Source organism: Streptomyces sp. NPDC017676, assembly GCF_044329325.1.
Taxonomy (GTDB): domain Bacteria; phylum Actinomycetota; class Actinomycetes; order Streptomycetales; family Streptomycetaceae; genus Streptomyces.
In genome coordinates, this window is the sequence record NZ_JBIRJA010000009.1 from 283,346 (window position 1) to 338,752 (window position 55,407).

Annotated in this window: 51 protein-coding genes, 4 tRNA genes and 1 pseudogene (1 of these 56 running past the window's edge); 24 read left to right on the forward strand and 32 right to left on the reverse strand. The window is 72.3% G+C overall.

Features of this window, described 5'->3' with window-relative positions; translation table 11 throughout:
• The 5 genes from ACH4LD_RS21675 to ACH4LD_RS21695 all read right to left on the reverse strand — a co-directional run.
• Positions 1-110, reverse strand: the 5' end (the start) of a protein-coding gene (locus ACH4LD_RS21675; protein WP_398054888.1) for a copper resistance CopC/CopD family protein. The gene continues 1,867 nt to the left of window position 1, outside the view; the window shows 110 of its 1,977 coding nt (coding positions 1-110); it begins with the start codon at positions 108-110; its stop codon lies off the left edge, out of view.
• A 13-nt stretch (positions 111-123) separates the two neighbouring features.
• A complete protein-coding gene (locus ACH4LD_RS21680) occupies positions 124-588 on the reverse strand; it encodes a copper chaperone PCu(A)C (RefSeq protein ID WP_398054889.1) in 465 nt (154 codons plus the stop codon).
• On the reverse strand, positions 585-1,238 hold the full coding sequence (locus ACH4LD_RS21685) for an SCO family protein (protein ID WP_103813637.1): 654 nt from the start codon (positions 1,236-1,238) through the stop codon (positions 585-587). Before ACH4LD_RS21685 ends, ACH4LD_RS21680 begins: the two co-directional genes overlap by 4 nt.
• A gap of 103 nt (positions 1,239-1,341) precedes the next feature.
• Positions 1,342-2,064, reverse strand: a complete 723-nt coding sequence (locus tag ACH4LD_RS21690) for a YcnI family protein (RefSeq protein WP_398054890.1) — start codon at positions 2,062-2,064, stop codon at positions 1,342-1,344.
• A 174-nt stretch (positions 2,065-2,238) separates the two neighbouring features.
• Entirely contained in the window at positions 2,239-3,102 is an 864-nt protein-coding gene (locus ACH4LD_RS21695) for a hypothetical protein (RefSeq protein WP_398054891.1), read from the reverse strand.
• Between the two features lie 186 nt (positions 3,103-3,288).
• Between ACH4LD_RS21695 and ACH4LD_RS21700 the strand changes: the two genes are divergently transcribed.
• Positions 3,289-3,732, forward strand: coding sequence for an ATP-binding protein (locus ACH4LD_RS21700; RefSeq protein WP_398054892.1), 444 nt, complete (start codon positions 3,289-3,291; stop codon positions 3,730-3,732).
• On the opposite strand, the gene ACH4LD_RS21705 is transcribed toward ACH4LD_RS21700, so the two are convergent.
• The 3 genes from ACH4LD_RS21705 to ACH4LD_RS21715 all read right to left on the reverse strand — a co-directional run bounded on the left by ACH4LD_RS21705 (position 3,722) and on the right by ACH4LD_RS21715 (position 8,279).
• Positions 3,722-5,119 (reverse strand): PLP-dependent aminotransferase family protein, encoded by a 1,398-nt coding sequence (locus ACH4LD_RS21705; RefSeq protein WP_398054893.1) that lies wholly within the window; start codon positions 5,117-5,119, stop codon positions 3,722-3,724. The two genes, ACH4LD_RS21700 and ACH4LD_RS21705, sit on opposite strands and share 11 nt — an antisense overlap.
• Before the next feature lie 123 nt (positions 5,120-5,242).
• Positions 5,243-6,727, reverse strand: a complete 1,485-nt coding sequence (locus tag ACH4LD_RS21710) for an aminopeptidase P family protein (protein ID WP_398054894.1) — start codon at positions 6,725-6,727, stop codon at positions 5,243-5,245.
• Between the two features lie 157 nt (positions 6,728-6,884).
• Positions 6,885-8,279 (reverse strand): PP2C family protein-serine/threonine phosphatase, encoded by a 1,395-nt coding sequence (locus tag ACH4LD_RS21715; protein WP_398054895.1) that lies wholly within the window; start codon positions 8,277-8,279, stop codon positions 6,885-6,887.
• A 612-nt stretch (positions 8,280-8,891) separates the two neighbouring features.
• On the opposite strand from ACH4LD_RS21715, the gene ACH4LD_RS21720 reads away from it, so the two are divergent.
• A complete protein-coding gene (locus ACH4LD_RS21720; protein WP_398054896.1) occupies positions 8,892-9,557 on the forward strand; it encodes a bifunctional DNA primase/polymerase in 666 nt (221 codons plus the stop codon).
• A 172-nt stretch (positions 9,558-9,729) separates the two neighbouring features.
• The gene (locus ACH4LD_RS21725; protein ID WP_398054984.1) at positions 9,730-10,203 is read left to right on the forward strand and encodes a hypothetical protein; all 474 of its coding nucleotides are present in this window, start codon (positions 9,730-9,732) and stop codon (positions 10,201-10,203) included.
• Between the two features lie 262 nt (positions 10,204-10,465).
• On the opposite strand, the gene ACH4LD_RS21730 is transcribed toward ACH4LD_RS21725, so the two are convergent.
• From ACH4LD_RS21730 to ACH4LD_RS21740, 3 genes are all read right to left on the reverse strand, one after another.
• Positions 10,466-11,428, reverse strand: coding sequence for a DUF5926 family protein (locus tag ACH4LD_RS21730; protein ID WP_398054897.1), 963 nt, complete (start codon positions 11,426-11,428; stop codon positions 10,466-10,468).
• Positions 11,429-11,575: 147 nt separating this feature from the next.
• Entirely contained in the window at positions 11,576-12,217 is a 642-nt protein-coding gene (locus ACH4LD_RS21735; RefSeq protein WP_398054898.1) for an ATP-binding protein, read from the reverse strand.
• Between the two features lie 81 nt (positions 12,218-12,298).
• Positions 12,299-13,126, reverse strand: a complete 828-nt coding sequence (locus ACH4LD_RS21740) for a glycerophosphodiester phosphodiesterase (RefSeq protein WP_132784940.1) — start codon at positions 13,124-13,126, stop codon at positions 12,299-12,301.
• A 240-nt stretch (positions 13,127-13,366) separates the two neighbouring features.
• Between ACH4LD_RS21740 and ACH4LD_RS21745 the strand changes: the two genes are divergently transcribed.
• A complete protein-coding gene (locus tag ACH4LD_RS21745) occupies positions 13,367-14,794 on the forward strand; it encodes a S1C family serine protease (RefSeq protein WP_398054899.1) in 1,428 nt (475 codons plus the stop codon).
• 138 nt (positions 14,795-14,932) lie between these two features.
• Here ACH4LD_RS21745 and ACH4LD_RS21750 read toward each other — a convergent pair whose 3' ends face one another.
• A complete protein-coding gene (locus ACH4LD_RS21750) occupies positions 14,933-15,544 on the reverse strand; it encodes a hypothetical protein (protein WP_398054900.1) in 612 nt (203 codons plus the stop codon).
• Between the two features lie 329 nt (positions 15,545-15,873).
• Between ACH4LD_RS21750 and ACH4LD_RS21755 the strand changes: the two genes are divergently transcribed.
• A tRNA-Ser gene (locus ACH4LD_RS21755) sits at positions 15,874-15,958 on the forward strand.
• A 176-nt stretch (positions 15,959-16,134) separates the two neighbouring features.
• Positions 16,135-16,524: a hypothetical protein gene (locus ACH4LD_RS21760; protein WP_398054901.1), complete on the forward strand. Its 390-nt coding sequence runs from the start codon at positions 16,135-16,137 to the stop codon at positions 16,522-16,524.
• Between the two features lie 34 nt (positions 16,525-16,558).
• Here the strand turns inward: ACH4LD_RS21760 and ACH4LD_RS21765 are convergent, their stop codons facing one another.
• Positions 16,559-17,431, reverse strand: coding sequence for a bifunctional DNA primase/polymerase (locus ACH4LD_RS21765; RefSeq protein WP_398054902.1), 873 nt, complete (start codon positions 17,429-17,431; stop codon positions 16,559-16,561).
• Positions 17,432-17,799: 368 nt separating this feature from the next.
• Here ACH4LD_RS21765 and ACH4LD_RS21770 point away from each other — a divergent pair, with 368 nt between their 5' ends.
• From ACH4LD_RS21770 to ACH4LD_RS21785, 4 genes and pseudogenes are all read left to right on the forward strand, one after another.
• Positions 17,800-18,111 carry a hypothetical protein gene (locus ACH4LD_RS21770; protein ID WP_103813649.1) on the forward strand — a complete coding sequence of 104 codons (312 nt, stop codon included), beginning with the start codon at positions 17,800-17,802 and terminating at the stop codon, positions 18,109-18,111.
• A gap of 210 nt (positions 18,112-18,321) precedes the next feature.
• Positions 18,322-18,468, forward strand: a pseudogene (locus ACH4LD_RS21775) (lipid-transfer protein); the annotation flags it as partial.
• A 147-nt stretch (positions 18,469-18,615) separates the two neighbouring features.
• On the forward strand, positions 18,616-19,173 hold the full coding sequence (locus ACH4LD_RS21780) for a SigE family RNA polymerase sigma factor (RefSeq protein ID WP_398054903.1): 558 nt from the start codon (positions 18,616-18,618) through the stop codon (positions 19,171-19,173).
• Between the two features lie 213 nt (positions 19,174-19,386).
• On the forward strand, positions 19,387-21,063 hold the full coding sequence (locus ACH4LD_RS21785; protein ID WP_398054904.1) for a long-chain fatty acid--CoA ligase: 1,677 nt from the start codon (positions 19,387-19,389) through the stop codon (positions 21,061-21,063).
• 86 nt (positions 21,064-21,149) lie between these two features.
• On the opposite strand, the gene ACH4LD_RS21790 is transcribed toward ACH4LD_RS21785, so the two are convergent.
• Together ACH4LD_RS21790 and ACH4LD_RS21795 are read right to left on the reverse strand one after the other, a co-directional pair.
• Entirely contained in the window at positions 21,150-26,354 is a 5,205-nt protein-coding gene (locus ACH4LD_RS21790; protein ID WP_398054905.1) for a PAS domain-containing protein, read from the reverse strand.
• Between the two features lie 226 nt (positions 26,355-26,580).
• Complete coding sequence (locus ACH4LD_RS21795) at positions 26,581-27,051, reverse strand: SSI family serine proteinase inhibitor (protein WP_398054906.1); 471 nt, start codon at positions 27,049-27,051, stop codon at positions 26,581-26,583.
• A 166-nt stretch (positions 27,052-27,217) separates the two neighbouring features.
• Between ACH4LD_RS21795 and ACH4LD_RS21800 the strand changes: the two genes are divergently transcribed.
• Positions 27,218-27,308, forward strand: a tRNA-Ser gene (locus ACH4LD_RS21800).
• A gap of 204 nt (positions 27,309-27,512) precedes the next feature.
• Positions 27,513-27,585 (forward strand) — tRNA-Arg (locus ACH4LD_RS21805).
• Between the two features lie 187 nt (positions 27,586-27,772).
• Here ACH4LD_RS21805 and ACH4LD_RS21810 read toward each other — a convergent pair.
• The 3 genes from ACH4LD_RS21810 to ACH4LD_RS21820 form a co-directional block, all read right to left on the reverse strand.
• Positions 27,773-28,903, reverse strand: a complete 1,131-nt coding sequence (locus ACH4LD_RS21810; RefSeq protein WP_398054907.1) for a catalase family protein — start codon at positions 28,901-28,903, stop codon at positions 27,773-27,775.
• A gap of 54 nt (positions 28,904-28,957) precedes the next feature.
• Complete coding sequence (locus ACH4LD_RS21815) at positions 28,958-30,310, reverse strand: Dyp-type peroxidase (protein WP_398054908.1); 1,353 nt, start codon at positions 30,308-30,310, stop codon at positions 28,958-28,960.
• A gap of 117 nt (positions 30,311-30,427) precedes the next feature.
• Positions 30,428-31,018 (reverse strand): hypothetical protein, encoded by a 591-nt coding sequence (locus tag ACH4LD_RS21820; protein ID WP_398054909.1) that lies wholly within the window; start codon positions 31,016-31,018, stop codon positions 30,428-30,430.
• 358 nt (positions 31,019-31,376) lie between these two features.
• On the opposite strand from ACH4LD_RS21820, the gene ACH4LD_RS21825 reads away from it, so the two are divergent.
• Positions 31,377-32,054 carry a GAP family protein gene (locus tag ACH4LD_RS21825; RefSeq protein ID WP_398054910.1) on the forward strand — a complete coding sequence of 226 codons (678 nt, stop codon included), beginning with the start codon at positions 31,377-31,379 and terminating at the stop codon, positions 32,052-32,054.
• Between the two features lie 39 nt (positions 32,055-32,093).
• On the opposite strand, the gene ACH4LD_RS21830 is transcribed toward ACH4LD_RS21825, so the two are convergent.
• A complete protein-coding gene (locus ACH4LD_RS21830; RefSeq protein ID WP_398054911.1) occupies positions 32,094-32,585 on the reverse strand; it encodes a MarR family winged helix-turn-helix transcriptional regulator in 492 nt (163 codons plus the stop codon).
• Positions 32,586-32,672: 87 nt separating this feature from the next.
• Between ACH4LD_RS21830 and ACH4LD_RS21835 the strand changes: the two genes are divergently transcribed.
• The 9 genes from ACH4LD_RS21835 to ACH4LD_RS21875 all read left to right on the forward strand — a co-directional run bounded on the left by ACH4LD_RS21835 (position 32,673) and on the right by ACH4LD_RS21875 (position 43,569).
• A complete protein-coding gene (locus ACH4LD_RS21835; protein ID WP_398054912.1) occupies positions 32,673-33,092 on the forward strand; it encodes an HGxxPAAW family protein in 420 nt (139 codons plus the stop codon).
• 190 nt (positions 33,093-33,282) lie between these two features.
• Complete coding sequence (locus ACH4LD_RS21840; RefSeq protein ID WP_398054985.1) at positions 33,283-34,161, forward strand: DNA-binding protein; 879 nt, start codon at positions 33,283-33,285, stop codon at positions 34,159-34,161.
• Positions 34,162-34,281: 120 nt separating this feature from the next.
• Positions 34,282-35,154: a DUF2797 domain-containing protein gene (locus ACH4LD_RS21845; protein ID WP_398054913.1), complete on the forward strand. Its 873-nt coding sequence runs from the start codon at positions 34,282-34,284 to the stop codon at positions 35,152-35,154.
• A 94-nt stretch (positions 35,155-35,248) separates the two neighbouring features.
• Positions 35,249-35,989, forward strand: coding sequence for a response regulator transcription factor (locus ACH4LD_RS21850; RefSeq protein ID WP_165951592.1), 741 nt, complete (start codon positions 35,249-35,251; stop codon positions 35,987-35,989).
• Positions 35,986-37,587, forward strand: a complete 1,602-nt coding sequence (locus ACH4LD_RS21855; protein ID WP_398054914.1) for an ATP-binding protein — start codon at positions 35,986-35,988, stop codon at positions 37,585-37,587. Before ACH4LD_RS21850 ends, ACH4LD_RS21855 begins: the two co-directional genes overlap by 4 nt.
• Before the next feature lie 14 nt (positions 37,588-37,601).
• The gene (locus tag ACH4LD_RS21860) at positions 37,602-39,104 is read left to right on the forward strand and encodes a glycosyltransferase (RefSeq protein ID WP_398054915.1); all 1,503 of its coding nucleotides are present in this window, start codon (positions 37,602-37,604) and stop codon (positions 39,102-39,104) included.
• Positions 39,101-41,293: an ArnT family glycosyltransferase gene (locus tag ACH4LD_RS21865; protein WP_398054916.1), complete on the forward strand. Its 2,193-nt coding sequence runs from the start codon at positions 39,101-39,103 to the stop codon at positions 41,291-41,293. Before ACH4LD_RS21860 ends, ACH4LD_RS21865 begins: the two co-directional genes overlap by 4 nt.
• A gap of 62 nt (positions 41,294-41,355) precedes the next feature.
• On the forward strand, positions 41,356-42,741 hold the full coding sequence (locus tag ACH4LD_RS21870) for an MFS transporter (RefSeq protein ID WP_398054917.1): 1,386 nt from the start codon (positions 41,356-41,358) through the stop codon (positions 42,739-42,741).
• Between the two features lie 69 nt (positions 42,742-42,810).
• A complete protein-coding gene (locus ACH4LD_RS21875) occupies positions 42,811-43,569 on the forward strand; it encodes a TetR/AcrR family transcriptional regulator (protein WP_398054986.1) in 759 nt (252 codons plus the stop codon).
• A gap of 251 nt (positions 43,570-43,820) precedes the next feature.
• On the opposite strand, the gene ACH4LD_RS21880 is transcribed toward ACH4LD_RS21875, so the two are convergent.
• The 4 genes from ACH4LD_RS21880 to ACH4LD_RS21895 form a co-directional block, all read right to left on the reverse strand.
• Positions 43,821-44,288, reverse strand: coding sequence for a PPOX class F420-dependent oxidoreductase (locus tag ACH4LD_RS21880; protein ID WP_132784959.1), 468 nt, complete (start codon positions 44,286-44,288; stop codon positions 43,821-43,823).
• A gap of 68 nt (positions 44,289-44,356) precedes the next feature.
• On the reverse strand, positions 44,357-45,178 hold the full coding sequence (locus ACH4LD_RS21885; protein WP_103817762.1) for a YceI family protein: 822 nt from the start codon (positions 45,176-45,178) through the stop codon (positions 44,357-44,359).
• Between the two features lie 102 nt (positions 45,179-45,280).
• Entirely contained in the window at positions 45,281-47,809 is a 2,529-nt protein-coding gene (locus ACH4LD_RS21890; RefSeq protein WP_398054918.1) for an MFS transporter, read from the reverse strand.
• A gap of 13 nt (positions 47,810-47,822) precedes the next feature.
• Entirely contained in the window at positions 47,823-48,317 is a 495-nt protein-coding gene (locus ACH4LD_RS21895; protein WP_398054919.1) for a MarR family winged helix-turn-helix transcriptional regulator, read from the reverse strand.
• Between the two features lie 205 nt (positions 48,318-48,522).
• Between ACH4LD_RS21895 and ACH4LD_RS21900 the strand changes: the two genes are divergently transcribed.
• The gene (locus ACH4LD_RS21900; RefSeq protein WP_103817759.1) at positions 48,523-48,717 is read left to right on the forward strand and encodes a hypothetical protein; all 195 of its coding nucleotides are present in this window, start codon (positions 48,523-48,525) and stop codon (positions 48,715-48,717) included.
• Between the two features lie 516 nt (positions 48,718-49,233).
• Here ACH4LD_RS21900 and ACH4LD_RS21905 read toward each other — a convergent pair.
• From ACH4LD_RS21905 to ACH4LD_RS21940, 8 genes are all read right to left on the reverse strand, one after another.
• Positions 49,234-50,175 (reverse strand): RNA polymerase sigma factor SigF, encoded by a 942-nt coding sequence (locus ACH4LD_RS21905; RefSeq protein WP_398054920.1) that lies wholly within the window; start codon positions 50,173-50,175, stop codon positions 49,234-49,236.
• A gap of 336 nt (positions 50,176-50,511) precedes the next feature.
• On the reverse strand, positions 50,512-51,348 hold the full coding sequence (locus tag ACH4LD_RS21910; RefSeq protein ID WP_258056210.1) for an RNA polymerase sigma factor SigF: 837 nt from the start codon (positions 51,346-51,348) through the stop codon (positions 50,512-50,514).
• Positions 51,349-51,546: 198 nt separating this feature from the next.
• Positions 51,547-51,840, reverse strand: coding sequence for a Dabb family protein (locus ACH4LD_RS21915; protein WP_398054921.1), 294 nt, complete (start codon positions 51,838-51,840; stop codon positions 51,547-51,549).
• 10 nt (positions 51,841-51,850) lie between these two features.
• A complete protein-coding gene (locus ACH4LD_RS21920; RefSeq protein ID WP_103817756.1) occupies positions 51,851-52,030 on the reverse strand; it encodes a hypothetical protein in 180 nt (59 codons plus the stop codon).
• A gap of 158 nt (positions 52,031-52,188) precedes the next feature.
• Positions 52,189-52,273, reverse strand: a tRNA-Ser gene (locus ACH4LD_RS21925).
• Positions 52,274-52,329: 56 nt separating this feature from the next.
• A complete protein-coding gene (gene tadA, locus ACH4LD_RS21930; RefSeq protein ID WP_398054987.1) occupies positions 52,330-52,761 on the reverse strand; it encodes a tRNA adenosine(34) deaminase TadA in 432 nt (143 codons plus the stop codon).
• A gap of 59 nt (positions 52,762-52,820) precedes the next feature.
• A complete protein-coding gene (locus tag ACH4LD_RS21935) occupies positions 52,821-53,351 on the reverse strand; it encodes a hypothetical protein (protein WP_132785103.1) in 531 nt (176 codons plus the stop codon).
• A 300-nt stretch (positions 53,352-53,651) separates the two neighbouring features.
• A complete protein-coding gene (locus ACH4LD_RS21940) occupies positions 53,652-53,897 on the reverse strand; it encodes a hypothetical protein (protein ID WP_103817753.1) in 246 nt (81 codons plus the stop codon).
• Positions 53,898-53,992: 95 nt separating this feature from the next.
• Here ACH4LD_RS21940 and upp point away from each other — a divergent pair, with 95 nt between their 5' ends.
• Positions 53,993-54,628, forward strand: coding sequence for a uracil phosphoribosyltransferase (gene upp, locus ACH4LD_RS21945; protein ID WP_103817752.1), 636 nt, complete (start codon positions 53,993-53,995; stop codon positions 54,626-54,628).
• A 99-nt stretch (positions 54,629-54,727) separates the two neighbouring features.
• Here upp and ACH4LD_RS21950 read toward each other — a convergent pair whose 3' ends face one another.
• Positions 54,728-55,366, reverse strand: a complete 639-nt coding sequence (locus ACH4LD_RS21950; protein ID WP_398054922.1) for a LytR C-terminal domain-containing protein — start codon at positions 55,364-55,366, stop codon at positions 54,728-54,730.
• Between the last annotated feature and the right edge of the window lie 41 nt (positions 55,367-55,407).

The following is a 55,407-nucleotide window of genomic DNA, read 5'->3' on the forward strand; positions in this document are numbered from 1 at the left end:
GTCAGCGCCGCGTGGGCGGAGGCCGGTCCGGCGCCCGCCAGCAGCGCGCCGGTGACGGCGATGAACAGCAGCACCAGGATCCGCACGCGGGGGGCGATGGTCCGGGTCACGGTGATCCCTCCCTCAGTGGCCGGTCGACGGGTTGTACGTGGCGGACTTGACGGGCATCTCGACGGTGAGCGGTCCGGACTTGCTGAAGGTGAGCTTCACCGTGACCGTCTGGCCCTGCTTCGGCGCGCGCTTCAGCTTCTCGAACATCAGATGGTTGCCACCGCTTCTGAAGACGAGCCGTCCGTGGGCCGGTATCGCGAAGGAGGACTTCTCCGTCATGGCCCCGCCGACCGTGCTGTGCATGGTCACCTCGCCGGCGACGTCACTGGTGACCGAGGTCAGCTCGTCTCCGGCCCCGCCCTTGTTGGCGATCGTCAGGAACCCGGCGGCCATGTCGGCGGAGACGGGCTGGGGCATGTACGAGGAGCCGACGGTCAGCTCCGCCTTGTCCGACCCCGTGCCGGATCCGGAGCAGCCGGCGAGGGCCAGGGCCCCGGCGAGCGCTCCCGCGGTCAGAACGGCGGCACGGCGCCTCACGGGTTGGCTCCCTTGACGAGCTTGGGCAGGTCCTTGGTGTAGTCGTCGACCGTGGCGTCCTCGCCGTAGAGGACGTATCCGGCGTCGGTCTTCGGCGAGAAGGCGACGACCTGGGTGCCGTGGACGGAGACGAGCTTGCCGTCCTTGTCCTTCGTCGTCGGCTCCACGGAGATGCCGACGGACCGGGCGCCGGCCTGGATCCTGGCGAAGTCGCCGGTCAGGCCGACGAACTGCGGGTCGATGCCCTTGAGCCACTTGCCCAGCTCGGCCGGGGTGTCGCGGCCGGGGTCGGTGGTGACGAACACGACCCGGAGGTCGTTCTGCTCGGCCTTGGGCAGTGCCTTCTTGGCGACGGCGATGTTGCTCATCGTCGTCGGGCAGATGTCGGGGCAGTGCGTGTAGCCGAAGTAGACCAGGGTCGGGTGGCCCTCGGTCTCCTTGCGGAGGTCGTACTTCTTGCCGTGGGTGTCGGTGAGGACCAGGTCCGGCTTGTCGAACGGCTGGTCCAGCACGGTGGCGACCTTGCCCGCGTCCGATCCTCCCGAGACCACGGCGACCGGCGACTTGCTGTCGTCGCCGCTGCCGCAGGCGGAGAGGGTCAGGGTGGCGGCGGCGAGCAGCACGGCCGCGGTGAACGTCTTCTTGCGCATAGAAAAATGTCCCAGATGTGTGAACTCCGGCGCGCACCGGGGTCGTACGACGGTCCGGGTGCCGGGGTCGTACGGCACCCGGTGCGCGCTGCGGAACGAAGGCTCAGGCGGCGGTCCGGCGGCGGCTCGCGAGGACGCCGTAGGCCACGCCCGCGACGCCGACGACGATGCCGACCACGCCGAGCACGCGCGCGGTGGTGTCACTGTCGTCGCCGGAGTCCTCGGCGGCGGCCGTCTTCCCGGTCTTCTCGGCGGTGTCCTCCGCGCTCGCCGTGCCGTGGTGGTCGTCGGTGGCGGCGGACAGCTCCAGGACCGGGGCCGGGTTCTCCGGCTCGTCCTGGCCCTCCTGCGGCACCTCGATCCAGCGCACGACCTCCTTGTTGGAGTACGTCTGGATCGCCTTGAACACCAGCTGGTCGGTGTTCTCGGGCAGCGCGCCCAGGGAGAGCGGGAACTTCTGGAAGTAGCCGGGCTCGATGCCCTTGCCGTCGGCGGTCCAGGTGACCTTGGTGACGGCCTCGTCGATCTTCTCGTCGTGCACGGTCAGCGGCTTGGCCAGCTTGGACTTGGTGATGTCGATCTTCCAGCCCGGGATCGCCTCCGGCATCACCGAGGCGATCGGGTGGTCGGCCGGGAAGTTCACCTCGACCTTGGTCGTCGAGGCGTTGTCACGCTCGTTCGGGACCTTGAAGTCCACGACGGCGTAACCGCCCTTGGCCGCGGGACCCTCCGGCTGCACGGAGACGTGCGCGAAGGCGGGGGCGGACACGGCGAGGACGGCCGTGCCCGCGACAGCGGCGGCGGCGGCGATACGAGAAGCCTTCATGGAAGGAAGCACTCCACTCTGAGTCAGGACCGGTGATGAAGAGGGGTACGCGCGCGTGACCTGTGTTGTGGCAGGACGGCACGGAAATCGGCCGTACGGCTCGGGAGATCGCGCACGCGCGCGTGCCGCGCGTCGGCGGCGCACCGGGTCCGTGTCGGGGGAGCGGTGGCCGCGTCAGGCGGCGAGGAGGAAGGCGGCGGCGGGCGGGCCGCGCCGGATCACCGTGTGCTGGAGTACGGCGGTGTGCGGGGCCGGTGCCTCGTCCCGGTCGGGGCGCGGGCCGCGCGGGCCGGGCCCGGTGGCGGGCAGCAGTCCGGCGCACAGGGCGCACGTCAGCGCGAGAGCAGCGCGCAGGGACCGTACGAGCGCCCCCTCCGCGACTCCATGCGCCGACAGCTCGGTCAGCCGCAGCACCGCGAGGTCCCCGCGGCGCAGCAGCCAGCCGGCGGCGACAGCCGCGAGCACATGGCCGAGCAGCATGGGCAGCGAGGGCAGCAGACCGGCCGAGGCGCCGGTGGCGTCGTGGACGTGCTCGACGGTGCCCAGGCCGGACGTCGGCCGGCCGGCGCGGTCGATGAGACGCGCGTCGAGCAGCAGGCGGAAGGCGTGTCCCGGAGTGAGGGACGCGGCGGTCGAGCCGCACACGAGCCGCGCGGCCCGTTCGACCAGCGCGTTGTCGCTCAGCACGGCGCCCGTCGGCCCGCCCGCCGCCGTCGGCCCCCCGAAGCCCATCGACATCCCGGCGGAGGCCATCGTCGCCCCGTGCTGGCCCAGCCCGAACAGCGTGTGCAGCACGGTCTGGCCGAGGGCGAGGAGCACGGCGATGCCCGGCAGCGAGCGGGACCGCCCGGCGAGCGGTGCCACGAGCAGCAGGGCGCCGAGGAAGCCCGCGCCGAGCGTCCACAGCGGCACGGGCGCGCAGGAGGCCAGGGAGTGCCCGCCCGCGGCCAGCGCGACGCAGACCGCGGCGAACACCGCGGCCCGCAGGGTCCGGAGCCCGGCTCCGGAGTGCGCCGTGCTTGTGTGGGGGGCAGTCATGGCGGGGTCATCATCGCACTGCCCTCACCGCTCGCATACGGCAGGGCGCCTGAGGCGTCCCTCATACACCGATTCCTCCCCCGGCGCATCGGCCGGATGGGCGCAGACACGTCAACGGAGTGCTTACGGCCGCCTACGGGCGGCAATACGTAACGGTATGTCGAGCCGCGGCCAGGAGGCTGGAGCATGAGCATCTGGTGGTCACTCCATCTGCGGCGCGAGGCCGCCAGCGTGCCGCTCGCCCGGCGGCTGCTGATCGGCACGATGGAGACGGCGGGGGTCGACCCGGAGATCTCCTACGACCTGTCCGTCGCCCTGAGCGAGGCCTGCGCGAACGCCGTCGAGCACGGCGGGGACGCCGCCCGCGGTGGCTCGGAGGCGTACCGGGTGACCGCCTACCTCGACGGCGAGAAGTGCCGTATCGAAGTGACCGACTCCGGTCCCGGCTTCGCGCGCCCGCAGGACCCCCGGCCGGCCCGCCCCGACGCCGAGCACGGCCGCGGCCTCTGTCTCATCCGCGAACTGGCCGACCACGTCCACATCGGCGCGAAACCCGGCCGGGGCGGGACGGTGGTCAGCTTCGACAAGATCCTCAAATGGCGGAAGGACCCGTCCCTCCTCACGGCCTAGCGGACGCCCTGCCGGTGCCGCCGAGCTGTCCGAGGACCTTCGCCAGGGTCTCCAGGGCCTCCGGGTACAGCCGCTCCCTGGGGGTTCCGTAGCCGACGACCAGGCCCTGGGGCCGTCCGGGGCCCGGGGTGTGCCAGTGGTCGCCGAGCGCGCCCAGCGCCAGGCCCTCCGCCGCCGCGCGGTCCAGGACCGCGGCCTCGTCCGGCACCTCGATCAGCGCGTGCAGCCCGGCCGCGATCCCGCGCACGCTGCGGCGCGCCCCCAGCCGGTCCAGCAGCTGGTCCCGGCGCCGCCGGTAGCGCAGCCGGCACGCGCGCACATGGCGGTCGTAGGCGTGGCTGTCGATCAGCTCGGCGAGCGCGAGCTGGCCGATGGTCTCGGTGTGGTGGTCGCTGTGCAGCTTGGCGTCGGCGACCGCGTCGACCAGGTGCGGTGGCAGCACCATCCAGCCGAGCCGCAGCGCCGGGCCCAGGGTCTTGGAGGCGGTGCCCAGGTACACCACCTGGCCCGGTGCCATCCCCTGGACCGCGCCCACGGGCTGGCGGTCGTAACGGAACTCGCCGTCGTAGTCGTCCTCCACGATCAGCCCGCCGCACGCGCGTGCCCAGTCGGTGAGCGCCCGGCGCCGCTCGGGGTGCAGGGTGACCCCGGTCGGGTACTGGTGGGCCGGCGTGACCACCACGGCCGCCGCCCCGCCCAGCTCCTCGGGGCGTACCCCGCGCGCGTCGACCGGCACCGGCAGGACCGTTCCGCCGTTGTGCCGCACCACCTCCCGGTGGAAGGGCAGCCCCGGGTCCTCCATGGCGACGGCGGCGCCGTCCAGCACCCGTGTGAGCAGCGCCAGGCCCTGTACGTAGCCGGAGGTGATGACGATCCGCTCCGGCGGCGCCAGCACCCCGCGCGCCCGCCCCAGGTAGCCGGAGAGCGCGGTGCGCAGCTCGATCCGGCCGCGCGGGTCGCCGTAGTCGTACGCCAGCGAGGGCGCCGTCGCGATGGCGCGGCGCAGCGCGCGCAGCCAGGCCGCCGCCGGGAACGCGCCGACGTCCGGGCTGCCGGGACGCAGGTCGAGACGCGGCGCACGCGCGCGCGTGTCCGTCCCCGGCTCCTCCGCCTGCACGGCCGGCAGCTCGGCGACCCGGGTGCCCGAACCCTGCCGTGCCGTCAGATACCCCTCGGCGACGAGCTGGTCGTAGGCGGCCTTCGCGGTGCCGCGCGAGATACCGAGGTCGGCCGCGAGCCGCCGGGTGGCGGGCAGCCGGGTGCCGGGCGCGAGCCGCCCGTCCCGTACGGCGTCCCTGAGGGCCCGTTCGAGCCCGACCCGCCGCCCGTCGGCCGAGTCGGGTTCGAGATGCAGGTCCACACCGACGCCCGACCAGAAGTCGTCCACGTTTCCACCCCCGTCACTGCACGCGCCCCGACGGGGGCGCGGGAAACTGCGCGACCGGCCACGGCTCCACCCGCAGACGACATGGCCGGGCACCTCTCCGGTGCCCGGCCATTCAAACGCAGATCAGCCCTTCAGAGAGGCCATCCACGATTCGACCTCGTCCGACCGCCGCGGCAGCGCGGCGCTCAGGTTCCGGTTGCCGTCCTCGGTCACGAGGATGTCGTCCTCGATCCGGACGCCGATGCCCCGGTACTCCTCCGGCACGGTCAGGTCGTCGGCCTGGAAGTACAGCCCCGGCTCGACGGTGAGCACCATGCCCGGCTCCAGCGTGCCGTCCACGTACGTCTCGGTCCGCGCGGCGGCGCAGTCGTGGACGTCCATGCCGAGCATGTGCCCGGTGCCGTGCAGGGTCCAGCGGCGCTGGAGGCCCAGCTCCAGGACCCGCTCGACCGGGCCCTCGACCAGGCCCCACTCGACGAGCCTCTCGGCCAGCACGCGCTGCGCGGCGTCGTGGAAGTCGCGGTACTTGGCGCCCGGCTGCACGGCCGCGATACCGGCCTCCTGGGCCTCGTACACGGCGTCGTAGATCTTCTTCTGGATCTCGCTGTACGTGCCGTTGACCGGCAGCGTGCGCGTGACGTCGGCGGTGTAGAGGGTGTGGGTCTCCACGCCCGCGTCCAGCAGCAGCAGGTCGCCGGAGCGGACGGGGCCGTCGTTGCGGACCCAGTGCAGGGTGCAGGCGTGCGGGCCGGCCGCGCAGATGGAGCCGTAGCCGACGTCGTTTCCCTCCACGCGCGCACGGAGGAAGAACGTGCCCTCGATGTAGCGCTCGCTCGTCGCCTCGGCCTTGTCGAGGACCTTGACGACGTCCTCGAAGCCGCGGACCGTCGAGTCGACGGCCTTCTGCAGCTCGCCGATCTCGAACTCGTCCTTGACGAGACGGGCCTCGGAGAGGAAGACGCGCAGCTCCTCGTCGCGCTCGGCGGTGACCTTGTCGGTGAGGGCCGCCTCGATGCCGGCGTCGTGGCCGCGCACCACGCGGACCGGGCCGGTGGCCTCGCGGAGCTTGTCGGCCAGCTCGCGCACGTCGGCGGCCGGGATGCCGTACAGCGCCTCGGACTCGGTGAGGGAGTGCCGGCGGCCGACCCACAGCTCGCCCTGGCCGGAGAGCCAGAACTCGCCGTTCTCGCGGTCGGAGCGCGGCAGCAGGTAGAGGGTGGCCTCGTGGCCGTCGCCCCTGGGCTCCAGCACCAGGACGCCGTCCTCGGTCTGGTTGCCGGTGAGGTACGCGTACTCGACGGAGGCGCGGAAGGGGTACTCGGTGTCGTTCGAGCGGGTCTTCAGGTTGCCCGCCGGGATCACCAGGCGCTCGCCCGGGAAGCGGGCGGAGAGCGCGGCACGGCGGCGCGCGGTCTCCGCGGCCTGCGGGATCGGCTCCAGGTCACGCAGCTCCGTGTCGGCCCAGCCGGACTTCATGTTCTCGGCAAGCTCGTCGGAGACGCCCGGGTACAGGCCGTTCTTCCGCTGCTTGACGGTCTCCTCGGCCTCGGTCTCCGGGCCCTCCGCGGTAGCGGAGTCGGGGACAGCCGGGTTGAGCTCGTCGGACACGTGATCCTCCTCGATACGCCAGTGATCTCCCCCGGGGCCCGCGACGCTCCTGCTTGTGGCCGAGCGGGGACCACCATCATCGTACGGTCGTACCGGGAGCGGACGGGGGCGGATGACCTGTTATGCCCGGTCATGCCAGCCGCGCGGAGCGTGCGGCTCAGTCGAAGCGGGCCGCCAGCAGGACCACGTCCTCCTCGCTGTCGGCCGCGTCCAGGCCGTCCGGCAGGACCGCCCGCAGGACGTGGTCGGCGACGGCCCCCGGATCCTGCCGCACCGCGCGCGGGACGCCCGCGGCGGCGGCGTGCAGCCGGGCGAAGGCCCGGTCCATCGGGTCGCCGGTACGGTGCAGCAGCCCGTCGGTGTAGAGCAGGACCGTCTCCCCGGCCTCCGCCTGGATCTCCACGCTGGGCGCCTCCCAGCAGGCGAGCATGCCGAGCGGCGCGGAGACGGAGGTCTCGGCGAACTCCGTGCGCCGCTCGCCGGTCAGCAGCGGCGGGCTGTGCCCGGCACCGGCCAGGGTGACCTTGCGCACGGCGGGCTCGCAGTAGGCGAACAGGGCGGTGGCCGAGCGGGCCGGCTCGGTCAGCCGCAGCAGCAGCTCCAGGTCGGACAGGACGGCGACCGGGTCCTCGCCCTCCATCACGGCGTACGCGCGCAGGGAGGCGCGCAGCCGTCCCATGGCGGCCACCGCGCTCGGCCCGGAGCCGGTGACCGAGCCGACCGAGAGGCCGAGGGCGGCCTCCGGCAGCGGCAGGGCGTCGTACCAGTCACCGCCGCCGCGCGGGCCCGCGCGGTGCCGGGCGGCGAGCTGGACGCCGGCCACCCGGGGCAGCCGGGCGGGCAGCAGTTCCTCGGTGAGGGCCGCCACGCACGCGCGTGTGCGCTCCACCTCCAGCAGCCGGGCGAGGTGCTCGGTGGCGTGCCGGACGTACAGGCCCACGAGGTGGCGCCGGCGCTCGTGCGGCTCGGCCGGTTCGTCGTAGAGCCAGACGACGGCGCCGAGGCGGCCCGCGGACTCGGTGGCGAGCGGGAGGGCGTAGCTGGCGGCGTAGCCGAGGCGGGCGGCCACCTCGCGGTGGCGCGGGTCCAGGCCCTCCTCGGCGAACAGGTCCGGGTGGACGATCTCGGCGGCGCCGCGGGTGTCGTACGGCAGGGCGCCGCGCGGCACGGTCTCGATGTGACCGAGGTCGGCGCGGCCGAGACCGAGGCCGAGGGTGGTGCGGGGCCCGTCGCCGTCGCCGGGCTCCAGGACGGCCAGGCCGCGGCGGGCGCCGACCAGGGCGGCGCCGGCGCGCAGGAGTTCGTGCAGGGCGGGGTCGAGGGCGCTGGTGCGCGAGAGGCGCTCGGTGAGTTCGTGGAGGGTCGTGAGATCGGAGACCCAGCCGGCCAGCCGGTCCTGGAGCAGGGTGCCGGGGGCCGGGCTGTGCGGCGCGGGGACCGCGGGAGCGGGGCCGGAGGTGGGGGAGGCGGGGGAGGCGGGTGCGGCAGTGTGGGCGGGTGTGGAGACCGTGGGATCGATTCCAGCCACTTTCGGAGGGTGCGGGGCGTTCATGGCGTCCGGCCTTCAGACCGGTGCGTATTGCTGAAAAGCATCGCAAACCCCCATGTCATTCTGCGCCGCTAGCAGTGTCTCCACATGTACACGCACTCGTAAGGGGATGTCCAGCATTGTCCTGCGGGGATTCCTGGTGTCCATGAGGTTGGTGAGGGTTTTCCTCGAACCCCTTGCCTTACTGCCAAGTTGGCTCAAAACTGCCTTAGGTATCGGTTCATTGCGGTCGACTGGCCTTGCTCCACGGAGCGTCACAGCGGTCGTGATGGGTACGTACTCGGAGAAGGCCAGGGGTGGTTGGGGGCCACCCGGAACCTGGCGACGGACCCGGGCGTCATAGCCACCGACGGCCGAGCCCCATCCTCCCGTGGCGGAGGCGGAGAGAAATACGCGCGACGGCAAAACGCCAGACTTCGCCACCCCCACGCCGCAGCCGTGCTTTTGATAGACGCACTATGGACGCGGACGCGGCCAACGCTCGACCCCCTGGGGTTCCCCCTGCCGTGCGCGGGGGTGTGATGCGCCAACAGGTACGCCCAGTGAAGTGATCGACACATGGTGTGATGTGGCCCACGGTGTTGCCAGCGGTGCAACGGAAAGGAACGAGCGCTCATGCGCGAGATCCTCGGAAGGCGACGCAGGCTTCTGTCCAGGCGGAACGACGGGAGGCCTGAACTGATCGGCGCAGCCCTGACCTTCGCGACGCAATGGCAGTGGCCGGTGCTCCCCGGTGTGGCGCCGGACCCGCAGGGACGGGCCCGCTGCGCCTGCCCCGACCCCGAGTGCACGGTGCCCGGTGCGCACCCCTTCGACCCCGGCCTGCTCGCCGCCACCACCGACGAGCGCATGGTGCGCTGGTGGTGGACCAACCGGCCGGCCGCCCCGGTCGTCCTGGCCACCGGAGGCAAGGCGCCCTGCGCGGTCAGCCTGCCGGCGCTCGCCGCCTCCCGCGCCCTCGCCCTGCTCGACCGGCGCGGCATGCGGCTCGGGCCGGTGGTCGCCTCGCCCACCCGCTGGGCGCTGCTCGTCAAGCCGTACTCCATGGAGCAACTCGGCGAACTGCTCTACGCCAAGGACTTCGTCCCCGGCTCCCTGCGCTTCCACGGCGAGGGCGGTTATCTCGCGCTGCCCCCGTCCGAGACCGGCCAGGGCGCCGTCCGCTGGGAGCGCGCGCCGCTGCCCGGCTCCGCCGCGCCCTGGGTGCCCGATGTGGAGGCCGTCGTGGACGCCGTGGTCGACGCCCTCACTCGTACGGGTGTGAGCGCGCCCGAGTTGTAAGGGTGTCGGGCGCGGGCGGGGCGGGTGAGCCCCGCTCGCTCGTTATCGTCCGCATATGCAGCGTCAACCCGGCGGCCACCGCGCCCCACGGCCGCACCGCGGCCGGCGGAACCACCGAAAGCCCGAGCCCCGCCAACTCCGTCTGCTCGCCCTCGCGGGCTTCGTGGCGGCCATGGTCGCGCTGCCGCTGGCCGTGGCCTCCGCGCGGCAGGCGGGCGACGCCGGCCGGGCCGCCGTACCGGCCGCCCCCCGCGGTGACGCCACGACCCGCCCGGACACCGGCAGCCGCTCCCCCCGCCTGCTCGGCCTCGGGCTCGCCACCGCCGCCCGCTGCGGCCCCGAACTCACCTCGCCCGACGGCATCGAGGCGCAGACCTGTGTGCTGACGCAGGGCGAGGACACCTGGGCGCGCGCCTACTACCGCAACGCCACCGGCCGGTCGCTGGACTCCGTGCTGAGCCTGATGGGCCCGGGCGACCGGACCGTCCAGATCCGCTGTGCCACCGGGACCGACGACGAGCCCGCCACCTGTGAGACTCCGCGCGAGCGCAGCCGGGGCGGACCGGACGTCTACACGGCCGTCTCCGAGTTCGCCGAGCGCGGCCCTGACGGGGCACTGCTGCTCCGCTCCGGCAGCAACTCCTGAGCGCCCGGGGAGAATTGGTGGCTTGGTGCGCGCCGCCCGCCGTACGCGGGCATGGAAAGACCCGGTTGCTGGCGACGGGGGATGCACCAGCAACCGGGCTACTGGAACGGTAACAAGAGATCGGCGGTTCGCAAATTCCGGGTTGGCTATTCGGACACCGATTGCCCTGTCGGCACCGGGAGTTGTGACGCGAGTCACCTGCCGCGCGGTCCGCTGCCACGGCTGACCGACCGGTCAGCCGTGAACATCCGCGCGCGGGGCGTCAGCTCAGCGTGACCTGCCGGTTGGTCAGGCCGCCGCGCGCCCGGCGCTCCTCCGGAGTCAGCGGCTCCTGGACCGCGAGGGCGGCGGCGAGGCGCTCGGCGAACTCGGCGGCCGGCTTCTCCACGTCCTCCGCGGTGACCCCGGTCGGCAGGTCCCAGACCGGCACGATGAGGCCGTGAGCACGGAAGGAGCCCACGAGCCGGGTGCCCTCGCCGAGGCTGGACCGGCCCGCCGCGTGCAACCGCGCGAGGGCGTCCAGAAGCTGCTCCTCCGGGTGGGGCATGACCCAGCGAAGGTGGTTCTTCTCCGGGGTCTCGCACCAGTACGCGGCGTCCACACCGGACAGCTTCACGGTCGGGATGGCGGCGGCGTTGGCCCGCTCCAGGGAGGCGGCCACCTCCGGCGTGGCGTTCTCCGCGTCCGGCACCCAGAACTCGAAGCCGCTGTGCACGACCGGTTCGAACGCGCCCTCCGGGTCGAGCAGATCCTGTAGGCGCGGCCCCTCGGCGGGGGCCCGGCGGCCCTGCACCGGGGTGCCCGGCGCGGCCTCCAGCGCGCGCAGCAGCGTGTCGGCGAGGTCGCGGCTGATGTCGCCGGACGCCGTGTCGTTCTGCAGGCCGATCAGCACCGAGCCGTCGTCGCGGCGCAGCGCGGGCCAGGCCATCGGCAGCACGGTGGCCAGGGTGACCGACGGAACGCCCTCGGGCAGGCCGCCGCGCAGGGTCAGCCCTGCCGTCGCGGCCGGGACCAGCTCGCGCAGCGCGACCCAGTCGCACTCGCCCGGCAGTCCCTCGAACGGGCGCTGCACCAGCTCGGTCGCGGCGTGCGCGGCCGCCCGGCCGTGGCAGGCCTTGTAGCGCCGGCCGCTGCCGCAGGGGCAGGGTTCACGGGCGCCGACAACCGGGATCTCCCCGTCGATCAGCTGCGGCTTGACCTTCGTCTGGGGTCGCTTTTTGGCCATGGTGGGTGTCTCCCGGTTACGGCTCTTCTCGTACGTCCGGAGCCTAGCCGTTCCGACCATGGCCGACGGGAACCTGTGGACAACGCACGCGCGCTCGACGCCGGTGGGTGAATCCACGGGTGGCGGACGGGGGGGCGCCGCCCTGGTTCAGTCCAGGTCGTCGAACACGTCGCCGAAGTCGAGCCCGGACAGCTCGGGCAGCGGCGCGGAGCGGGTGACGCGCGTAGCGAAAGCCTCGCGGCGGCATCCGGCGTCGGGATCGTGGACGTCCTCGTGGACCAGCGCCCAGACCGTCACCTCGCCCTGGACGTCGTCCCGGACGCCCCAGTCGTCGGCGAGGGCCGTGATGATGTTCAGCCCGCGACCGCCGTGCGCGGTCACCGAGGGAGTGGCCGGCGCCGGGCGGGTCGGGCCGCCGCCGTCCGTGACCTCCACGACGAGCCGCCCGCGCGCGTCGACCCGCCAGGCGGCGCGGACGTCCCCGTCCCCGGCCGGCGCGTCCCCCAGGGGCCGCCCGTGCTTGCAGGCGTTGCTCAACAGTTCGGAAAGGATCAGTACGGCGTCGTCGATGACCGCTTCGGACACACCACCGCTGCGCAGCTGCGCCCGCATCCGGTGCCGCGCCTTGCCCACGCCCGCAGGGCCATGGGGTACGGCCATGCTCGACGACGTGGGCACCTCCTGTGCCACCACCAACGCCACCCCCGAGACCTCCTTCGCCCCACGCCATGGGGTGGATGCCCTCTCGGCCTGTACCGGAAACCGGCCAATCCTCTTCCGGTGACGCATTCGACACGGGCGGACACGCAGCGAACGCGCCGGGGCACGCCCAGTGACGGGCCCGCACGGGCGTGGCGGGCACGGGCCGGCTCAGCGGCCCAGTCGCCGCAGCACCGCGCGCGGGCGGTTGGTGATGATGGCGTCGACGCCCAGCCCGACACAGAGATCGACGTCCTCGGGTTCGTTCACGGTCCACACGTGGACCTGGTGACCGGCCCGTTTCAGCCGCTCCACATAGGCGGGGTGACTGCGCACGATACGGATCGAGGGCCCCGCGATGCCCACGCCGACGGGCAGCCGTCCGTCGCGCAGCCGGGGCGAGACGAACTGCATCAGGTACACCGTCGGCAGCGTCGGCGCCACGGCCCGCACCCGGTGCAGCGAACGCGCCGAGAAGCTCATGACCCGGACCGGCGACTCGGCGGCGGACGCCGGCGCGTCCAGCCCGAACCGTTTCAGCAGGGCCAGCAGCCGCTCCTCGACCTGCCCCGCCCAGCGCGTGGGGTGCTTGGTCTCGATGGCCAGCTCCACCCGCCGTCCGGCGTCCGCGACCAGCTCCAGCAGCCGCTCCAGGGTGAGCACGGAGGTCTCCTCGCGGTCCTCCGGCCGGTGCTCCCAGTCGGGTTCCTCGTCCCGCCCGCGCCAGGCCTCGCGCGTCTTCCAGGAGCCGAAGTCGAGGGCGGCCAGATCGGCCAGTTCCAGCGCGGACACCGCGCCGCGGCCGTTGGAGGTACGGTTCACCCGCCGGTCGTGGACGCAGACCAGATGGCCGTCCGCGGTCAGCCGTACGTCGCACTCCAGGGCGTCCGCGCCGTCCTCGATGGCCTTCCGGTAGGCGGCGAGGGTGTGTTCGGGTGCGTCCTCCGAGGCGCCGCGGTGGGCGACGACCTGGAGGGAGTGCTGTCGTGCGTGGGTCACCGCGCCATGGTGCCACCGCCGCCGGGTACACGGGGCGGCGCGGGCCCCGTCCCCGCGACGCACGGGGGGCATGCGGCATGCACGTTACAAAACCTTTGCTCGAAAGATCCTATATAAACCTATATAAAGACGGCTGCCGGACCCACAGCCACCGCTTATGGTGCTCTGACGGCCCGTGGGAAAAGCTGACTGCAGACCAGTGCGACCGACGACACCAGGCTTGGATCGAGGAGAAGACCTGTGAGCACCGAGAACGAGGGCAACGCGGTACCCCCGGCGCCGTCCGCACCTCCCGTGCCGATGGCCTCTCCCGCCGCTTCCCCGCAGGGCCCCGCGCCCGAGGGGAACGCGCCGACGGCCCCGCTCCCGCCCGAGGCCCCGGCGGCCTCCGCCACGGCCGGCCACGGTCCCGCGCACCAGCCCGGCCCGGCCCCCGACGGCTCCTGGCCGCCCCCGCCGCCGGGTCCCCCGGCCTACGCCGACGGCGGCTCCGGCGCCGCGGGCACCGGGTGGGGGAGCACCTACCAGCAGCCCGCTCCCAAGCCGCGCGGCGGTCGCGGCGGGCTGGTCGCGGCCGTCCTGGTGGCCGCGCTGGTGGCGGGCGGCCTGGGCGGCGGCCTCGGCTACACCCTGGCCAAGGACCGGGACGACCGCGGCTCCACCACCGTCTCCGCGTCCGACGCCGGCGCCACGCAGGTCAAGCGCGCGCCGGGGACGATCGCCAACGTGGCCGCCAAGGCGCTGCCCAGCACGGTGACCATCGAGGCGGAGAGCACCAACGGCGAGGGCGGGGTGGGCACCGGGTTCGTCTTCGACACCCAGGGTCACATCGTCACCAACAACCACGTGGTGGCGGACGCGGTGGACGGCGGCAAGCTGACGGCCACCTTCCCGAACGGCAAGAAGTACGACGCCGAGATCGTCGGCCACGCGGAGGGCTACGACGTCGCGGTCATCAAGCTGAAGAACGCCCCCTCCGACCTCAAGCCGCTCACCCTCGGTGACTCCGACAAGGTGGCCGTCGGTGACGAGACCATCGCCATCGGTGCCCCCTTCCGCCTGTCCAACACGGTCACGACGGGCATCATCAGCGCCAAGAACCGCCCGGTGGCCTCCAGTGACGGCAGCTCCAGCAGCAAGGCGTCGTACATGAGCGCCCTGCAGACCGACGCGTCCATCAACCCCGGTAATTCCGGCGGCCCGCTGCTGGACGCCTCCGGCGCGGTCATCGGCATCAACTCCGCGATCCAGTCCACCGGCAGCGGCGGCTTCGGCACCGGCCAGTCCGGCTCGATCGGCCTGGGCTTCGCCATCCCGATCAACCAGGCCAAGTACGTCGCCCAGCAGCTGATCAAGACCGGCAAGCCGGTGTACGCGCGCATCGGCGCGTCCGTCTCCCTGCAGGACTCCAGTGACGGCGCGCAGATCACCGACCAGGGCACGGGCGGCTCCGCCGCGGTCGAGACGGGCGGTCCGGCGGACAAGGCCGGACTCAAGCCCGGTGACGTCATCACCAAGCTCGACGACCACGTGATCGACAGCGGACCGACCCTCATCGGCGAGATCTGGACCCACAAGCCGGGCGACAAGGTGACGGTCACCTACAAGCGGGGCGGCCAGGAGCACACGGTGGAACTGACGCTGGGTTCCCGGGTGGGCGACAACTGACCCACGGGGGCCATGCCCCACCCCACCGCCTTCGCGCGGGCCAGCGTAGGTACTGGTCAGAAGGGGTGTCTCTCGAAGAGAGGCACCCCTTCTGCATGGGGTCCGTCTCACCTTGATCCGGCTCTCTCGCGTTGTGGATCAGTGCACGTGGACCGGGCGTGGAGCACCGTTGCGAGACAAACAGCAGGTCAGCGCCTGGTTCTTCATGGTGGAGCCGGTTTCTCCCGGCTTCTTCGGCGCCCAGCTGGGAGCTCGGGTGGCGTCCTTGAAATCGGCCGACCTCATCAGAACCCGCCAGTCCTCCTTGCCCGCATCGCCGTCGAGCCGAACGGTGAACTCTTTGACCTGGTGGGTGTCATGGAAGTACAGGACCACGACTTGGCGTTCTGAACCGTCGTCATAGAAGTCGCCTGTCACTTTGCCGCGGGCGCCGGCTCCGAAGCCCTTGATCCAGTTCTCGGCGGTCTTTCGGGCTACCGCTTCGCTGCTGTCGTTGGTCGCCAGCTTGCGGAGCTCAGCCGTCTTGCCGTCGGCGATGTCCCACACCAGCTCTTGCATCACCAGCAAAGAGCCGGTGGAGGGATAGCCGACCACGTGCAACGGTCCGTGGTCGGCGTACGCCTGCTCGTAGGACGAGCCCGGTCCTGTGGCATCAGCAGAGCTGCTGCCGAGAACAGCACATCCAGATGTCAGCAACACCGCTGCTGCCATCCATCCGGCCGCCGCATGGCTATGCTTCAACCCGGGCATCTCACGTTCCTTGCCACCAGCGGGTCTTGGGGCTTGTAAACCCTCTCCGTCTTCCACTCGAAGAAGACGAGATCCCCCACCTTGGCGTTGCACTCGTGCGGGACGACTGCGGCGTTCCGCCACTTGGTCACGTGCCACCGGAGGTGGTCCGCGACCAAGCATCGTCAGGCACGTCAGTAGGCTTACGCGGTACCGGCGTGAGCTGGGACCAAGCGTCGCTCTTGGGATCGCGGGCGAGTCAGACTCAGTGGACCCCGTGTGGACCACAGCCCCCGTACGGCGCCCGGTCCCGGTACGCTGTACCCGCTCCGCCCCTGGTGGGCGGGCGAGGTGGGTTGCCCGAGCGGCCTAAGGGAACGGTCTTGAAAACCGTCGTGGCGCGAGCCACCGTGGGTTCAAATCCCACACCCACCGCGCAGGTGAACGGCCCCTGACCGGGTGAAAAGGTCGGGGGCCGATCCCATCGGCCCATCCATTCGGGCATTCGGGCGGGACGGGGGTGATGGGTCGACGAGACAGCGGCCGCCGTGTCGGGTCCGGCCACCGCTGCGACCGTGCTCGTACGTTCCGCCTCGGGAGGAGCCCCGATCATGCACGCCCATCTGACCACGGGAGACTGGTGGCTCATCGCGGTCGGCGTCACCGTCGTCTACCTGGCCGCGATGTACTGGTGCATGCCCACGCCGAAGGCGAAGCGGCGCATGCTCGTCGCCCCGCTGGCCGGCTGGGTGTTCCTGCTGCCCAACGCCGTGGTGAAGGGCTATTCCGTCTCGCACACCCTGTACTTCTACAGCTGTGCCCTGGTGATGTTCGTCGTCATGCTGGTGCCGGTGGCGAGAAGGGTCGCGTCCGACATCGCGGAGCAGGAGGAGAAGCCCTGGGCCAAGGTGCCCCTCAACACCTTCTCCTTGTACTGGATGGCCGGGTCGGCCACGGGGTGCATCGCGGGAGTGGTCTACCTCTGGCCGTTGCTCGCCTAGCCGGCGGGGGAAGATCTTGCCGGCGCCGCCCGTCTCACGGCCGGTGCCCGGTCAGCCGGGCCGCTGACGCGATCGTGGCGCGGGCCTCGCGTTCGGTCAGGCCGGTCTCGCGGGCGGCGGCCACCAGGGGGTCGGCCAGGGCGGGCCCGATGCCGTTCTCGTAGGCGCGGCAGGCGGCCCAGAACAGGCGGGTGTTGCGCTGTCCCTCGTGCGCGGCGAGCACGAACTGGACCAGCCCCTGTCCGTGGCCGCCCACTGCCGGACGGGTGGGGTGGGGCGCGCGGGGCGGGGGGAGCAGGAGCCGCAGGAGGGACGGCGGGCAGGAGGCCGGGGCGAGGTCGGCGGTGCCGGGCGCGGCGGTGTAGACGCCGTGGTCGGTGCGGGAACCGGGGCCGACGAGGTAGCCGCCGGCGCCCCGGATGTCGATGCCGGGGGCGAGCCGGCCGGCCGAGTTCGGTACGACGGTGTCGGGCGGGCCGGTCAGCCAGAGGTGGCGGCCGCCGCTCGGGGTGAGGACGACGACCGTCTCCGGGATCGTGAACAGATGGCGCAGGGCCAGTTCCCGCAGGGCGGCCGAGGAGTCCGTGCCGGACTTCGTGTCCAGGTCGACGCCGATCAGGTGGTACGGGGGCAGCCCGCAGGCGATGCCGTAGCCGGTGGCCCAGGGAGCGGCGGCGAAGAGCTCGCGGATGCGGACGGGGTCGGTGGAGGCGTCGTACACGCCATGGCCGAAGCGGCCGCACTCGCCGTGGCAGGGGCGCCCCGGCGGATTGGGGTCGTCGCGGTGCGGGGAGCGCAGGGCCGGGAGTTTCGTCCGGGACAGGGGGATCACGGCCAGTCCGCGTTCTGCGGCTGACAGCGCGTGTGCGAGGGCCAGCGTCGTGGCCTGCCGGTCGATGGTGGCCATGCCTCCATGTTCGTACAGGTGTTCGAAAATGGGAAGGGCGGGCAGTCGCGGCGCGCCGGTACGGGCCGGATCGGCCGGAAGGGTGGCGGAACGATTCACCCCTTGTATGGCTTGAAGCCGAGATGTCAGGTGAGGCATGGATCCGGGGTGAATGCAACCAAAGGTGGCGATAGGGGTTTATCGACTTGTCATCACGCTTGCGTGCGAATCGCGGCTTCCAGGACGGTTCGCCGGGGATCCGGTGGGCAACTCTGGAGGCGCGACGTCGTCCACGACAGTCAAGGCGGTCGGCCAACCGCCCTGACACCAGCCGTAGTTCACGTACCACCGGCCCTAGGGCCGCAGAGTGCTTGGTTCTGGAGGAACACATGGCAAGCATCCGTACCGCCCGCGTTCTCGCCGCAGTCTCCGCTCTCCCGCTCGCAGCCGCCCTCTTCGCCGGCGTAGCGACGGCGGACAACGGCGCCCTCGCGGACGACGGATCGAACTCGGGCGTGGCGGCCGTCCTCGGCAGCGGGGTCGGCGACGACAACAACGGCAACTCGTCCACCACGAACCAGAACGCGGCCGGCTCCGGCGCCTCGAACCAGAGCAACACCGCCCAGGTCAACGGCTCCGCGTTCACGGCCATCCGGCAGGGCAACGAGAACATCGACGTCAACTTCACCCAGCTCTGGTGAGCCGGGGGCGAGGGTCCTCCTGAGGAGGGCTCCCGCGGGGTGTGCTTCGGGGTCGCAACACGTCGGCGCGGCGGTGCTTCGGTGCCGCCGCGTCGGCGTTCCCCGGTCCGGGGTGACCTGACCGGCCTGCCGGAGACGGACGCGGTGGCCCGCCGGTTCCGGCGCACCTCCGGGCTCGGCCCGGACGGCATCGACTGGGCGGGGATGCGTCACCCGCACGGCATGAACGGCAGCGTGGAGGCGGTGCGCCAGCTGCGGTGAACGGCCGTGCACCAGGTCCCGGGGGTCGCCCGCACCCCGGCGACGGCCGGCACCGGGGTGCCGGCATCCGGGCTGGTCCTGACGGGGGACGGCTGACCTCCTCAGGGTCGTACCCGCAGACCGGGCACACCCGCACTCCACCTTCAGGAGGTGGAGGCAGCCCCACCCCTACAACCTGAGGGGGACTCGCCTTCGGGACCTGCGGCCGATCCGCGCCGTGGGCCGCACTCCTAGCGTGGAGTCATGACCACACCCGTCTGCACCAGCGCCTCGGCCGCCGCCGCACCCGGGCGGCGGACTCCCGCCTACCCGTCGTTCGCGTCGTACGTGCGGGCCCGTCAGCCGGTCCTGCTGCGCACCGCGCGCTCGCTGACCGCGAACCCGAGCGACGCCGAGGACCTGCTGCAGACCGCGCTCGCCAAGACCTATGTGGCCTGGGAGCGGATCGAGGACCAGCGGGCGCTCGACGGCTATGTGCGCCGGGCGCTGCTGAACACCCGGACCTCGCAGTGGCGCAAGCGCAGAGTGGACGAGTTCTCCTGCGACGAGCTGCCCGAGCCGGAGCCCGTGACCGGCGGCGACGACCCGGCCGAACGCCAGGCGCTGCGCGACGCGATGTGGCGGGCCGTCCTGCGGCTGCCGGCCCGGCAGCGGGCGATGGTGGTCCTGCGGTACTACGAGGACCTCAGCGAGGCCCAGACCGCCGAGGTGCTCGGCGTGTCGGTGGGCACGGTGAAGTCGGCGGTGTCCCGCGCGCTGGGCAAGCTGCGCGAGGACCCCGAACTGGAGCTGGCCCGCTAGCCGTTACCCGGGCGCCGACGGCCCGGCCGGACTCCCTCCTCCCCCGCCGCAGGCCCCCAGGTCGCGCTTCCCCCTCCCCTGCTACAGGCCCCCCGGGCCGCGCTTCCCCCTTCCGCCGACCGGGATTTCCTCCCCCTCAGTGACACACCCCCTAGTGACATACCGCGTGGTATGTGCGCAGAATCAGCGCACCCCCCTACTACCGCGTAGGCAATGTCGCCCGGGAGGAACGCCGTGCTGGCCACCATGCAGGACGTACCGCTGCTGATCTCCAGGATCCTGACCCACGGGTCGACGGTCCACGGCTCGTCGCGGGTGACCACCTGGACCGGGGAACCGGAGCCCCAGCGGCGCACCTTCGCCGAGATCGGGGCCCGCGCCGCCCAGTTGGCACACGCCCTGCGGGACGAGCTGGGCGTGACCGGCGACGACCGGGTCGCCACGCTCATGTGGAACAACGCCGAGCATGTCGAGGCGTACTTCGCGATCCCGTCCATGGGCGCGGTGCTGCACACGCTCAACCTGCGCCTGCCGGCCGAGCAGTTGGTGTGGATCGTCGACCACGCGGCCGACAAGGTCGTCCTCGTCAACGGCTCGCTGATCCCGCTGCTCGCGCCGCTGCTGCCCAAGCTGCCCACCGTCGAGCACATCGTCGTGTCCGGGCCCGGCGACCGCGCCCCGCTCCAGGGCGCCACCGCCCGGGTGCACGAGTACGAGGAACTGCTCGCCGGCCGCCCGACCGGTTACGACTGGCCCGAGCTGGACGAACGCCGGGCCGCCGCCATGTGCTACACCTCCGGCACGACCGGCGACCCCAAGGGCGTGGTCTACAGCCACCGTTCCATCTACCTGCACTCCATGCAGGTCAACATGGCCCAGTCGATGGGCCTGACCGACCAGGACACCTCCCTCGTGGTCGTCCCGCAGTTCCACGTCAACGCCTGGGGCCTGCCGCACGCCACCTTCATGACCGGCGTCAACATGCTGATGCCGGACCGCTTCCTGCAGCCCGCCCCGCTCGCCGAGATGATCGAGCGCGAACGGCCCACCCACGCGGCGGCCGTCCCGACCATCTGGCAGGGCCTCCTCGGCGAGCTGCACGCCACACCCCGTGACGTCTCCTCCCTCACCCAGGTCACCATCGGCGGCTCCGCCTGCCCGCCCTCCCTCATGGCGGCCTTCGACGAGCTGGGCATGCGGGTCTGCCACGCCTGGGGCATGACGGAGACCTCCCCGCTCGGCACGGTCGCCCGCCCGCCGGCCCACGCGGCGGGCACCGACGAGGAGTTCGCCTACCGCCTCACCCAGGGCCGCTTCCCGGCCGGCGTCGAGGCCCGCCTCACCGGCCCCGGCGGCGAACGCCTGCCCTGGGACGGCGCGTCGGCGGGCGAGCTGGAGGTGCGCGGCCCCTGGATCGCGGGCGCGTACTACAACGGCCCCGACGCCGAACCGCTGCGCCCCGCCGACAAGTTCAGCGAGGACGGCTGGCTGAAGACCGGAGACGTCGGCACCATCTCCCCCGACGGCTTCCTCACCCTCACCGACCGCGCCAAGGACGTCATCAAGTCCGGCGGCGAATGGATCTCCTCCGTCGAGCTGGAGAACGCGCTGATGTCCCACCCGGACGTCGCCGAGGCCGCCGTGGTCGCCGTACCGGACGAGAGGTGGGGCGAGCGCCCGCTGGCCACGGTCGTCCTGCGGCCGGGCGCGACCGCCGACTTCGAGACCCTGCGCGCCTTCCTCGCCGAGGAGGGCCGCATCGCCAAGTGGCAGCTCCCCGAGCGCTGGACGGTCGTCGAGTCGGTACCGAAGACGAGCGTGGGCAAGTTCGACAAGAAGGTGCTGCGCCGGCAGTACGCCGACGGGCGCCTGGACGTCACCCGGCTCTGAGAACCCCTGCGGGGCTCTGAGAACGCCTGCGGGCCGCCCCCCGGAAGGGGAGGCGGCCCGCGGACCGCTCGTCGGACACAGGGGCGCTAGTTCGTGCCGATCCGGGCCAGCAGGTCCACGATCCGCGACTGCACCTCACCGCTGGTCGACCGCTCGGCGAGGAACAGCACGGTCTCGCCGGAGGCCAGCCGGGGCAGGTCGGCCGGGTCGACGGCGGCGGTGTAGACGACCAGCGGGGTGCGGTTGAGCTGCCCGTTCGCCCGCAGCCAGTCGACGATCCCGGCCCGTCGGCGGTGCACCTGCATCAGGTCCATCACCACCAGGTTCGGCCGGAACTGCCCCGCCAGCGTCACCGCGTCGTTGTCGTTCGCGGCCCGCGCCACCTGCATCCCGCGCCGCTCCAGCGTCGCGGTCAGCGCCAGCGCGATCTCCGCGTGCTCCTCGATGAGCAGCACCCGCGGAGGATGCTGCTCGCTGTCCCGGGGAGCCAGCGCCTTCAGCAGTACGGCGGGGTCGGCGCCGTACGCCGCCTCGCGCGTCGCCTGCCCCAGCCCGGCCGTGACCAGCACCGGGACCTCGGCGGCCACGGCGGCCTGACGCAGCGACTGCAACGCCGTCCGCGTGATCGGTCCGGTCAGCGGGTCCACGAACAGCGCGGCGGGGAAGGCCGCGATCTGGGCGTCGACCTCCTCGCGCGAGTGCACGATCACCGGCCGGTAGCCACGGTCGCTCAGCGCCTGCTGGGTCGTCACGTCCGGCGCGGGCCACACCAGCAGCCGGCGCGGGTTGTCCAGCGGCTCCGGGGGCAGCTCGTCGTCCAGCGGCTGCGGACGCGGGGTGTCCGCCACCTCCACGGCCCCGCCGGGACCGTCCAGCGGCTCCGGCCCCTCGGCGGCATCGGGCCCCGGGGCGCCTATGGCGTACGACCGCCCGCCCCCCTCGGTACCCTGCGCCGGCCGCGCCTGCCCACCGAGCGAGGGCTGCGGCACGGGTGCCGGGGCGGTGGGCGAGGGGTGCGGCGGGGTCGGCTGCCCGGCGAGCGAGGTCTGGCCGCCGAGTGACGGTTGTCCGGCCGGCGCGGGGTGCGCGGGCGCGGGCTCGGCGGACGGGTGCGGCCGGGCCGCCTGGTCCGGCCGGGGCTCCTGGCCGGCGGGTGCCGGCTCGGGACGCGTGCCCAGCTTGCGCCGCCGGCCCGAACCGCCCGGCGCGTGCGGCGGCGGGGTCGCCGTCGGCTGCTGCACCTGGGCGGCCTGCCGCGCGAACGGCACGCCCTGCCCGAGCGTACGGACGCTGATCGCCCGCCCCTGCGTCGAGTCCGGGTCGACGGGGGCGCCACCGGCGGCTTCGGCGGGCAGCGGCATCGCGACCCGCTGCGGCCGGCCACCGGCGGGAACCCCGGCACCGGAGGTGTCCCCGGAGCCGGGCCATTGCTGCGGGACGGCGGCGGCGGGGGTGCCGGGGGCCGGGCTGGGGGTTCCCGTGCCGGAGGTGTCGTCGGCGCCCGGCCACTGCTGCGGGACGCCGGGCGGCACGGGCGCGGCTTGGGCCCCCTGCGCCCCCGCGGGCACCTGACCCGCGGCTGCCTCGGCCGGCAGCGGCAGCGCACCCGGGGACGCCACCGGAGTACCGGCGGCCGGGGTGCCCGGCTGCGCGACAGCGAGGTGGGGAGCGGTGCCCTGGCCCTGCGGGGCCTGGCCGGGCGTGCCATGGGCGGGCGTGCCATGGGCGGGCGTGGCCGGGGCCGGTGCGGCGGGGGCGGGTGCGGGCTGACCAGCGGCGACAGGGGCGGGCGTGCCGTGGGCGGGAGCGAGGTGGCCCGGCGTACCCGGGGCCGGTGCGGCCGGTCGGCCTCCCGCTGCCGGCTGGCCCGGGGCGGTGGTGCCGGGCTGGGCGCCGGGGCCCGCAGGCACGGCACCCTGCGCCTGGGCGGCGGGCTGCCCGGCCGGGGGAACGGGACCGGCCTGGACGGGGCTGCCCTGCCCGGCCGCCCCCTGCGCCGGATCGCTGTGCGCCGGGATCCCCTGACCGGGGGCCGGCGGTACGGCCGTACCCTGCGGGACCTGGCCGGAAGCGGCCGACGCCGGAAGGGGCTGCGGCGGTGTCTGCCCGGTCGCGGGCGTCATCGCCCGGGCGGCCTCGGCGGGCTGGGCCACGGCCCGGCGGCGTCGGCCGGTCGGTGCGCTGGTGGGATGCGGCTGCGGCGGGGTGTGGTCCTCGGCCTGGTCGAGCGGTACGGCGTCGTGCCGGCCGTCATCACCGGGGATGCCCTCGACGGACACCGGCATCTGGGCGGGAACCTGCACCTGACCGGGCAACGGCCCTGCACCGGCCACCGGACCGGGGACGCCGGTCCGCCCGCCGACGGCGGGACCCGCACTGGGCGCACCGGGGGCACCGGGGACGGCTGGGGCTACGGCACCTGCACCGGGGACGGCCGGGGCCACGGCACCGGGAGCCAAGGGGGCGCCGGCGTCGGTGCCGGAGGCTGCCGGCGCACCGGCACCTGGGGCGACGGGAGTCCGGGCACCGGGAGCGACGGGGCCACCGGCGGGAACGCCGGCAACGGGAGCGACGGGGCCACCAGCAGGGACACCGGCGTGCGGGCTGACAGGAGCACCGGCGTCAGGGCCGGCGGGAACTCCGGCGCCCGGAGCCACAGGAGCCCCCGTCCCCGGAGCCACCGGCATTCCGGCGCCCGGAGCCACAGGAGCCCCCGTCCCCGGAGTCACCGGAACCCCGGCACCCGGAGCCACAGGGACCCCCGTACCCGGCCCCGTACCCGCACCGCCACCCGGCGGCACCGGCACGGCCACACCCGCGCCCGTACCCATGGCCTCGGCCGCACCACTCTCCGGGCCCGGGGTGTCCGGGGACCGGTCCGCCTCGGCCGGCGGCAGGGCGAAGACCGTACGCGCGCCGCCCGCCTCCTGCGCCGCGGCCCGCTCCGCCGCCGCGGCCAGCGCCCGTCGGCGCCGTCCCGTCGGCTGCGCGCCCTCGGCCGGAACCGCCTCGCCACCCTGTGCCGGCACCACGGAGGCACCCTCGGCCGGAACCGCCCGCGCACCCGGCTCGCCGCCCGCCGCCGGAAGCGCCGGAGGCAGCGCGGCCTGCGGGGCACCGGAGTCGCGGCGGGCGCGTCGGCCCGTCGGCACGGGCACGCCCTGCGGCGGCACGGTGCCACCGAGTCCCGTACCGGAGGCGGCGGCCCCCGCGCCCTGTTCGGCCGAGGTCACCACGGACCCCTCGGACACGCCCTCGGCGTTGCCCTCACCGGCACCGGCACCGGCGTTGTCCGCGGGCCGGCCGCGGCGGCGTCCGGTCCCGCCGGACGCGGTCTCCGTGCCCTCGGCCGGGACGGGGGCAGCCTCCTCGGCGGGGGCGGCGGCACGCCGCCGGCGCCGTCCGGTCGGCGCGGGCGCCTCCGTGTCACCGGCGTCACCCGCGCCGGCCACGTCACTGTCCAGGAAGGCGTCCGTGGAGGCCCGCCGGGCCCGCCGCCGGCCGCCGGCGGGGCCCTGCCCCGCCGTACCGGCGTCGTCCTCGCCGCCCTCACCACCGTCCGGCACCCGCACCGCGACCGGCGCCTCGGCGGCACCGGCCGCCCCCGCGGCCCCTGCCGCGACCGCGCCCGCCCCGCCGCCGAGCGGTACTTCGAGCACGTACGCGCTGCCGCTCATGCCCGGCACCTCGTGCGTCTGGAGCACACCGCCGTGGGCCCGCACGATCCCGCGCACGATCGGCTCGTGCACCGGGTCCCCGCCGGCGTACGGGCCGCGCACCTCGATCCGCGCGACCTCACCGCGCTGCGCGGCGGCCACGACGACGGTGTTGTCCAGGTAACCGCCCGCCGAGACGGGCGTGTTGCCGGTGGCGTCGACCCCGGCGACGTCCGCGACCAGGTGCGCGAGCGCCGTGGCGAGCCGCTGCGGGTCGACCTCGGCCTCGATGGGCGGAGCGTGGACGGCGAACTGCACGCGCCCCGGCCCGATCAGCTCGACGGCCCCGTCCACACCGGCGGCGACGACGGCGTCCAGCATGACCTTCGTACGGGTGATGTCCTCGGTGCCCGCGTCCAGCCGCTGGTACCCGAGGACGTTGTCGATGAGGGTCGTGATGCGGGAGTAGCCGGCCGAGAGGTGGTGGAGCACCTGGTTGGCCTCGGGCCACAGCTGCCCGGCGTCGTCGGCGGCGAGCGCGGACAGCTCGCGGCGCAGCTCGTCCAGCGGTCCGCGCAGCGACTGCCCGAGCAGCGTCAGCAACTGTTCGTGCCGCCCGGCGAGGGCCTCGTACCTGTCCTTCTCCCGCTCGGCGAGCGCCGCGTACCGCTCCTCGCCCGCCGCCAGTTCCTCCGTGTGCTTCTCGCGCAGTTCCTCGACCTCGGTGACGTGCTGCTGGCGCAGCGCGGTCAGGTCGGAGGCGTGTTCCTCGGAGAGCCGTTCCAGCTCCTCGGCGTGCGCCTTCTCCAGCGCGGCCTTCTCCTCCACCAGCGCGTCGTACGGCCGCCGGTCGGTGAAGGTCATCACGGCGCCGACGAGCTGGTCGCCGTCGCGCACCGGTGCGGTGGTCAGGTCGACCGGCACCTTCTGGTCGCCCTTGGACCACAGCACCTGCCCGCGCACCCGGTGCTTGCGGCCGGAGCGCAGGGTGTCGGCGAGCGGCGACTCGTCGTACGGGAAGGGCGAGCCGTCGGCGCGGGAGTGCAGCACCAGCGTGTGCAGCTCCTTGCCGCCCAGCTCACCGGCCCGGTACCCCAGTATCTGGGCGGCGGCCGGGTTGACGAGCACGATCCGTCCGTCGGTGTCGGTGCCCACGACACCTTCCGCCGCCGCCCGCAGGATCATCTCGGTCTGCCGCTGCGACCGGGCCAGCTCGGCCTCGGTGTCCACGGTCCCGGACAGGTCCCGGACCACGATCATCAGCAGCTCGTCGCCGGTGTAGCCGTAACCGTCGTACGCCTGCTGCCCGTTCTCCAGGTTCGCGCTGGTGACCTCGACCGGGAACTCGGTCCCGTCGGTCCGCCGCGCGACCATCCGGGTCGGTTTGGTCCGTCCCGTGGGATCCATGTGATCGGGCCGCCGCATGGAGCCGGGGATGAGCCGGGAGTCGAACTCGGGCAGCAGATCGAGCAGCCCGCGCCCCACGAGAGCCGTACCGGGCGTCTCGAAGGCCTCCAGCGCGATGGTGTTGGCGTTGACGACGGTTCCGTTGGCGTTGACCAGGACCAACGCGTCCGGCAGCGCGTCGAGTATGGCTGCGAGGCGAGCAGCGCCTCGGGATGGCCTGCTGCTCACGAGACGCCTTCCTCCCTGTTACCGCACCTTGCCGACCGCTCGGGCCATCTTGCCAACCGGCCCGCGACGTGTCACGCGAGGGAGTCTAAGGGCACGGGTCGCGCTCGGGGCGCCGGATGAGAGGGAGGTCCCACGAGGAAGTGACGGCGAACGCGTGACCGTATGCGCCGGCTCCCCGAGTCCTCCCCGGGACCTTTACGGAACCAATGCGTCCGCCCACCGCCCGCTACGCCGGCCCGCCCATGCGCGGCAGCAGCGGCACCATCCGGTCCCACCGCCCGATCTCGCACCCGTCGCCGCGGTCGTACGAGGCGTCGACCGGGCGGCCGGCCCACGTCCCGGTGACACGGGCGGTGGCCGGGCCGCCGTAGAGCATCGTGCAGGTGGTGCCGTCAGGAACAGGCGCGAAGGGATCGCGCCCCCACCGCGTGTGCGCGTCGAGCACCCGGCAGGCCTCGGCGACGTCCGGATGCCGCCCGGCACTGGGGTGGCAGCGCACCTCGTACGTCCCGTCCCGCCTCGCCCCGGCGTGCCGGACCACGACGGTGAGGTGATCACCCTGGTCATCCGGCCGGACGGGCGGCGGCACGGCGCCGGCCGCGGCGGCGGGCACGGCGGTGAGGGGGACGAGGGAAGCGGCGGCGGAGAGCGACGCGAGCAGAAGGCGCCGTCCGGCGCCCGGCAGCACGGAATCCATACCCCTTCCAACGCGTCCCCGCCCCGGACGTTGCGCCCCGCCGGGGGAGAAGCCCTTTGCTCTGCGGCCCAGGTGCCTAGTACCGTGGGGGGCGATTGGTGACGCGGTGCTCGACTGTGTCATCATCTGCACGCACCACTCGCGCGCTCGCGTGAGCGGTTGTGCTGGAGGCGTCGCCTAGTCCGGTCTATGGCGCCGCACTGCTAATGCGGTTTGGGCCTTAAAGCCCATCGAGGGTTCAAATCCCTCCGCCTCCGCCCTCATCCCGAAGCCCCGGTCCCCAGGACCGGGGCTTCGGCGTTCCCCGGCCCCTGCCGCCTCCTCGCCCCCTGCCGACGTTTCCGCAGGTCACAAGGGGTATGCGGATCGGATTTCACATGACGGCGGCAGTCATGTAATGTTCTTCCTGTCGCCGCGAGCGGGCCGAAAGGGCCGGGAGCGGGGGCAAAACAAAAGAACAAGCACTCGTAGCTTAACGGATAGAGCATCTGACTACGGATCAGAAGGTTGCAGGTTCGAATCCTGCCGAGTGCGCACAGACGAGAGGCCCCGGAGAGATCCGGGGCCTCTTGCGTTTCAGGGGCGTACAGCAGTCAAGTGCAGCGACCGCATCAGCCGGCGCCGTCCATGGCATCGGAAGGCTTTCGGCGCGACGATCGTCGGCCCGCCGTCGGCCAGGGGGGTGAGGGGTGGGCCGATGCGCCCTGGGGGCTCCGGCGTGTCATCGAGCCGGGCCGAGTACCTCGTCGGCGCTGCGTGGCTCGGTCCGCGGCTGCTGGTTGAGCTTGTGGCGTGTGATGGAGGAGTGTCGGTAGACCTCTTTGCGGGCCCGCATGATGTTGCCCAGAGGGGCGTGCTCGGCGGTGACCCTCCAGGGTGTGAAGGACAGTGAGTCCATCTTCGCCAGGTTCTCCGGGCCGGAGATGTCCTGCTGCGGGAGCCGCAGCCTGGCCACGGTGACGGACGGCGACAGTCGCTCGGGCCACTCCACGGTGGTGTCCTCCACCGGCATGCGTTCCAGGTCGGTGCAGAGCTGGACCTGGATGTCGAAGGCGTAGGGCCGCTCCCGCAGCTCGGCCTGGAGGGCCGGTCGGAACACCTCCTGCGCGGAGGACGGGTCGATGGTGCGCCGGGTCACCGCTGCGGCACGGTCCGGGTCGGGAGTGATGCGCACCTTGGCGATGTAGTCGCCGTGCCTGACGGCGCCCATCGTCCAGTAGCTCGACAGGAGCACGTTCGCCGGAGGGGTCTTCGACAGGCGGAGGAAGGCCAGGAACTCGTCCCATGCCCAGTCGTCCTGGTCCAGCGTTCCCTTGCCGGTCACGAACTCGGTGAAGAAGCGGTGGGCGCCGGGCCGGCCCTGGGAGAAGTAGGCCGGCGCGTCGAGGAACAGCTCCTGGATGAAGAGGTAGTGCTCGACCGTGTTGCAGAAGAAGACCGGGCCGTTGATGTTGGCGTAGTCGAAGGTGCCCGTGTCCGGTTCGTCTTCCAGCAGGGTCGGGCCGGGGATGTCGAACAGCTTCAGTGCCAGTCCGGTGGCGGCGCCCAGTCGCGCGTCGGCTCCGGCGTGCGGCGAGCCGTTGGAGAAGCGGATGAGCGCGTCGTGGGTTCCGGGCGTCGCGTAGATGCCCTGGGCGTACTCGGGGGGCAGCCCGTCCAGGATCTCGACCTCCCCGCGGACCAGTCCGTACCCCTTGGCGTGGGCGTCGCGCAGGGCCTGTCCGGTGCCACCCGCCTGGATGGATTCGGCGATGTAGTTCTCGGTCTTCTCGATCACCGTCTGCACGTGCCGGTCGAAGTCCGGGTCCTGCACCTCGACGTCAGGCGTGTAGGGGACGAACTGTGCTGCCATGACTTCGACCTCTCCTCGGAGAGCGAGATCGGACCGCAGGGATGGGGTTTCCCGTCAGCCCTCCAGTTCGGCGAGCCAGCGCAGGGCGCGCAGACCCGGTACGAAGCAGTACTCGCCGCCGCGGGTGACCACGAAGCTGGGCAGGTTCCGCAGGCGGCGCCGGACCGGCTTGCCGGGAATGGTGACGCTGCCGGTTCCGTCGTGATGGCCGGCCACCGGGTCCTGCTCGCCGGGGTAGCCGATGAAGTTGCCGTCGTTGACCCATTCGGACTTGATGAACTCGAACTGACGTTCGAGATGGGCCCCGATGAAGACTCCCACCAGGCCCCGGTCGGCACCGTCGTCCTCCAGCACGCCCTCGGGCAGCGGCGGACCGTAGGTGGTGCCGCGGCGGATGATCCGGTGCATCCGCGCGTCGCCGATGATGGTGGCGTCGCGGGGGTTGTTCCGGCGGATGTGCGCGCCGGCGGGGCATCGCAGGCCGCGGTCGTCGTTCTCCCGGTACAGGAAGTTGTTGACGCGCTGCGGGTCCGCGGCCAGTTCGGGGTCGTCGTGCTCCGGCGTCAGCGTCAGCGGTGCGCCACTCGGCCAGCGGCCGATCATTTTCGCCGCCAGGAGTGCTTCCTCCTCGGCGTCGGAACTGTTGGCACGCAGATACCGGCGCCAGGCCGCCACGTTGGTGTGGATCTTGCGAACGGCCACGTAGGTTCCGTTGCGTCCCAGCACATCGGGTCTGGGCATGGGCGGCAGATTGCCGGTCTCGTCCGGATAGCCGAGGATGAACTCGCCGGCCTTGATGGGGGCTTCCTGCGGATTGGAGCCGGGCAGTCCGACCCCTTCGATGTTCGGATGGCTGATGCCGTCCCGGAAGCCGAAGGTGGTGCGTCCGGTCGGAAGCTGGTGGACGTCCTGTTCCCAGATCACCTGCACACCGGGGGTTGCCTGATAGGCGACTCGGGCCTCCTCCAGTGCCCGTCCGAGTCGCGCCGCGTCCGAGGCGAGGGCGCTCAACGCGATGTGGACGTCGCCCGTCCCGAACGGTTTCTCCCAGTGGGACGGGGCGTTCTCGCCCACATCACCGATCAGTTCCGCCCGGGCGGCCATGCCCTCACGGAACGCCCGCGGAAAACTGTCCAGCGACTCCTGCGGCACCCCGAGCGCCCTCAGTCCCTGATAGGTGAACGCCACGGCCACCCAGGCGTCCCGGCTCCGGTCCACGTCCGGCAGGCCGCCCGAGGTCAGCGGGAGCAGCCGCCGCAGCAGGGCACGCCCGGCGTGGCGGTCGTCGACACGCAGGAAGACGAACTTCCCCTCGTAGGGGACGGGTCGCGGGCGCAGCGCCCCGCTCTGGACGTCCTCGACCTCGACGCGTACACCGGTCGCGCTGCCACTGTCTGCCGTACTCATGATCGTATGCGCCTCCGCATCGGTCGCTGTCCTGACAGCCCCGCAGCGGCGGGTCCGCGCCCGCTGACGCGCTTCCCCGAAGGGGCCTCGGCTCTGCGGGACAGCCGTGCCCGGGATCTAGGCCGAGGCTTCTTCCAGCAGCTTCTGGAAGGCAGGCGTGTTCACCAGGTCCGCGTTGGCCGGGTTCTCCAGTGCCGCGCGGAACTCGGCGGTGTCCAGCACCTCTTCGAACGCCTCCTCCACGCGGTGGTCCTTGTAGATCTGCTGAACGGTCAGATCGGGATAGGCGCTGACGAAGACACCCGCGGGCGCCTGGTGAGCGATGAACCAGTCCTTCGCCCCGGGATCCTTGACGCCGGGGAACCCCACGCTGTGCGAGAAGACCTTGTCGAAGCGCTCCCCGACCACCGTCTTGGCGAAGTCGTCGATGTACGCGTCCCACGAGCCGTCGAAGACGCTGGCGAACATGAACCGGGTGTCGTTGTCGAAGATCACGTGCCGGGCGTCATGCAGGGTGCCGATCTGGCGCAACGCCGCGTGGACCCTCTCGTCCTCCGCCGCGTCGGCCATCGCGGCGAGATCCTCCCGCAACGCGTCCGCATGGCCGGGCTTGATCTCGGTGAACACGGTGAACTCGCTGCAGACCCCGTCCGATCTGCCCGGACGCTCGGGGTGGGCCGACTGGTTCGCTTGTGCCGTTGCAGTCATCGGGAGACTCCCCTGCCACGGATCGGGGTGAGGGTCACCAAGCACCCGAACGCGGGGCACCATCGCCCTCACCAGTCCATGTTCGCCACAGATGCGCGGCCTCGCACCTCGGCAGACGCGGCGCGAGCCGATGCTGCCGAGGACAGATCGAGCCGGGCGCAGGAAGATGGGAGTGGGCCGTGCGTGCCGGGCACGGGGTCGTCAACCTTCCCGGTCCGCCGTTTCCCCGAGGCCGCGAAGCCGCGGCGCGACCTTTGCACAAGAACCCCTCGCGCCGGGCAGGCGGCCGGGGCACTCGCCTCCCCCAACGGTCCATTGCTCAACGGGATCGCCACCCTGACCCCAGCTGGAGGCAGCCATGGGCGCAGTTCTCGGTGACGTGCTGGGTTTCGCGGCCGGTGTCGCGGTCAGCCCGCTTCCGGTCATCGCCGTCATCCTCATCCTGGCCACGCCCCGGGGACGTCTCAACGGAATCCTCTTCACCGTCGGCTGGCTCCTCGGACTGTCGGCACTGGGCGCCGTGATGCTGGCGATCGCCTCCCCGGCGGGTGCCTCGGCGCACAAGCACCCGGCCACCTGGGTGGGAGCCCTCAAGCTCGCGCTCGGCCTGCTCCTCCTCCTCTTCGGCGCCCGTCAGTGGCGGCGGCGCCCGAAGGATCCCTCGCAGGCGAAGCTGCCGAAGTGGATGGGCGCCATCGACCGCCTGACGCCGGTCAAGGTCTTCGGACTCGGCACGGCCCTGGCCGCGCTCAACGCCAAGAACGCCCCGCTGACCATCGCCGCGGGAGCCGCGATCGGCTCGGCCGGCCTTCCGGTCGGGCAGCAGATCGCATCACTTGCGATCTTCGTCGTGATCGCCACGCTCGGCCTGCTGGTCCCGCTCGGCGTCTTCCTCCTCGGCGGAGCACGGGCCAGGACCACGCTCGGGAACTGGAAGGACTGGGCAGCTCAGCACAATGTCGCCGTGATGGCGGTCCTGTTCTTCGTTCTGGGGCTGAAACTGCTGGGGGACGGCATCTCCGTCATCACCTCCTGACGGGCCGGCCCCGGCGCTTCGCGGCCGAGTGCCCCGGGGTCAGCACTCCTCGGCCGGGTCGTTGCGGTTCAGCTTCTCCAGGTATTCGTGGGCCAGGGCCGTGGCGCGGGTGAACCAGTCGGTGATGATCGCGAGTTCCTCCGGGGAGTAGTCGGAGAAGAGGACCGTCAGGCGCTTGTAGTGGCCCGCGTACACCGCCTCGACGCGGCTGACGGCGTCCGGTACGGCGGCCACGCGGACCCGGCGGCGGTCGGTGGGGTCGGGGCGGCGGGTGACGTAGCCGGCGCGTTCGAGGCGGTTGAGGATGCCGGTCACCGCACCCGTGGTGACGTGGGCGCGGGCCGCGAGGTCGCCCGCCGTCAGCAGTTCGTCGCCGGCCTCCAGGACGAAGGCGAAACAGGTCAGGTCGGTGACGTTCAGTCCGAGCCGCCGGGCCAGCTCCTGCTGTCCGATGAGGTGGGCGGCGATGAGGTGGTCCATCGCCGACAGCGCCTGGGCCGGGGTGGCGGGCGGGCGCGGCGTGCCGTGCATCTTTCGTAATCCCTTAGTTCGTGAGATATTCGGAGTGTAAATTTCTTAGCCCGTGAGGGAACTGGGTCGTCCCCTGGAGGCGGTTCCATGAGTCTGTACGACGAGGGTCACACGATCGCCGGCTGGACCGGCGTCGCCATCGCGACCGCGGGCAGCGCCGTGGTGGGGCTGGGGGTCTGTACGGCCTCGCTCCCCGTGGTCGGTGCCGGGCTGGCCGTGGTGGCGGTGAGCGTCCTGGTGACCTGGGCCCTGCACCTGTCCGGCTGGGGCAAGCCGCCCGGGGTGCGGCCGCGCGAACAGTGGGGCATGCGGGTCCGGGACGCGCAGGCGCGGCAGGGGCACGCGGAGTGCGTCGGGTGCCGGCTGGCGGGGCGGGGGCGGAAGTGGTCGGCCGGGGAGCCGGGCTCGGTCTCGGCCTCTGCGCCGGCCTCGGTCTCGGGCTCCGTCTCGGCCTCGGCGCCGGGTGCGATTCCTGCCGAATCGATCCCTCTGTCCCCTGTCGAGTGAACGAGCTTTCTTCGAACGGCAGTTGCCGATCGCCGACCCTGGCTTCCGGGGTGGAGGTGATGCTCGATGAACGAGCAGAACGACACCCCGTCGGAGCAGCCGACGGGAGCGAAGCAGGTTCGCGGCCACGGGGGCGCGGGTGCGGAGGCTGACGACGCCGGACGGGGAGCACTGGTTCCCGGCGGTGGGCGTGGCGAGCAACCTGGGGTACGCAAACACGCGGCAAGCCTTGTTGTGGCATGTTGCACCGCACTGTCATCAGTCGCTTGAGGATCTTGCACGAAGCGTCCATGGAGCAGACGCCTTGCGCAAAATTGCAGGTCACGGGCTCAAGAAGTCGATGCGGATGGTGAATCTCCGTGGCCTCATCGCGCTCGTCAACGCCTGCACGAGGCTGGAGTGCCGCCTCTTCAAGAGCTGGGTCTGCGAGGTCATCGAGACCATCCAGTGCGACGGCTCCTACTCCCTCGACCCCGCCCCCGTACAACCCGCCCCGGGCGGCACCACCGCCTACCTGATGCCCCAGCAGGTCGCCGACGCGATCGTCCGGCTGGAGGAGCGGAACATCCGGGCGGACGAGGAGCTGGCGGTCGCGCAGATCGAGCGGATCGAGCAGATGCGTCTGGCCAACGAGCACCTGGGGCGCGTCACCGATCAGCTGGGCCGTACCGACGCACAGCTCGGTCGGGTCGACGACCACCTCGGTTCCCTCGCCGGCCGTGCCGGTGGTGTGCACGACGTGCTCGGGCGGATCGCCGACACCCTCGATCTCATCGCCGACCGCCTGCGGCCGCCCGGCCCCGTCCGCTCGGCGGTGACCCCTCAGCAGCTCCTCGCGACCTGGCGGGCGAAGAACCTCGTCGTGACCGAGGACGTGCGCGCCGTGGCCGCTTACCTCGCCCCGGCGCTGGTGCGCGGGCCGGTGCACTGCCGGCTGGAGGAGGTCGCGGAGCGGACCGGGCTCGCGCTCGACCGGGTGCACGACTGCGTGCGCATGCTGATCAAGCGGGGCTGCATGCGCCAGTCGGGAGTGGGGGCCGGGGGGATGCCGGTGTACGTGCTGCCGTAGCAGCGCACCGGAGGAAGGCCCGAAGCCGCAAAACGGAGTTGCGGCTTCGGGCCGTCGCCAACCGTACCCCCACCCGTCGCCCACAGCCGTTGTCAGACCCACCCTCTACCCTCACGAGTGATGGCACAGGTCTGGAAGTGCGCGGGACTGCGGTGGGCGGCGGGCGGTCCGGTGCTGGAGTGGGACGGCGGGCGGCGCAGTGCGCTGCCCCGGGGGAAGCGGGTCGCCTTCGCGGTGCCGGAGGGGGGACGGCGTACGTGTGTGGGGGCGCGGGGGCACGTCTGTCCGGTGCGGGCCGCCGTGCCGGGGCGGAGTACGGGGGCCCGGTGCGAGGAGTGCGCGCGGCTGGACCGGGCGCACTCCGTGGCCGCCGACACGATCGCCGACGATCCACGGCCGTACCGCGTGTATCTGGCGTGGTTCGGGCCGGGGATGGTGAAGGTCGGCATCACCGCCGTCGAGCGGGGGCCGGCGCGGCTGCTGGAGCAGGGCGCGGTCTGTTTCAGCTGGCTCGGTACCGGCCCGCTGATGGCCGCCCGGCGGACCGAGGAGCTGCTGCGCGCCGCGCTGCGGGTGCCGGACCGGATTCCGTACGCGGAGAAGCGTGCGGTGCGCTCGGCGTTGCCGGGGACGGAGGCGGAGCGGGCCGCCGAGGTGCGCGAACTGCACGCGCGGGCCGTCGCGCTCGCCGGGTGGCCGGAGTCCCTGCGGCCCGAGCCCTGCGAAGTGGTCGACCACGTCGGGGTCTTCGGGCTCGGTGCGGGGCCGGACGCGTTCGGGGAGGTGGTTGAACTCGTTCCCGGCGGGGGTGTGAGCGGTGAGCTGGTCGCGGTCGCCGGACCCGATCTCCATCTGGCGGCCGGCGCTCGCGGGGTCGTCGTGCTGGACACGCGGCTGATGACCGGCTGGGAGCTGGCGCCGCCGGAGTCGGTGGCGGCCGGATGCGCCTTTCCCGTGCGGGAGTTCAGGAGGGAACCGGACGGGTTGTTCTGACCCGGGTGCTCCCTGAGGAACGCCTGTGCGTTTCTCAGGGAAATCACAGATTCGTGAAAGCGTGTTCTCAGAGGGCACCGACAAGGTGTCCAGCATGACCACGACCTCGCCCCAGGGGCGCACCGAACTGCTGAGGCCGGACGGGAGCCCCGTCCGCGTGCTGGTGGTGGACGACGAGATGTCGATCACCGAACTGCTGAGCATGGCCCTCCGTTACGAGGGCTGGCAGATCAGGAGTGCGGGGGACGGGCAGGGGGCCATCCAGACGGCCCGTGAGTTCCGGCCCGACGCCGTCGTGCTCGACATGATGCTGCCGGACATGGACGGGCTGAGCGTCCTCGGCCGGCTGCGGCGCGAGCTGCCCGATGTGCCTGTCCTCTTCCTCACCGCCAAGGACGCGGTGGAGGACCGTATCGCCGGGCTCACCGCCGGCGGGGACGACTACGTCACCAAGCCGTTCAGTCTCGAAGAGGTCGTCGCACGGCTGCGCGGGCTGATCCGCCGGTCGGGGGCCGCCGACCGGCGGTCCGACTCCGTGCTCGTCGTGGGCGATCTGACCCTGGACGAGGACAGCCACGAGGTGTCGCGGGGCGGGGAGAACATCCATCTGACCGCCACCGAGTTCGAGCTGCTGCGCTTCCTCATGCGCAACCCCCGGCGGGTGCTGAGCAAGGCGCAGATCCTGGACCGCGTGTGGTCGTACGACTTCGGCGGGCAGGCCAATGTGGTCGAGCTGTACATCTCCTATCTGCGGCGGAAGATCGACGCCGGTCGGGAGCCGATGATCCACACCCGGCGGGGGGCCGGTTATCTGATCAAGCCCGCCGCGTCATGAGCGGGCGGCGACGGACGGGTCCGCAGCGGCGGCGGAGGCGACGGGCCGGACAGCCGCGCACGCTGCGGACGCGGCTCGTCGTCGCGTCCGTGACGCTGATCGCCGTGGTGTGCGCCGTGATCGGCACGGTCACCACGCTGGCGCTGCGCTCGCACCTGTACGAACAACTGGACGGGCAGGTGGCGGAGGCCGGCAAGCGCCTGTCGGGACCCGTGAAGCCCGGCGGCATGAGCGACTCCGGGCTGACGGACCGGCTCACCGGGTTCGTCAAGGGGCCGACGCAGCGGCAGACCATCGCCGCCGACGTCGGGCCCGACGGCACGGTCACCCGGGCGGTCATCGCCAAGCAGGCCCCTGACGACGGCCCGTTCCAGCGCAACATCGCCGTCGCCCTCAGCGACGAGCAGAAGGCCGCCCTGAACAAGGTGCCCACCACGGGCACGCACACCGTCGTCATCCCGGGCCTGGGTGAGTACCTCGCGCGGTACGTCACCGGAGCCGAGGGCACCTACTACGTCGCCCTGCCGACCGAGACGGTCGGCAACACGATCAACACGCTGATCCTCGTCGAGATCAGTGTCACCGCCGCCGGTCTCGTCGCCGCCGCCATCGCGGGGTACGTGCTCGTCGGCGTCGCCACCCGCCCCCTCCGCAAGGTCGCCGCCACCGCCACCCGGGTGTCCGAACTCCCCCTGCACAGCGGCGAGGTGAACCTCAGCGAGCGGGTCCCGGAGGCGGAGTGCGATCCGCACACCGAGGTCGGGCAGGTCGGTGCCGCGCTCAACCGCATGCTGGACCACGTCCACGGCGCCCTGCACGCCCGGCAGCGGAGCGAGACGCGGGTACGGCAGTTCGTCGCCGACGCCAGTCACGAGCTGCGGACGCCGCTCGCCTCCATCCGGGGGTACGCCGAGCTCACCCGGCGCGGCCGGGAGCAGGTCGGCCCCGACACCCGGCACGCGCTGGGACGGATCGAGTCGGAGGCGGGTCGGATGACCCTGCTGGTGGAGGATCTGCTGCTGCTCGCCCGGCTGGATGCCGGGCGGCCGCTGCGGTTCGAGCAGACCGATCTCGTACCGCTCGTCGTGGACACCGTCAGCGACGCCCGCGCGGCCGGCATGGACCACGTCTGGCGGCTCGAACTGCCCGACGAGCCCGCGCCGGTGTCGGCGGACGCGGCCCGGTTGCAGCAGGTGCTGGTCAACCTGCTGGGCAACGCCCGCAATCACACCCCGCCCGGTACGACGGTCACCGCGCGGGTGCGGCGGCGCGGGCCGTGGATGTGCGTGGACGTCGAGGACAACGGGCCGGGGATCCCGGCGGAGCTGCTCCCGCACGTCTTCGAGCGGTTCGCCCGCGGGGACTCCGCGCGCTCGCGCGCCACCGGGTCCACGGGGCTCGGGCTCGCGATCGTGCAGGCGGTGGCGGCCGCGCACGGCGGTACCGTCACGGTGGACAGCGTCCCCGGCCGCACGGTGTTCACCGTGCACCTGCCCGCCCTCGGCCCGGCCGTGCCCCGGCCGGAGCCCGGAACGAGCGGACGATCGGACTCACAGGCACAGCACAGTGCCACCACATGGGTGCGACAGGGCAGTTGAGAACAGTCGGTGCCATGCGAACCGACTCTTCTCCCGGCACCCTGCCGGCGCGGGAGCACCTCCCGGCCGCAGACGCCGGAACGCCTGTCCTGGACGTAGTGATCCCCGTCTACAACGAGGAGAAGGACCTCCAGCCGTGCGTCCGCAGACTGCACGAGCACCTCACGCGCACCTTCCCGTACGCGTTCCGCGTCACGATCGCGGACAACGCGTCCACGGACACCACCCCGCTGGTGGCGGCACGGCTGGAGGCGGAGATCCCGGAGGTCCGCAGCGTCCGTCTGGAGCAGAAGGGGCGGGGGCGGGCGCTGCGGACCGTGTGGTCGGCGTCGGACGCCCCGGTCCTCGCCTACATGGACGTCGACCTGTCCACCGACCTCAACGCCCTGCTGCCGCTGGTGGCGCCGCTGATCTCCGGCCACTCCGACCTGGCGATCGGCTCCCGGCTCGCCCGCACCTCCCGGGTCGTGCGCGGCCCCAAGCGGGAGTTCATCAGCCGGGCCTACAACCTGATCCTGCGCGGCTCGCTCCAGGCCCGCTTCTCGGACGCGCAGTGCGGGTTCAAGGCGATCCGGCGCGATGTGGCGCAGGTGCTGCTGCCCCTGGTGGAGGACACCGGGTGGTTCTTCGACACGGAGATGCTGGTGCTCGCCGAGCGGGCCGGGCTCAGGATCCACGAGGTGCCGGTGGACTGGGTCGACGACCCCGACTCCACCGTGCACATCGTGAAGACCGCCACCGACGACCTGAAGGGCGTGTGGCGGGTCGGCAGGGCGCTGACCACCGGTTCGCTGCCGCTGGACCGGCTGACCCGGCCCTTCGGTGACGACCCGCGCGACCGCGAACTCACCGACGTGCCCCGGGGACTCGCCCGCCAGCTGGTCGGCTTCTGCGTGGTCGGCGTCCTGTCGACCCTCTTCTACCTGCTGCTGTACAGCCTCTTCCGGCAGTTCTGCGGCTCGCAGCTCGCCAACGCGCTCGCCCTGCTGGTCTCTGCCGTGGCCAACACGGCCGCCAACCGCCGGCTCACCTTCGGGGTGCGCGGCCGGGGCGGCGCGGTACGGCACCAGGCGCAGGGCCTGGTCGTGTTCGGCATCGGTCTCGTGCTGACCAGCGGTTCGCTCGCCGCCCTGAACACGGCCACGCACAGCCCGGCGCACTCCACCGAGCTCGCGGTGCTCGTCGCGGCCAACCTGGCGGCCACCGTGCTGCGGTTCCTGCTCTTCCGTGCCTGGGTCTTCCCGGAGCGGAGGGAGTCCCTGTCGGCCCCGGTGGCCACCGCGCACACACCGTCCGCCCCGGCCCACCGCGCGCCGGCTCCGTACGCCCCGGCCGACCGCGCCACGGCTCCGTACGCACCGCTCCCGCAGCGGCCGGTCGCGGCGCCGCAGCCGTACCGGACCACTCAGTTCCGCGCCGACGAGGCCGCGGACGGCAACTGGAGCGGCGTCACCGACACGACCACGCGGTCGCAGCCGGTACGCCCTCATGACACCGACCCGGGGGATGCCCGATGACCACGCACTACGACCCGCCGACGACCGAGCACGGCGCCGCGGCCGACTGGGGTCCGCCACCGACCGCGCCCCCGCCGGGCCCCCGGGCCGGTGAGCCGAGGCAGCCGTTCGTACGGAGACTGTGGCGCGGCCGGCCCGAGGACCCCCGCTGGGTCCGCCCGGCCCTCCTCGGGCTGCTCGCCACCACCCTCGTGCTGTACCTGTACGACCTCAGCGCCTCCGGCTACGCCAACTCCTTCTACTCCGCGGCCGTCCAGGCGGGCAGCAGGTCCTGGAAGGCGTTCTTCTTCGGCTCGCTGGACGCGGGCAACGCGATCACCGTCGACAAGCCGCCGGCCTCGCTGTGGCCGATGGAGCTGTCGGTCAGGGTCTTCGGCCTGAACTCATGGGCGATCCTGGCGCCCGAGGTGCTGATGGGCGTGGCGACGGTCGCCGTCGTGTACGCGGCCGTGCGCCGCCGGTTCAGCCCGGTGGCCGGCCTGGTCGCGGGCGCGGTGCTGGCGCTCACGCCGGTCGCGGCGCTGATGTTCCGGTTCAACAACCCGGACGCGATGCTGGCCCTGCTGATGTCGGTGGCCTGCTACCTCGTCGTCCGGGGCCTGGAGGACGGCCGTACGAAGTGGCTGGTGTGGGCCGGGGTCGCGATCGGCTTCGCGTTCCTCGCCAAGACGCTCCAGGCGTTCCTGATCCTGCCGGCGCTGGCGGTCGTGTACGCGGTCTGCGCGCCGGTGTCCTTGCGGAAGCGGTTCGGGCAGCTCGCCGCGGCGACACTCGCGCTGGTCGTCTCGGGTGGCTGGTGGGTCGCGGTCGTCGAGCTGTGGCCGGCGTCGTCCCGCCCGTACATCGGCGGCTCGCAGAACAACAGCTTCCTGGAGCTGACCTTCGGCTACAACGGGCTCGGCCGTCTCAACGGCGAGGAGACCGGCAGCGTGGGCGGCGGCGGTGGCGGCGCGGGCGGCTCCGGCATGTGGGGCGAGACCGGCTGGGACCGGATGTTCAACTCCGAGATCGGCGGCCAGATCTCCTGGCTGCTGCCCGCCGCGCTGATCCTGCTCGTCGCCGGCCTGGTGGCCACCCGCAAGGCCCGCAGGACGTCCGTCACCCGTGCCTCGTTCCTGGTCTGGGGCGGCTCGCTGCTGATGACCACGGTGGTCTTCAGCTACATGGCGGGCATCTTCCACCAGTACTACACCGTGGCGCTCGCCCCCTACCTGGCCGCCGTCGTCGGGATGGGCGCCGGGCTGCTGTGGGAACGGCGGCGGGAGCCGTGGGCGTCGATCGCGCTCGCCGCGTCCGTGGTCGCGGCGGCGGCCTGGGGGTACGTCCTGCTCAACCGCACCCCCGACTATCTGCCCTGGTTGAAGTGGCTGGTCCTGATCGGCGGGCTGACCGCGGCGCTCGGCCTGGTCTTCGCCGGCCGGATCTCCCGGCAACTGGCCCTCGGCGCGGCGGCGGTGGGTCTCGTGGCCGCGTTGGCCGGGCCCACGGCGTACACCCTGAGCACGCTCCAGGAAGGGCACACCGGTTCGATCGTCACGGCCGGTCCGGCGGGCGCGAGCGTGATGGGCGGCCGGGGCGGGGGTCCCGGTGGCGGTCTGCGGGGCGGCTTCGGCGGCGGGATGCCGGGCGGCCAGGGGCAGCGGAACCAGCAAGGTCAGCAGGGCGACGGCTTCCCGGGCGGCGGTGGCTTCGGCGGGGGCGCCCCGACGCAGCCGGGCCGGCAGGGCCAGCAGGGTCAACAAGGCCAGCGGAACGGCAACGGCTTCGGCTTCCCCGGCGGCGGCCGGACGGGCGAGGGCGGCCGGGGCGGCGCCGGGGGTGTCGGCGGTCTGCTGAACGGCGCGAGCGTGTCGTCCGAGGCCAAGAAGCTGCTGGAGAAGGACGCCTCGCGGTACACCTGGGTCGCCGCGTCCATCGGCTCGCAGAACGCGGCCGGCTACCAGCTCGCCACCGGCGACCCGGTGATGGCGATCGGCGGCTTCAACGGCACCGACCCGTCCCCGACGCTCGCCCAGTTCAGGAAGTACGTCGAGGAGGGGAGGATCCACTACTTCATCGCCGGCGGTGGCATGGGCGGCGGCAACAGTGGCACCGCCTCGCAGATCAGCTCGTGGATCCAGAGCACCTTCAAGAAGGTGACGGTGGGATCGGCCACGTTCTACGACCTCACGCAGAAGGCGGGTGACTGAGGCGGCCGGCTGACCGGGAAACGCGTTGTACACCGTATAGCGTCAGCTATACGGTGTACGGCATGTCCACCCCCCAAGGCCATCCCCAACGCTGGCTGATCCTCGGCGTCATCTGTCTCGCGCAGCTCACCGTGCTGCTCGACAACACGGTCCTGAACGTGGCCATCCCCTCCCTCACCCGGGAACTCCACGCGGAGACCTCCGACATCCAGTGGATGATCAACGCGTACTCCCTGGTGCAGTCCGGCCTGCTGCTCACCGCGGGAAGCGCCGCCGACCGCTACGGCCGCAAGAAGATGCTGATCGCCGGGCTCGCCCTGTTCGGCCTCGGTTCGCTCGTGGCCGGACTCGCCGGCAGCACCGGTCAGCTCATCGCCGCGCGGGCCGGGATGGGCATCGGCGGCGCGCTGCTGGTGACCACCACGCTGGCCGTGGCGATGCAGATCTTCGCCCCAGAGGAGCAGCCGAAGGCGATCGGCATCTGGAGCGCCGTCAACGCGCTGGGCTTCGCCGGCGGCCCGCTGATCGGCGGCTTCGTGCTCGACCACTTCTGGTGGGGCGCGATCTTCCTGATCAACATCCCGGTCGCCGCGCTCGGCCTGGCCGCGGTGGTGGTGCTCGTACCGGAGTCGAAGAACCCACGGGGTGACCGCCCGGACCTGCCGGGCGCGGTGCTGTCCACCATCGGCATGGCCTCGCTGGTGTACGCGATCATCTCCGGGCCGGAGCACGGCTGGACCTCGGCGCGCGTGCTCGGCACGGCGGCCGTGGCGGTGCTCGTGCTGAGCGCCTTCGCCTGGTGGGAGAGCAGGACCGACGAACCGATGCTCGACCTCCACTTCTTCCGGGACCCGCGGTTCACGGGTGCGGTCGCCGGGGCCGTGCTCATCGTGTTCGGGATGGGCGGCGCGCTGTTCCTGCTGACCCAGCACCTCCAGTTCGTGCTCGGGTACGAGCCGCTGGAGGCCGGCCTGCGGACCGCTCCGCTGGCGCTGACCGTGGTGGCGCTCAACTTCACCGGGCTGTCGGCGAAGTGGTCGGCACGGCTGGGCACGCCGGCGTCGATCGCGCTGGGGATGGTGTGCATGGCCGGGGGCCTGGTGTCGATCGCGGAGGTGGACTCCGGGGGGTACGCGGGGACGCTGCTCGGGCTGTTGCTGATCGGCGCGGGGTGCGCGGTGGCGAATCCGGCGATGGCACACGCCATCATGAGCGCGATCCCCCCGGAGAAGGCGGGGGTGGGGGCCGGGATCAACGGCACCCTCGCCGAATTCGGGAACGGGCTCGGGGTGGCCGTACTGGGCGCGGTGCTCAGCTCTTCGGTCGCGTCGGGGGAGTCCTTGTCCGCCGGGCTGGGCGCCGGTCAGCTGGTGGGGGCCGTGGCCGTGCTGGTCGGTGGGTTCGTGGCAGCGGGGCTGTTGCGGCGGGCGGAACGGGTGTCCGCCTAGTGGCCCGGGCCGGTGGGTAGTCGTGCCCCTTAGGTTGGAACCGTGAGCGGAATCGAGGAAGGGCCGCCGGTGACGAAGCAGGCAGGTCGGTCGGCGCGGGACAGCGTGTGGCTGGAGGGCAGGGTCCGGCGCGGTGGGCGCAGTGGGCAGCCGTCCGGGCTGGACCGGGAGCGGATCACCGCGGCGTCCGTGCGGCTGCTGGACGCCGAGGGCCTCGCCAGATTCTCCATGCGGCGGCTGGCGGCCGAGCTGAACGTCACCGCGATGTCCCTGTACTGGTACGTCGACACCAAGGACGACCTGCTCGAACTCGCCCTGGACGCCACCTACGCCGAACTGCGGCTGCCCGACCCGGAGAGCGCGGACGAGGACTGGCGGGAGCAGTTGCGCGCGCTGGCCACCGCGTACCGGGCGCTGTTGGTCCGCCACCCCTGGCTGTCCCCGCTGGCCGGCCGTTTCCTCAACATCGGCCCGAACTCCCTGGCGTTCTCCCGGGTGGTCCAGCGGGTCGTCCGCCGGGCCGGGCTGCCCTCGCACGGGGTGACCGGGGCGATCTCGGCGGTCTTCCAGTTCGTGTACGGCTTCGGCACGATCGAGGGTCACTTCCTGACCCGGATAGCGGACACGGGGCTGAGCCCCGACGAGTACTTCGAGCAGGCCATGTCCATGGTGGACGAGGTCCCCGGTACCGCCGACGTGATGCAGGAGTCCAAGGACCTCATGGCGGCGCGCGGCGGCGACACGGTCGCCGAGATGCTGGACCGCGACTTCACCTTCGCCCTGGACCTGCTGGTCGCGGGCATAGAGGCGATGGTCACCCGCGGCTGACCGGCCCAACGGGGCCCCACCGTCCCGGACTGGCGATTACCCGGACACCAGCCGACCTGGACGCGAGCCGTGCGGGGAAGCCGCCGGTCGCTACGGGGCCCTACCGTTCGGGGGTCACGCGGGTGATGGACTTGCCCTGCTTGACCATTGCCTGGCGGGCCCCTTTCGTCTGCGGCCCTCGCACTGCTGCGCAGGCTTCGGAGCGCTGCGCCGGACTCCGTCCGCCGGGTCCGGCGAGGCCGGGGTGGCGATCACTCGGACACGAGCCGTGCGGGGAAGCCGCCGGTCGCTACGGGGCCCCACCGTTCGGGGGTTACGCGGATGATGGACTTGCCCTGCTTGACCATCGCCTGGCGGTACTCGTCCCAGTCGGGGTGTTCGCCGGCGATGTTGCGGTAGTACTCGACCAGCGGCTCCACCGAGTCGGGCGTGTCGATGACCTCGGCCGTGCCGTCGATCTGGACCCAGGGGCCGTTCCAGTCGTCGCTGAGGACGACCAGGGCGACCCGGGGGTCCCGCTTGGCGTTGCGGGTCTTGGCCCGCTCGGGGTAGGTCGAGACGACGATCCGGCCGGAGTCGTCGACGCCGCAGGTCAGCGGGGACGCCTGGGGGGAGCCGTCGGACCGGCGCGTGATCAGCAGGGCGCGGTGCCGGGGGCGTACGAAGTCCAGCAGCTCGTCCAGCGATACACGGGTGTTGGTAGCGATGTTCGGTGCCATGGGGGCAGCCTAGGGGCAGCGGGTGCCCCGGTGGCTGACCCCGCTGTGCCTATGTCCAAGGCCCGTGCCTACGCCTGGGGCAGGGAGTCCCCCTGGACCGCCTGGATGTCCAGCTCCACCTTCAGCGTCGTGCCGATGGCGGCGATGCCCGCCTGGAGGACCTGGTTGTAGTTCATCGCGAAGTCCTCGCGGTGCAGTTCGGTGGTGGCCCGGAACGCGGCGCGGGTGCCGCCCCACGGGTCGGCGCCGGTGCCCAGGTAGGCCAGGTCCAGGTCGACGGGTCGTACGACCCCGTGCAGGGACAGCTCGCCGTGCACGGTCCAGCGGTCGGAGCCGGCCTGCGTCAGTCCCGTGGAGCGGTAGGTGATCTCGGGGTGGTTCTCGACGTCGAGGAAGTCCGCGGAGCGCAGGTGCGTGTCGCGCATGCCGTTGCCGGTGTCGATGGACGCGGCCCTGATCACCGCCTCCACGCGGGACTTGGTGACGTCGTCGGGCGCGATCTCGATCGTGCCGCCGAACTCCGTGAACCGGCCGTGCACGCTGGAGATGCCCAGGTGCTGGGCGACCGCGCCGACGGAGGAGTGGGCCGGGTCGATGGTCCAGGGGCCGGGCGGCGGCAGCTCGGTGCCGCCCTGCCGGGCCAGTGTGACCGTGCCGACCTCGGCCCGGCCGCTCGCGGTGACGATCGCGCTGGACGCGGCGGGCGCGTAGCCGACGGCGGTCACGATCACGGTGTACGCCCCCGGCGCCAGCTCGGTGGTGTCCCGTACGGCCCCCTCGGTGTCCGCCTCGGCCCGCAGCACCTGCGTGCCGGTCATGTCGGTCACCGTGACGACCGCGTGCGACACGGCCCACCCGTCCCGCGTACGGATCTTCGCGGTCAGTCCCATCCCGTTTCTCCCTGAAAAAAGCTCAAAAATGGTCGTATGAGACCGGCCCGTGGCGGGCGCGCCCTCCGCTCAAGGCGCGCGCCGCCACGGGCCGGGGTCGAACTACTCGCCGGGGTGGGCGAGTTCGATGTCGTGGCCGTCGACTCCGGTGCCGGAGACGGTCAGGGCCGTCGCCACCGGCGGGTAACCCGTGGCGATGACGGTGTACTCGCCGCTGTCCAGGTCGGTGAAGGCGTACGCCCCGTCCGTGCCGGTGGTGGCGGTGCCGACCACGTTGCCGGCCTGGTCGACCAGGGTCACCCGGGCGTCGGCCAGCGGGCCGTGCGGGGCCCGGACGACACCCTGGAGCCGGGCGCCGGCGTCCAGGTCGACCTCGATCCGGGTGACCCCGGTGGCGCCGACCTCGACCGGCAGGGCGCGCGGCCGGAACCCGCTCGCGTTGACCGCGACGGTCACGGTGCCGGGCACCAGGTCGGTGAGGGCGAAGTCGCCCTGCTCCCCGGTGGCGGCGGTGGCCAGCAGGTCACCGCGCACATCGGTGACGATCACCATCGCGTCCTTGACCGGCAGCGCGCTGCCCGCGGCCCGGACCACACCGGTCAGCCCGCTGGTGCCGCTGAGCAGGATGTCGTACGACAGCGGTTCCTCGCCCACCACGACGGTGGAGGCCTGCGGCTGGTAGCCGTCGGCGGAGGCGATCAGGACGTAGCTGCCGGTGCCCGGGGCGTCGAGCCCGTAGGAGCCGTCGGCCTGGGCGACCGCGCGGCCCAGCTGGCGGCCGGACAGCGAGATCAGGGTGACCGCGGCCTGCGGGACCGGGGCGCTCTCGGCGCCGCGGACGAAGCCGTGCACCGGCGTGCCGCCGGAACCGCCGGGCTCGGCGACCGTGGCGACGGCCGCCATCGGCCGGGTGGCGGTGGCCGTGCCGTCGGGGCCGGCCTCGGTGGAGGCGGCGACCGCGGCCGGGACCGGTGCGGCGGCCGGGACCTGGGCCTCGGCGACGGCCGGCGCGGCGGCCGGGTCGGTCACGGGGGACTCGGCGGCCTGGGCGAGCGCGCCCTTGGTCTTCAGCGGGACCTCCTTGATGAACAGCGTGATCAGGAAGGCGACGGCGGCGAGGCAGCCGGCGATCAGGAAGACGTCGGCGATGCCGTGGCCGTAGGCGCTCTCCAGCAGCGTCCGGATGGGCTTCGGGAGCGCGTTCATGTCCGGGATGCTGTCGGTCGAACCGGAGCCGCCGGCCAGGGCCTTCTGGTACTTCGGGCTCAGGTCGGCGACGCCGTCCTGGACGTAGTGGGTGATCCGGCGGGACATCACGGCACCCAGCGCGGAGACGCCGACCGCACCGCCGAGGGAGCGGAAGAAGGTGACCGTGGAGCTGGCCGAGCCGAGGTCGGAGGGGGAGACCTGGTTCTGCGTGGCGAGGACCAGGTTCTGCATCATCATGCCGATGCCGAGACCCAGCAGCGCCATGAAGATGGCCATCTTCCAGTAGTCGGTGTCGTACCGGATGCCGCCGAGCAGCAGCAGGCCGGCCGTGACCAGCACGCCACCGCTGACCAGCCACGCCTTCCAGCGGCCGGTGCGGGTGATGAACTGACCCGAGACGGTCGAGGAGACGAACAGGCCGCCGATCATCGGGATGGTCAGGACGCCCGACATGGTCGGGGACTTGTCGCGGGCCAGCTGGAAGTACTGGCTGAAGAAGACGGTGCCGGAGAACATCGCGATACCGACGAACAGCGAGGCGAGCGACGCCAGCGTGATCGTGCGGTTCCTGAACAGGCGCAGCGGGATGATCGGCTCGCTCGCCCTGGACTCGACGAGCACGAACAGCGCGCCGAGGACGATCGAACCGCCGACCATCGCGTAGGTCTGCCAGGACAGCCAGTCGTACTTGTCGCCGGCGAAGGTGACCCAGACCAGCAGCAGGGAGACGGCGGCGGAGATGAGGGTCGCGCCGCCCCAGTCGACCTTGACCTCCCGCTTGACGACGGGCAGGTGCAGGGTCTTCTGGAGGACGATCAGCGCGAGGATGGCGAAGGGGACGCCGACGTAGAAACACCAGCGCCAGCCCAGCCAGGAGGTGTCGGTGATGACACCGCCGAGCAGCGGGCCGCCGACGGTGGCGACGGCGAAGGTGGCACCCAGGTAGCCGGAGTACCGGCCGCGCTCACGCGGGGAGATCATCGCCGCCATGACGATCTGCGCCAGGGCGGACAGACCGCCGACGCCGATGCCCTGGAACACCCGGAAGGTGATGAGCATGCCGGGGTTCTGCGACAGACCGGCCGCCATCGAGGCGACCACGTAGATGATCAGGGCTATCTGGACGAGAGCCTTCTTGCTGTACAGGTCGGCGAGCTTGCCCCACAGGGGAGTGGCCGCGGTCATCGACAGCAGGGCGGCGGTGACCACCCAGGTGTAGGCGGACTGGCCGCCGCCGAGGTCCCCGATGATGTGCGGCAGGGCGTTGGAGACGATCGTGGACGACAGGATCGCCACGAACATGCCGAGCAGCAGCCCGGACAGTGCCTCCATGATCTGCCGGTGGGTCATCGGGGCGTCGCCGTGGGAGCCTCCCCCGTGCTTGGCGTGAGCCCGCACACCGGCTGGTGTGGTCGTTGCCATGGGCTTCCTTTTCTTACGTGCTTGCGGGTGTACGGGTGGTCTTTTCGTCTACGGGGGCGGGGAGCCGCAGCGGGGCGGACCGGCAGTCGCCGAAGGACGCGCGCAGACGCGTCATCAGGCGGATCAGCTCGTCGACGTCCTCGTCGGTCCAGTCCGCCAGCCGCTCGGCCAGCAGGTGCGTGGTCCGCCGGGACAGGTCGTCGAGCTGGTGCAGGCCCGCGGGCGTCAGGCGCAGGATGCGCGAGCGCTTGTCCGCGGGGTCGGGGTGCCGCTCGATCCAGCCGCGTGCGGCGACGTGCGCGACATGCCGGCTGGTGACCGACATGTCCACGGAGAGCAACTCCGCGAGCTTGCTCATGCGCATGTCGCCGTGGCGGCCGAGCAGGGTCAGCACGGCGGCCGAACCGGCCGGGCAGTCGGGCGGCAGGATCCGCCCCATGTCCCGTTTCACGGCTCCGACGGCACTGAGCTGACGCGCCAGCTCTTCGAACTGCGCCTGCTCGGCCATCACACCTCCCGTATTCGTTGCTTGGGGCAACCATAAGACTGCTTGGTTGCTGAAGGCAAACAACCACGGGATCGACGGCGCAAAAACTTGGCAAAGGCAAGTATTGCGACCGTAAATATGCAGGTGACTGCGGGTGGCGTGCCCCCGTCTGTCCCGGTGGCCCCGCACTTGGGTCGGTCACCGGGATTCGCTAGGGTCTCGGGCCATGGCTAACACCCAGGGCCCCCAGGGCAATTACGACCCCGCAGGCAGCACCCAGATGTTCCGCGCGTTCGTCGACGAGGCTCCCCAGGGGCCCCAGCAGCAGGCGGCCTCCTCCGGCCCCAGGGTCGGTCTGATCATCGGCGTGATCGTGGCGCTCGTGGTGGTGGCCGGCGTCGCCTGGCTGGCCGTCAGGTAGGACACACGCGGCTCGGAGAGGTGGCGGGCTCGGCGAGGCCGCCGGCGGAGTCGTACGACCCCCCGGGCCGCCGCGGGGCCGCGAAGTGCCGGTGCTGTCCTCGCCGGGCGGCGCCGGCGCCGGCGGGGCGGAGCGCGGACCGCCGGACGGGATCGATCCCCGCGTACGCGCGGCGGAGCCGGTCGCGTGCGGGGCGCCTCCGGGTGCACCGCGGCCCTTGCCCCGTCGAGCGGCACGAGTATCACCGAGCCGGACGGCGGTACGGCCGTCGGGCCGCCCGGCCCCGCGCCGACCGCGGTGCGGCCGCCGCCCGGACCACCGCCCGTGCACGCGACGGCCACCCCGCCCGGACAGACGACGACCGCCGACGCTGCCGTCACGGCGCCTCGGCGGCCACACGTTCATGTCGTCGTACGAAGCATCCCGGTACAAAGCATCCCGGTACAAAGCATCCCGGTACGAAGCATCCGGTCACGGTGACTGACGCTTCGTCGGACGGGAAGCGGACGGGAAGCGTCAGTCCGAGATCAGGCCCTCCCGCAACTGCGCCAGCGTCCGGGTCAGCAGACGGGAGACGTGCATCTGGGAGATGCCGACCTCCTCGCCGATCTGCGACTGGGTCATGTTGGCGAAGAAGCGCAGCATGATGATCCGGCGCTCCCGGGGCGGGAGCTTGGCCAGCAGCGGCTTGAGGGACTCCCGGTACTCCACGCCCTCCAGGGCGGTGTCCTCGTAGCCGAGCCGGTCGGCGAGCGAGCCCTCCCCGCCGTCGTCCTCGGGGGCCGGGGAGTCGAGGGAGGAGGCGGTGTAGGCGTTGCCGACCGCGAGGCCGTCGACCACGTCCTCCTCGGAGACACCGAGCACGGCGGCCAGCTCGGTCACCGTGGGGGAGCGGTCCAGCTTCTGGGACAGCTCGTCGCTGGCCTTGGTGAGGGCCAGGCGCAGCTCCTGGAGCCGGCGCGGGACGCGCACCGACCAGGAGGTGTCGCGGAAGAACCGCTTGATCTCGCCCACGACGGTCGGCATCGCGAACGTCGGGAACTCCACGCCCCGTTCGCAGTCGAACCGGTCGATCGCCTTGATCAGGCCGATGGTGCCGACCTGGACGATGTCCTCCATCGGTTCGTTGCGCGAGCGGAACCGCGCCGCCGCGTAGCGGACCAGCGGCAGGTTCAGCTCGATCAATGTGTCCCGGACGTACGCCCGCTCGGGGCTGTCCTCGCCCAGCGCGGCCAGGCGCAGGAACAGCGAGCGGGACAGGGTGCGGGTGTCGATGGTGGCCGGGACCTGCGCGGCCGGGACAGCTTCGGCGGCCGGGCCGGCGGCCGGGGACGGCACGGCTTCGAGGGCCGTGACACCCTCGAAGCCGTCGAGGACGTCGAGAGCGTCGAGCTCCTTGGGCGCTGCCTCGCTCATCGTGGGCGTCAGCACCTTCGAGCTGCCCTGGTCTGCGGACATGCCACCCCCTTTGGGTCGCGGGACGGTCGCGGCGGCGCCGTCTCTTTCGAGCAACGCAGCCTTCACCTGAATACCGGAGCCGGAGCCACGGCAAACGCGCTTCCCGCAGAATGTCACATGTCGGCAACGCGCTGTACCGACATGTCGACATGTGAGATCCGAATCGGCCCTGCAAACAAGGGGTCTGACGGCTTTTCGGGTCCGAACTGTCGGCAACAGCCCTGGTGAGCGATTCGCCCGCGCCGGTTAACGCTCGATCGGGTTTGCGATGCAGTGGTGTTCGGGGCGTGCTTCCGTGCGCCCGCTATGCATCAGGCGCCACGGCGTCTGCTGCGGCTATGCGTCGATCCGATTTGCGGAACGCAGCCGCTGGAAGCTACGGGCGAGGAGCCGTGAGACATGCATCTGGGAGACGCCGAGTTCCGCGCTGATCTGTGACTGGGTGAGATTGCTGTAGTAGCGCAGGAGAAGGATGCGCTGTTCTCTCTCGGGGAGCTGGACGAGGAGATGGCGGACCAGGTCGCGGTGTTCCACGCCGTCCAGGGCCGGGTCCTCGTAGCCGATCCGGTCGAGCAGTCCGGGCAGTCCGTCGCCCTCCTGGGCGGCCTCCAGCGAGGTGGCGTGGTACGAGCGTCCCGCCTCGATGCAGCTGAGCACCTCGTCCTCGCTGATCCGGAGCCGGTCGGCGATCTCGGCGGTGGACGGCGAGCGGCCGTAGAGCGTGGTCAGGTCCTCGGTGGCGCTGTTGACCTGCACCCACAGCTCGTGCAGCCGGCGCGGGACGTGGACCGTGCGGACGTTGTCCCGGAAGTACCGCTTGATCTCGCCGACCACGGTGGGCATCGCGAAGGTCGGGAACTGCACGCCCCGGTCGGGGTCGAAGCGGTCGATGGCGTTGATCAGTCCGATGGTGCCGACCTGGACGACGTCCTCCATGGGCTCGTTGCGGGAGCGGAAGCGGGCGGCGGCGTAGCGTACGAGCGGGAGGTTCGCCTCGATCAGCGCTCCGCGCACCCGGTTGTGCTCCGGCGTGCCGGGGGTGAGGTCCTTCAGTTCGGCGAACAGCACCTGGGTCAGGGCCCGGGTGTCCGCGCCGCGGCGCTTCTCGGGGGCCGGCGGGGTCGGAGTGGACGCCTCTTCGTGGGGCGGCGCAGTACTGGCCGACACGGTCAACGCCACCTCTTCATCGGTCAATCATCCGTCAAAAGCGGTCATAGCATCACAAGACATGTGCACCGTGTGCAAGCACCCGATAACCCCGTGTTGTGGTTCAAACTCCCACGAGTTGGGTACGCATCGCCGGAAAAGGTCTCGCAGCGACCACGAAAAACCCCTCGCCGCAGCGGCGAGGGGTGCTGGCGGGCGGGGGGCTCAGAACGCGTAGTCGGCGATCACCCAGGTGGCGAACTCCCGCCACAGCGCGACGCCCGCCTGGTGGGCCGGGTGCTCCAGATAGCGCTTGAGGGCGTCGGCGTCCTCGACGGCCGAGTTGATCGCGAAGTCGTAGGCGATCGGCCGGTCGCTGATGTTCCAGGCGCACTCCCAGAACCGCAGCTCCTCGATCCGGCCGCCGAGGGCCCGGAAGGCCTCCACACCCGCCACGACCCGCGGATCGTCGCGCTCGACGCCCTCGTTGAGCCTGAAGAGGACCAGGTGGCGGATCATGGGGTGTACCTCAGCTCTTTCCTCCGTGGGCGACCCAGGTCATGAAGTCGCCGATGGCCTTCGCGGCGTCCGATATGCCCTCGAAGCCTATCTGCACGTAGTCGGCCGCCTTGGCCGGATCCGTGATGATCACGTACAGCGCGAAGACCACGAGCACGTACACGGCGATCTTCTTGGCGTTCACCGCCATCGCGGCCTCCCCTGTACCAGCGCCCTCGGGCCCCTGCTGCCCGCCGGCCGCGAGTGTAACGTTCTGGCCTTCGCCTGCGGCCAACAGCGCGCCGTCGCACGCGCGTTGTGCCCGGAACGCGAGAAAGACCCCGCCGGTCGACGGGGCCCTTCTGTGAGCGGTAGCGGAGGGATTTGAACCCTCGGTGACTTGCGCCACACTCGCTTTCGAGGCGAGCTCCTTCGGCCGCTCGGACACGCTACCGAGGGAGACCCTACAGCACGGGAGGCCGTGGTTCGAAATCGGTATCGGGCGGCGGCTCAGCGGGCACGGAAGAACTCGGTGAGGAGCCGGGCGCACTCCGCCGCGAGCACACCCTCGATGACCTCCGGCCGGTGGTTGAGCCGGCGGTCGCGCACCACGTCCCACAGGGAACCGGCCGCACCCGCCTTCTCGTCGCGGGCGCCGTAGACCACCCGGTCCACCCGGGACTGGACGAGCGCGCCCGCGCACATCGTGCACGGCTCCAGCGTGACGACGAGCGTGCAGCCGGTCAGCCGCCACTCCCCGAGCCGGGCCGCCGCCCGCCGGATCGCGAGGATCTCGGCGTGGGCCGTGGGATCACCGGTGGCCTCACGCTCGTTGTGCCCCGCACCGAGCACCGTCGTACCGTCCGGGGACAGCACGACGGCGCCGACCGGGACGTCCCCGCCCCGGGCGGCCAGCCCGGCCTCGTCCAGAGCGAGCCGCATCGCGGCCCGCCAGGGGTCCCGCACCGGGTCCGGCGTGCCCTGCGCCCGCTGTGGCGTGGTCAGCGGACGGTCTCCAGCACCTCCGAGGCACCCAGCGCCTCGGCGATCGTGTTCAGCGCGTCGTCGGCGTCCAGCGCGCGCAGCTCCTTCTCGCTGATGCCCAGGTCGTCCAGGATCTCGCTGTCGCCCACCGGGCTGTGCGGCACCGCGTCGGTGGCGGCACCCTCCTCCTCGTCGTCCTCGGACTCGCCGTCCTCGGTGCCGTCGAGGTCCAGGGAGTCCAGGTCCGGACCGTCGTCCGCGCCGGGCTCCCGGCCGAGCAGCTCGTCGGTGAGCAGCAGCTCCCCGTACGCGCTGCGCTGGGCGGCGGCGGCGTCCGAGACGTAGATGCGAGGGTCGTCCTCGCCGTCCACGCGGACGACACCGAACCAGGCGTCCTCCTGCTCGATCAGGACGAGCACCGTGTCCTCGTCGGGAGAGGCTTCCCGGGCCAGGTCGGCCAGATCCGACAGGGTCTCCACATCGTCGAGCTCTGTGTCGCTCGCTTCCCACCCGTCTTCGGTGCGCGCGAGCAGTGCGGCGAAGTACACCGTGACTCTCCCACTGGTCATAGGCGTGCCGGTTGGGGGTCCCCCCGGCGGAGGTACTTGGGCGGAGAGAGCTGGGCTCCGAGCCCCACCCACTCGGAATCGTGGCAGAAACAAGGCCTCCAGGGGACGTCTTCGGCTCCCTGTGTCTGGCTGTTTCGATCGTGGATCCGTGATCGGCTCACCAGCGCGCTCATTGCCGCCACCTGCGGATCGTACGCGGCTTTTCCCGGCGCTCACGCACGCCCACCTCCCGACACCGGCGCGAGCGTGGCTCCTCCGTCACGCGAACGGGCCCTGGGACTACCAGCGGAACGTCCGCATACGCATCGCGTGGCGCAACCGTGCGGCCTTGGCGCGCCGGGGCTGGACGCGGGCGCGCAGCGCACGGGCCTCGGCGAGTTCGCGCAGGAACTGCGCGCGGCGGCGCCGGCGTTCGCTCTCGCTCTCGGGCTTGTCGGAATCGGTCCGCGCGGACCGCGCAGCGGGGCCGGCCGTGTCGCCGGTGGGCCCGGAGGCGTCCGCGGGCAGGTCAGGCAGGTCAGACACGTCACACCACCCCAGTCCGTCCTTCCCACTTTCCCCCGGATGGCCGGTTTGACGCCAGCGCGAGGGCGGACCGGGGCGCAGGTACCGTTAGGGGCATGCGTCTCCATGTCGTCGACCACCCCCTGGTCGCCCACAAGCTCACCACGCTGCGCGACCAGCGCACCGACTCCGCGACCTTCCGGCGGCTCGCCGACGAACTGGTCACCCTGCTCGCCTACGAGGCCACGCGGGACGTGCGCACCGAGGCCGTCGACATCCAGACGCCGGTCGCGCGGACCACGGGCGTGAAGCTCGCCCGCCCCCGTCCGCTGGTGGTGCCGATCCTGCGGGCCGGTCTCGGCATGCTGGACGGCATGGTCCGGCTGCTGCCGACCGCCGAGGTGGGCTTCCTGGGCATGATCCGCAACGAGGAGACGCTCCAGGCGTCCACGTACGCCTCGCGCATGCCGGAGGACCTCTCGGGCCGCCAGGTGTACGTCCTCGACCCGATGCTGGCCACGGGCGGCACGCTGGTCGCGGCGATCCAGGAACTGATCAAGCGCGGCGCCGACGACGTCACGGCGGTGGTCCTGCTGGCCGCCCCCGAGGGTGTCGAGGTCATGGAGCGGGAGCTGGCGGGGACGCCGGTCACCGTGGTCACGGCGGCCGTCGACGACCACCTCAACGAGCTCGGGTACATCGTGCCGGGGCTGGGGGACGCGGGGGACCGCCTCTACGGGGCCGCCGAGTAATTCTGCGCGCCCAGGGGGGATGCCGCCTGGGCGCCGTCCGCGGGTACGGGTGCGTCGTGGCCGGTCGCGCAGTTCCCCGCGCCCCTTCCGGGGCGCTCCTCAGCAGCCCTTCTTCGGGGAAGCCGTCGGCTTCGGCTCGGTCAGGGTCGTCAGCGCCTGCTCGGCGGCCGCCGGCTTCGACAGCCCCTTGAAGGCGTCGCCGATGACGAGGTCGAGGTCGGCTCCCTTGCGGCTGTCGGCGCGCAGTTGCGCACCGTCGAGCTGGGTGCCGAGGACGCGCAGTGAGGTGTCCTGCGCGGCGGCGGAGCCGAGGAGTATCCCGGTGCCCTTGACCTTCTTGTCGTACTGCTTCGACGCGTTGCCCACAGCGCCGATCTTGAAGCCGCGTTTCTTCAGCTCGTCCGCGGTGGTCTTGGCGAGCCCCGTGCGCTTGGTCGCGTTGTAGACGTTCACGGTGATCTGGCCGGGCCTGGGCAGGGCATGGCCCTGGGCCGCGGGGGCCGCGGCGGTCTTGGTCCGGCAGTCCGTCGTGGAAGGGCTCGCCGTGTACTTGTCGCCGCCGCCGGTGAAGACGTCGATGAGCTGGAGCGTGCCCCAGCCGATCAGGCCGAGGGCGGCGACGGACGCCACCACGACGGCCACGAGCCTGCCGCGCCGCCGGGGCGGACGCATCCGAGGGTATTTGTCCCCCGTGATGCGGTACTGGCCGCCCATGCCGGGGGGAGTCAGCATGCTCATGGGCGCAGCGTAGTGCGCCCGAGCGGCGATGCCTATCAGAT

Bases quoted from the DNA above. Each gene is read 5' to 3' on its own strand.
- ACH4LD_RS21865 (WP_398054916.1), top strand. From the start codon at position 39,101: ATGACCACGCACTACGACCCGCCGACGACCGAGCACGGCGCCGCGGCC.
- upp (WP_103817752.1), top strand. From the start codon at position 53,993: ATGCGTCTCCATGTCGTCGACCACCCCCTGGTCGCCCACAAGCTCACC.
- ACH4LD_RS21915 (WP_398054921.1), bottom strand. From the start codon at position 51,840: ATGATCCGCCACCTGGTCCTCTTCAGGCTCAACGAGGGCGTCGAGCGC.
- ACH4LD_RS21825 (WP_398054910.1), top strand. From the start codon at position 31,377: ATGGGCGCAGTTCTCGGTGACGTGCTGGGTTTCGCGGCCGGTGTCGCG.
- ACH4LD_RS21685 (WP_103813637.1), bottom strand. From the start codon at position 1,238: ATGCGCAAGAAGACGTTCACCGCGGCCGTGCTGCTCGCCGCCGCCACC.
- ACH4LD_RS21850 (WP_165951592.1), top strand. From the start codon at position 35,249: ATGACCACGACCTCGCCCCAGGGGCGCACCGAACTGCTGAGGCCGGAC.
- ACH4LD_RS21870 (WP_398054917.1), top strand. From the start codon at position 41,356: ATGTCCACCCCCCAAGGCCATCCCCAACGCTGGCTGATCCTCGGCGTC.
- ACH4LD_RS21765 (WP_398054902.1), bottom strand. From the start codon at position 17,431: ATGGCCACCATCGACCGGCAGGCCACGACGCTGGCCCTCGCACACGCG.
- ACH4LD_RS21950 (WP_398054922.1), bottom strand. From the start codon at position 55,366: ATGAGCATGCTGACTCCCCCCGGCATGGGCGGCCAGTACCGCATCACG.
- ACH4LD_RS21690 (WP_398054890.1), bottom strand. From the start codon at position 2,064: ATGAAGGCTTCTCGTATCGCCGCCGCCGCCGCTGTCGCGGGCACGGCC.
- ACH4LD_RS21885 (WP_103817762.1), bottom strand. From the start codon at position 45,178: ATGGGACTGACCGCGAAGATCCGTACGCGGGACGGGTGGGCCGTGTCG.
- ACH4LD_RS21725 (WP_398054984.1), top strand. From the start codon at position 9,730: ATGGTCGCGCTGCCGCTGGCCGTGGCCTCCGCGCGGCAGGCGGGCGAC.
- ACH4LD_RS21715 (WP_398054895.1), bottom strand. From the start codon at position 8,279: ATGAACGCCCCGCACCCTCCGAAAGTGGCTGGAATCGATCCCACGGTC.
- ACH4LD_RS21815 (WP_398054908.1), bottom strand. From the start codon at position 30,310: ATGAGTACGGCAGACAGTGGCAGCGCGACCGGTGTACGCGTCGAGGTC.
- ACH4LD_RS21730 (WP_398054897.1), bottom strand. From the start codon at position 11,428: ATGGCCAAAAAGCGACCCCAGACGAAGGTCAAGCCGCAGCTGATCGAC.
- ACH4LD_RS21900 (WP_103817759.1), top strand. From the start codon at position 48,523: ATGGCTAACACCCAGGGCCCCCAGGGCAATTACGACCCCGCAGGCAGC.
- ACH4LD_RS21860 (WP_398054915.1), top strand. From the start codon at position 37,602: ATGCGAACCGACTCTTCTCCCGGCACCCTGCCGGCGCGGGAGCACCTC.
- ACH4LD_RS21760 (WP_398054901.1), top strand. From the start codon at position 16,135: ATGCACGCCCATCTGACCACGGGAGACTGGTGGCTCATCGCGGTCGGC.
- ACH4LD_RS21895 (WP_398054919.1), bottom strand. From the start codon at position 48,317: ATGGCCGAGCAGGCGCAGTTCGAAGAGCTGGCGCGTCAGCTCAGTGCC.
- ACH4LD_RS21845 (WP_398054913.1), top strand. From the start codon at position 34,282: ATGGCACAGGTCTGGAAGTGCGCGGGACTGCGGTGGGCGGCGGGCGGT.
- ACH4LD_RS21700 (WP_398054892.1), top strand. From the start codon at position 3,289: ATGAGCATCTGGTGGTCACTCCATCTGCGGCGCGAGGCCGCCAGCGTG.
- ACH4LD_RS21920 (WP_103817756.1), bottom strand. From the start codon at position 52,030: ATGGCGGTGAACGCCAAGAAGATCGCCGTGTACGTGCTCGTGGTCTTC.
- ACH4LD_RS21780 (WP_398054903.1), top strand. From the start codon at position 18,616: ATGACCACACCCGTCTGCACCAGCGCCTCGGCCGCCGCCGCACCCGGG.
- ACH4LD_RS21795 (WP_398054906.1), bottom strand. From the start codon at position 27,051: ATGGATTCCGTGCTGCCGGGCGCCGGACGGCGCCTTCTGCTCGCGTCG.
- ACH4LD_RS21890 (WP_398054918.1), bottom strand. From the start codon at position 47,809: ATGGCAACGACCACACCAGCCGGTGTGCGGGCTCACGCCAAGCACGGG.
- ACH4LD_RS21855 (WP_398054914.1), top strand. From the start codon at position 35,986: ATGAGCGGGCGGCGACGGACGGGTCCGCAGCGGCGGCGGAGGCGACGG.
- ACH4LD_RS21770 (WP_103813649.1), top strand. From the start codon at position 17,800: ATGGCAAGCATCCGTACCGCCCGCGTTCTCGCCGCAGTCTCCGCTCTC.
- ACH4LD_RS21880 (WP_132784959.1), bottom strand. From the start codon at position 44,288: ATGGCACCGAACATCGCTACCAACACCCGTGTATCGCTGGACGAGCTG.
- ACH4LD_RS21820 (WP_398054909.1), bottom strand. From the start codon at position 31,018: ATGACTGCAACGGCACAAGCGAACCAGTCGGCCCACCCCGAGCGTCCG.
- ACH4LD_RS21810 (WP_398054907.1), bottom strand. From the start codon at position 28,903: ATGGCAGCACAGTTCGTCCCCTACACGCCTGACGTCGAGGTGCAGGAC.
- ACH4LD_RS21750 (WP_398054900.1), bottom strand. From the start codon at position 15,544: ATGCCCGGGTTGAAGCATAGCCATGCGGCGGCCGGATGGATGGCAGCA.
- ACH4LD_RS21720 (WP_398054896.1), top strand. From the start codon at position 8,892: ATGCGCGAGATCCTCGGAAGGCGACGCAGGCTTCTGTCCAGGCGGAAC.
- ACH4LD_RS21835 (WP_398054912.1), top strand. From the start codon at position 32,673: ATGAGTCTGTACGACGAGGGTCACACGATCGCCGGCTGGACCGGCGTC.
- ACH4LD_RS21905 (WP_398054920.1), bottom strand. From the start codon at position 50,175: ATGTCCGCAGACCAGGGCAGCTCGAAGGTGCTGACGCCCACGATGAGC.
- ACH4LD_RS21785 (WP_398054904.1), top strand. From the start codon at position 19,387: ATGTCGCCCGGGAGGAACGCCGTGCTGGCCACCATGCAGGACGTACCG.
- ACH4LD_RS21735 (WP_398054898.1), bottom strand. From the start codon at position 12,217: ATGCGTCACCGGAAGAGGATTGGCCGGTTTCCGGTACAGGCCGAGAGG.
- ACH4LD_RS21695 (WP_398054891.1), bottom strand. From the start codon at position 3,102: ATGACTGCCCCCCACACAAGCACGGCGCACTCCGGAGCCGGGCTCCGG.
- ACH4LD_RS21830 (WP_398054911.1), bottom strand. From the start codon at position 32,585: ATGCACGGCACGCCGCGCCCGCCCGCCACCCCGGCCCAGGCGCTGTCG.
- tadA (WP_398054987.1), bottom strand. From the start codon at position 52,761: ATGCGGCTCGCTCTGGACGAGGCCGGGCTGGCCGCCCGGGGCGGGGAC.